At 61.5% G+C, this 56,815-nt stretch carries 52 protein-coding genes, 3 pseudogenes and 1 riboswitch (1 of these 56 cut by a window edge); of the genes and pseudogenes, 26 read left to right on the top strand and 29 right to left on the bottom strand.

Annotated features, from left to right (window positions below; genetic code table 11):
* The 5 genes from P3T40_RS37920 to P3T40_RS37900 all read right to left on the bottom strand — a co-directional run.
* Positions 1-404, bottom strand: the 5' portion of a protein-coding gene (locus P3T40_RS37920; RefSeq protein WP_429272825.1) for a response regulator. It extends 274 nt beyond the left edge of the window; only the first 404 of its 678 coding nucleotides appear in the window; it begins with the start codon at positions 402-404; the stop codon falls past the left edge of the window.
* Between the two features lie 20 nt (positions 405-424).
* Entirely contained in the window at positions 425-1,750 is a 1,326-nt protein-coding gene (locus P3T40_RS37915) for an MFS transporter (protein ID WP_429272824.1), read from the bottom strand.
* An 88-nt stretch (positions 1,751-1,838) separates the two neighbouring features.
* Complete coding sequence (locus tag P3T40_RS37910) at positions 1,839-2,828, bottom strand: quinone oxidoreductase family protein (RefSeq protein WP_429272823.1); 990 nt, start codon at positions 2,826-2,828, stop codon at positions 1,839-1,841.
* 69 nt (positions 2,829-2,897) lie between these two features.
* The gene (locus P3T40_RS37905) at positions 2,898-3,917 is read right to left on the bottom strand and encodes an ABC transporter substrate-binding protein (RefSeq protein WP_429272822.1); all 1,020 of its coding nucleotides are present in this window, start codon (positions 3,915-3,917) and stop codon (positions 2,898-2,900) included.
* A 299-nt stretch (positions 3,918-4,216) separates the two neighbouring features.
* Positions 4,217-4,858: a LysE family translocator gene (locus P3T40_RS37900; RefSeq protein ID WP_429272821.1), complete on the bottom strand. Its 642-nt coding sequence runs from the start codon at positions 4,856-4,858 to the stop codon at positions 4,217-4,219.
* Between the two features lie 234 nt (positions 4,859-5,092).
* Between P3T40_RS37900 and P3T40_RS37895 the strand changes: the two genes are divergently transcribed.
* Entirely contained in the window at positions 5,093-7,468 is a 2,376-nt protein-coding gene (locus P3T40_RS37895; protein WP_429272820.1) for a penicillin acylase family protein, read from the top strand.
* Between the two features lie 53 nt (positions 7,469-7,521).
* On the opposite strand, the gene P3T40_RS37890 is transcribed toward P3T40_RS37895, so the two are convergent.
* Complete coding sequence (locus P3T40_RS37890) at positions 7,522-8,424, bottom strand: endo alpha-1,4 polygalactosaminidase (RefSeq protein ID WP_429272819.1); 903 nt, start codon at positions 8,422-8,424, stop codon at positions 7,522-7,524.
* 246 nt (positions 8,425-8,670) lie between these two features.
* On the opposite strand from P3T40_RS37890, the gene P3T40_RS37885 reads away from it, so the two are divergent.
* The gene (locus P3T40_RS37885) at positions 8,671-8,955 is read left to right on the top strand and encodes a hypothetical protein (RefSeq protein ID WP_429272818.1); all 285 of its coding nucleotides are present in this window, start codon (positions 8,671-8,673) and stop codon (positions 8,953-8,955) included.
* A gap of 32 nt (positions 8,956-8,987) precedes the next feature.
* On the opposite strand, the gene P3T40_RS37880 is transcribed toward P3T40_RS37885, so the two are convergent.
* Positions 8,988-9,692: a YceH family protein gene (locus P3T40_RS37880; protein WP_429272817.1), complete on the bottom strand. Its 705-nt coding sequence runs from the start codon at positions 9,690-9,692 to the stop codon at positions 8,988-8,990.
* Positions 9,693-9,857: 165 nt separating this feature from the next.
* On the opposite strand from P3T40_RS37880, the gene P3T40_RS37875 reads away from it, so the two are divergent.
* Positions 9,858-11,054: an aminotransferase class V-fold PLP-dependent enzyme gene (locus tag P3T40_RS37875; RefSeq protein WP_429272816.1), complete on the top strand. Its 1,197-nt coding sequence runs from the start codon at positions 9,858-9,860 to the stop codon at positions 11,052-11,054.
* A 48-nt stretch (positions 11,055-11,102) separates the two neighbouring features.
* Positions 11,103-11,600 (top strand): cupin domain-containing protein, encoded by a 498-nt coding sequence (locus P3T40_RS37870; protein ID WP_429272815.1) that lies wholly within the window; start codon positions 11,103-11,105, stop codon positions 11,598-11,600.
* A 159-nt stretch (positions 11,601-11,759) separates the two neighbouring features.
* On the opposite strand, the gene P3T40_RS37865 is transcribed toward P3T40_RS37870, so the two are convergent.
* Genes P3T40_RS37865 through P3T40_RS37855 form a run of 3 tightly spaced genes read right to left on the bottom strand, consistent with a single transcriptional unit; the run spans position 11,760 to position 13,505 of the window.
* Positions 11,760-12,344, bottom strand: a complete 585-nt coding sequence (locus P3T40_RS37865; RefSeq protein WP_429272814.1) for a YceI family protein — start codon at positions 12,342-12,344, stop codon at positions 11,760-11,762.
* A gap of 26 nt (positions 12,345-12,370) precedes the next feature.
* Positions 12,371-12,931, bottom strand: coding sequence for a YceI family protein (locus P3T40_RS37860; RefSeq protein WP_429272813.1), 561 nt, complete (start codon positions 12,929-12,931; stop codon positions 12,371-12,373).
* Positions 12,932-12,950: 19 nt separating this feature from the next.
* Positions 12,951-13,505 (bottom strand): cytochrome b, encoded by a 555-nt coding sequence (locus P3T40_RS37855; protein WP_429272812.1) that lies wholly within the window; start codon positions 13,503-13,505, stop codon positions 12,951-12,953.
* 348 nt (positions 13,506-13,853) lie between these two features.
* Here P3T40_RS37855 and P3T40_RS37850 point away from each other — a divergent pair, with 348 nt between their 5' ends.
* The 4 genes from P3T40_RS37850 to P3T40_RS37835 all read left to right on the top strand — a co-directional run bounded on the left by P3T40_RS37850 (position 13,854) and on the right by P3T40_RS37835 (position 17,952).
* On the top strand, positions 13,854-15,017 hold the full coding sequence (locus tag P3T40_RS37850) for a porin (protein WP_429272811.1): 1,164 nt from the start codon (positions 13,854-13,856) through the stop codon (positions 15,015-15,017).
* A 286-nt stretch (positions 15,018-15,303) separates the two neighbouring features.
* Complete coding sequence (locus P3T40_RS37845) at positions 15,304-16,107, top strand: MipA/OmpV family protein (protein ID WP_429272810.1); 804 nt, start codon at positions 15,304-15,306, stop codon at positions 16,105-16,107.
* A 192-nt stretch (positions 16,108-16,299) separates the two neighbouring features.
* Entirely contained in the window at positions 16,300-17,070 is a 771-nt protein-coding gene (locus P3T40_RS37840; protein WP_429272809.1) for a DUF4118 domain-containing protein, read from the top strand.
* Positions 17,071-17,124: 54 nt separating this feature from the next.
* Positions 17,125-17,952 carry an alpha/beta hydrolase gene (locus tag P3T40_RS37835; RefSeq protein WP_429272837.1) on the top strand — a complete coding sequence of 276 codons (828 nt, stop codon included), beginning with the start codon at positions 17,125-17,127 and terminating at the stop codon, positions 17,950-17,952.
* A gap of 57 nt (positions 17,953-18,009) precedes the next feature.
* Here P3T40_RS37835 and P3T40_RS37830 read toward each other — a convergent pair whose 3' ends face one another.
* The gene (locus P3T40_RS37830; protein WP_429272808.1) at positions 18,010-18,780 is read right to left on the bottom strand and encodes a class I SAM-dependent methyltransferase; all 771 of its coding nucleotides are present in this window, start codon (positions 18,778-18,780) and stop codon (positions 18,010-18,012) included.
* A 196-nt stretch (positions 18,781-18,976) separates the two neighbouring features.
* Here P3T40_RS37830 and P3T40_RS37825 point away from each other — a divergent pair, with 196 nt between their 5' ends.
* Both P3T40_RS37825 and P3T40_RS37820 read left to right on the top strand, forming a co-directional pair.
* Positions 18,977-19,528, top strand: coding sequence for a hypothetical protein (locus tag P3T40_RS37825; protein WP_429272807.1), 552 nt, complete (start codon positions 18,977-18,979; stop codon positions 19,526-19,528).
* Positions 19,529-19,825 carry a winged helix-turn-helix domain-containing protein gene (locus tag P3T40_RS37820; protein WP_429272806.1) on the top strand — a complete coding sequence of 99 codons (297 nt, stop codon included), beginning with the start codon at positions 19,529-19,531 and terminating at the stop codon, positions 19,823-19,825.
* A 90-nt stretch (positions 19,826-19,915) separates the two neighbouring features.
* On the opposite strand, the gene P3T40_RS37815 is transcribed toward P3T40_RS37820, so the two are convergent.
* A complete protein-coding gene (locus P3T40_RS37815) occupies positions 19,916-20,344 on the bottom strand; it encodes a rubredoxin (RefSeq protein ID WP_429272805.1) in 429 nt (142 codons plus the stop codon).
* A gap of 417 nt (positions 20,345-20,761) precedes the next feature.
* Positions 20,762-21,223, bottom strand: coding sequence for a VOC family protein (locus P3T40_RS37810; RefSeq protein WP_429272804.1), 462 nt, complete (start codon positions 21,221-21,223; stop codon positions 20,762-20,764).
* A gap of 202 nt (positions 21,224-21,425) precedes the next feature.
* Between P3T40_RS37810 and P3T40_RS37805 the strand changes: the two genes are divergently transcribed.
* Positions 21,426-21,782 (top strand): host attachment protein, encoded by a 357-nt coding sequence (locus P3T40_RS37805; protein WP_429272803.1) that lies wholly within the window; start codon positions 21,426-21,428, stop codon positions 21,780-21,782.
* 1 nt (position 21,783) lies between these two features.
* Here the strand turns inward: P3T40_RS37805 and P3T40_RS37800 are convergent, their stop codons facing one another.
* The gene (locus P3T40_RS37800) at positions 21,784-22,077 is read right to left on the bottom strand and encodes a DUF6566 family protein (RefSeq protein WP_429272802.1); all 294 of its coding nucleotides are present in this window, start codon (positions 22,075-22,077) and stop codon (positions 21,784-21,786) included.
* 388 nt (positions 22,078-22,465) lie between these two features.
* On the opposite strand from P3T40_RS37800, the gene P3T40_RS37795 reads away from it, so the two are divergent.
* The 5 genes from P3T40_RS37795 to P3T40_RS37775 all read left to right on the top strand — a co-directional run bounded on the left by P3T40_RS37795 (position 22,466) and on the right by P3T40_RS37775 (position 30,023).
* Entirely contained in the window at positions 22,466-22,846 is a 381-nt protein-coding gene (locus tag P3T40_RS37795) for a TraR/DksA family transcriptional regulator (protein ID WP_429272801.1), read from the top strand.
* 227 nt (positions 22,847-23,073) lie between these two features.
* On the top strand, positions 23,074-25,866 hold the full coding sequence (locus P3T40_RS37790; protein ID WP_429272800.1) for an AAA family ATPase: 2,793 nt from the start codon (positions 23,074-23,076) through the stop codon (positions 25,864-25,866).
* A 55-nt stretch (positions 25,867-25,921) separates the two neighbouring features.
* Complete coding sequence (locus P3T40_RS37785; RefSeq protein ID WP_429272799.1) at positions 25,922-28,207, top strand: FdhF/YdeP family oxidoreductase; 2,286 nt, start codon at positions 25,922-25,924, stop codon at positions 28,205-28,207.
* Between the two features lie 178 nt (positions 28,208-28,385).
* Positions 28,386-29,489 (top strand): GTP 3',8-cyclase MoaA, encoded by a 1,104-nt coding sequence (gene moaA / locus P3T40_RS37780; protein WP_429272798.1) that lies wholly within the window; start codon positions 28,386-28,388, stop codon positions 29,487-29,489.
* Positions 29,490-29,588: 99 nt separating this feature from the next.
* Complete coding sequence (locus P3T40_RS37775) at positions 29,589-30,023, top strand: ester cyclase (RefSeq protein WP_429272797.1); 435 nt, start codon at positions 29,589-29,591, stop codon at positions 30,021-30,023.
* Positions 30,024-30,137: 114 nt separating this feature from the next.
* On the opposite strand, the gene P3T40_RS37770 is transcribed toward P3T40_RS37775, so the two are convergent.
* Positions 30,138-30,626, bottom strand: coding sequence for a GFA family protein (locus P3T40_RS37770; protein WP_429272796.1), 489 nt, complete (start codon positions 30,624-30,626; stop codon positions 30,138-30,140).
* Positions 30,627-30,875: 249 nt separating this feature from the next.
* Here P3T40_RS37770 and P3T40_RS37765 point away from each other — a divergent pair, with 249 nt between their 5' ends.
* Positions 30,876-31,712 carry a class I SAM-dependent methyltransferase gene (locus P3T40_RS37765; protein WP_429272795.1) on the top strand — a complete coding sequence of 279 codons (837 nt, stop codon included), beginning with the start codon at positions 30,876-30,878 and terminating at the stop codon, positions 31,710-31,712.
* 82 nt (positions 31,713-31,794) lie between these two features.
* Here P3T40_RS37765 and pip read toward each other — a convergent pair whose 3' ends face one another.
* The gene (gene pip / locus P3T40_RS37760) at positions 31,795-32,727 is read right to left on the bottom strand and encodes a prolyl aminopeptidase (protein ID WP_429272794.1); all 933 of its coding nucleotides are present in this window, start codon (positions 32,725-32,727) and stop codon (positions 31,795-31,797) included.
* 245 nt (positions 32,728-32,972) lie between these two features.
* Here pip and P3T40_RS37755 point away from each other — a divergent pair, with 245 nt between their 5' ends.
* Entirely contained in the window at positions 32,973-33,362 is a 390-nt protein-coding gene (locus P3T40_RS37755) for a VOC family protein (RefSeq protein WP_429272793.1), read from the top strand.
* Positions 33,363-33,372: 10 nt separating this feature from the next.
* Here P3T40_RS37755 and P3T40_RS37750 read toward each other — a convergent pair whose 3' ends face one another.
* From P3T40_RS37750 to P3T40_RS37730, 5 genes and pseudogenes are all read right to left on the bottom strand, one after another.
* Positions 33,373-33,939: a class I tRNA ligase family protein gene (locus P3T40_RS37750; RefSeq protein ID WP_429272836.1), complete on the bottom strand. Its 567-nt coding sequence runs from the start codon at positions 33,937-33,939 to the stop codon at positions 33,373-33,375.
* Between the two features lie 120 nt (positions 33,940-34,059).
* Positions 34,060-35,976, bottom strand: a pseudogene (gene valS / locus P3T40_RS37745) (valine--tRNA ligase); the annotation flags it as partial.
* A 554-nt stretch (positions 35,977-36,530) separates the two neighbouring features.
* Positions 36,531-38,396, bottom strand: a complete 1,866-nt coding sequence (locus tag P3T40_RS37740; protein WP_429272792.1) for a M3 family metallopeptidase — start codon at positions 38,394-38,396, stop codon at positions 36,531-36,533.
* Positions 38,397-38,516: 120 nt separating this feature from the next.
* Positions 38,517-39,902 (bottom strand): cysteine--tRNA ligase, encoded by a 1,386-nt coding sequence (gene cysS / locus P3T40_RS37735; RefSeq protein ID WP_429272791.1) that lies wholly within the window; start codon positions 39,900-39,902, stop codon positions 38,517-38,519.
* 217 nt (positions 39,903-40,119) lie between these two features.
* Entirely contained in the window at positions 40,120-41,004 is an 885-nt protein-coding gene (locus tag P3T40_RS37730; RefSeq protein WP_429272790.1) for a tetrahydrofolate dehydrogenase/cyclohydrolase catalytic domain-containing protein, read from the bottom strand.
* A 169-nt stretch (positions 41,005-41,173) separates the two neighbouring features.
* Positions 41,174-41,256: riboswitch (ZMP/ZTP riboswitch) on the bottom strand.
* Positions 41,257-41,370: 114 nt separating this feature from the next.
* Here P3T40_RS37730 and P3T40_RS37725 point away from each other — a divergent pair.
* Positions 41,371-42,615, top strand: coding sequence for an MFS transporter (locus P3T40_RS37725; RefSeq protein ID WP_429272789.1), 1,245 nt, complete (start codon positions 41,371-41,373; stop codon positions 42,613-42,615).
* Positions 42,616-42,726: 111 nt separating this feature from the next.
* Here the strand turns inward: P3T40_RS37725 and P3T40_RS37720 are convergent, their stop codons facing one another.
* The 3 genes from P3T40_RS37720 to P3T40_RS37710 all read right to left on the bottom strand — a co-directional run bounded on the left by P3T40_RS37720 (position 42,727) and on the right by P3T40_RS37710 (position 46,296).
* On the bottom strand, positions 42,727-43,902 hold the full coding sequence (locus tag P3T40_RS37720; protein ID WP_429272788.1) for a Rieske 2Fe-2S domain-containing protein: 1,176 nt from the start codon (positions 43,900-43,902) through the stop codon (positions 42,727-42,729).
* Between the two features lie 231 nt (positions 43,903-44,133).
* Positions 44,134-45,585: a glycosyltransferase family 2 protein gene (locus P3T40_RS37715; RefSeq protein ID WP_429272787.1), complete on the bottom strand. Its 1,452-nt coding sequence runs from the start codon at positions 45,583-45,585 to the stop codon at positions 44,134-44,136.
* 108 nt (positions 45,586-45,693) lie between these two features.
* Complete coding sequence (locus P3T40_RS37710; protein WP_429272786.1) at positions 45,694-46,296, bottom strand: cytochrome b; 603 nt, start codon at positions 46,294-46,296, stop codon at positions 45,694-45,696.
* A 439-nt stretch (positions 46,297-46,735) separates the two neighbouring features.
* On the opposite strand from P3T40_RS37710, the gene P3T40_RS37705 reads away from it, so the two are divergent.
* From P3T40_RS37705 to P3T40_RS37690, 4 genes are all read left to right on the top strand, one after another.
* Positions 46,736-47,116 (top strand): DUF2946 domain-containing protein, encoded by a 381-nt coding sequence (locus P3T40_RS37705; protein WP_429272785.1) that lies wholly within the window; start codon positions 46,736-46,738, stop codon positions 47,114-47,116.
* A 103-nt stretch (positions 47,117-47,219) separates the two neighbouring features.
* Positions 47,220-48,143: a hypothetical protein gene (locus P3T40_RS37700; protein WP_429272784.1), complete on the top strand. Its 924-nt coding sequence runs from the start codon at positions 47,220-47,222 to the stop codon at positions 48,141-48,143.
* Between the two features lie 17 nt (positions 48,144-48,160).
* The gene (locus tag P3T40_RS37695) at positions 48,161-48,526 is read left to right on the top strand and encodes a copper resistance CopC family protein (RefSeq protein ID WP_429272783.1); all 366 of its coding nucleotides are present in this window, start codon (positions 48,161-48,163) and stop codon (positions 48,524-48,526) included.
* Positions 48,527-48,528: 2 nt separating this feature from the next.
* Positions 48,529-49,470 (top strand): copper resistance D family protein, encoded by a 942-nt coding sequence (locus P3T40_RS37690; protein ID WP_429272782.1) that lies wholly within the window; start codon positions 48,529-48,531, stop codon positions 49,468-49,470.
* Positions 49,471-49,580: 110 nt separating this feature from the next.
* Here P3T40_RS37690 and P3T40_RS37685 read toward each other — a convergent pair whose 3' ends face one another.
* The 4 genes from P3T40_RS37685 to P3T40_RS37670 all read right to left on the bottom strand — a co-directional run bounded on the left by P3T40_RS37685 (position 49,581) and on the right by P3T40_RS37670 (position 53,312).
* Positions 49,581-50,372 (bottom strand): class I SAM-dependent methyltransferase, encoded by a 792-nt coding sequence (locus P3T40_RS37685; RefSeq protein ID WP_429272781.1) that lies wholly within the window; start codon positions 50,370-50,372, stop codon positions 49,581-49,583.
* A 254-nt stretch (positions 50,373-50,626) separates the two neighbouring features.
* Positions 50,627-51,730, bottom strand: coding sequence for an SAM-dependent methyltransferase (locus tag P3T40_RS37680; protein WP_429272780.1), 1,104 nt, complete (start codon positions 51,728-51,730; stop codon positions 50,627-50,629).
* Between the two features lie 84 nt (positions 51,731-51,814).
* A complete protein-coding gene (locus P3T40_RS37675) occupies positions 51,815-52,603 on the bottom strand; it encodes a DUF1295 domain-containing protein (protein WP_429272779.1) in 789 nt (262 codons plus the stop codon).
* Between the two features lie 112 nt (positions 52,604-52,715).
* Positions 52,716-53,312 carry a lipocalin family protein gene (locus tag P3T40_RS37670; RefSeq protein ID WP_429272778.1) on the bottom strand — a complete coding sequence of 199 codons (597 nt, stop codon included), beginning with the start codon at positions 53,310-53,312 and terminating at the stop codon, positions 52,716-52,718.
* A 178-nt stretch (positions 53,313-53,490) separates the two neighbouring features.
* Here P3T40_RS37670 and P3T40_RS37665 point away from each other — a divergent pair, with 178 nt between their 5' ends.
* Both P3T40_RS37665 and P3T40_RS37660 read left to right on the top strand, forming a co-directional pair.
* Positions 53,491-54,552, top strand: a complete 1,062-nt coding sequence (locus tag P3T40_RS37665) for a DMT family transporter (RefSeq protein ID WP_429272777.1) — start codon at positions 53,491-53,493, stop codon at positions 54,550-54,552.
* Between the two features lie 165 nt (positions 54,553-54,717).
* On the top strand, positions 54,718-54,912 hold the full coding sequence (locus P3T40_RS37660) for a DUF3562 domain-containing protein (RefSeq protein ID WP_429272776.1): 195 nt from the start codon (positions 54,718-54,720) through the stop codon (positions 54,910-54,912).
* Here P3T40_RS37660 and P3T40_RS37655 read toward each other — a convergent pair.
* Positions 54,909-56,391 (bottom strand): annotated as a pseudogene (locus P3T40_RS37655) (PLP-dependent aminotransferase family protein). The gene P3T40_RS37660 and the pseudogene P3T40_RS37655 sit on opposite strands and share 4 nt — an antisense overlap.
* A gap of 122 nt (positions 56,392-56,513) precedes the next feature.
* Between P3T40_RS37655 and P3T40_RS37650 the strand changes: the two are divergent.
* Positions 56,514-56,720, top strand: a pseudogene (locus P3T40_RS37650) (GNAT family N-acetyltransferase); the annotation flags it as partial.
* Positions 56,721-56,815 lie beyond the last annotated feature (95 nt).

The raw sequence follows: 56,815 nt of genomic DNA, 5'->3' as shown, positions 1-56,815 counted from the left end.
TCGTAGCTGAGGTTGCCGCATTTCAGCCGGTTCGAACGCGACGGCGACTGCCGCCGCGCGAGCACCTTCACGCGCGCAACCAGCTCGCGCGCGTCGAACGGCTTCACGATGTAATCGTCCGCGCCCGCGCCGAGACACACTACTTTTTCGTCGACGGCTCCGGTCGCCGTCAGGATCAACACCGGCGTCGTGTCCCCGCGCTCGCGCATGCGGCGCAATACGCTTTTACCCGACAGATGCGGCAGATTCAGATCGAGCAGTACGACGTCGTAGGGCATCGTGCGCACTGCGGCGTCGGCCGCTTCGCCGTCGTTCACGTGATCGAGCATAAAGCCATCGTCGCGCAGAATTTTCGCGAGCCAGTGCGCGAGCTGATCATTGTCTTCGACGAGCAGTAGCCTCATCGCATCTATCCCCAAAGCGTTCATGCCGTCCGGTACTGCTCCCTCGATTGGGTCGAACGGTACAGGACCAGCGTTGCGGCCACGCCGCACAGTGCGGCTAAAGACATCCATGCACCCGGCGAGGCCTTATCACCCGTAGTATGAATCAGCCAGGTGGAGATCGCCGGCGTAAATCCGCCGATCACGGTGGCGAGACTGTACGCCATCGAAAAACCGGTGGTCCGCACGTGCGCCGGCATCACTTCCGTCAGCGCGACGACCATCGCGCCGTTGTACCACGCGTAGAGCAACGAGAGCCACAGCTCAACCAGCAGCAAACGCCCGAACGACGGTTGCACAACCATCCATTGCATGACCGGATACGCGGTGAGAATCGCGAGGACGGTACAGGCGATCAACACAGGACGGCGGCCTATGCGATCGGACACGGCACCTGCAATCGGCAGCCAGATGAAGTTCGACACGCCCACGCAGACCGTGACCAGCAGCGCATCCAGCGAGGTGAGCTTCAGCACGACCTTGCCGAATGTCGGCGTGTACGCGGTGATCAGATAGAACGATGCTGTCGTCATGATAACGAGCCCCATACCGGCGAGAATCAGCCGCGCATGCTGCACCATCGATTTGGCAATCTCGGCCATGCCCGGATGATGGCGGCGTGCGGCAAATTCCTCGGTCTCCTGAAGCGAGCGGCGCACGTAGAACAGGAACGGCACGATCAGACAACCGACGATGAACGGAATGCGCCAACCCCACGCGTTCATCTCCGACGCCGGGATGACGCGGTTCAACAACACGCCGAGCGACGCCGCAAACACCACCGCCACCTGCTGGCTCGCGGACTGCCACGAACAATAAAAGCCGCGATTGCCTTTGGTCGCGATCTCAGACAGATAGACGGAAACGCCGCCCAGTTCGACCCCTGCGGAAAATCCCTGCAGCAGACGCCCAAACAGCACGACGGCGGGTGCGAGCAGACCGATCGACGCGTAGCCCGGTACGAACGCCACGCACGCGGTGCCGATCGCCATCAACGTCAGCGACAGAAGCAGGCCTTTGCGACGACCGTGATGGTCGATGTATGCGCCCAGCACGAGTGCCCCCACCGGACGCATCAAAAAGCCCGCGCCAAATACAGACAGCGCAAGCATGAGCGAGGCGAATTCGTTACCGGTCGGGAAGAACGTGGCCGCAATGGCGGCCGCGTAGTATCCGTATACGGTGAAGTCGTACATCTCGAGGAAGTTGCCGCTGACCACGCGGAATACCGAGCGGGCGCGTGACTCCCTCGGAGCGCCCGGCGTGCTGACAGCCGCCGTTTCGTTTGCTGCGGTTGAAGATGTCATGATGACCTCGATAGTGAAGGACGAACACGTCCTCAGCAGCCATCGAGGCCACCGGGTACGGCTTCGTAAACGATGGAAACGTGACGGATCAGCCGATCATCATCACGGGTTTGCCCAATTGACGACGTGACTCGAGCGCTTCGTGCGCGGCTTCGACGTTGTCGAGCGTGTAGCGGCCGCTAATCTCGATCTTCAACGTGCCGTCCTGCAAGGCAGCGAAGATTTCGTCGGCACGACGCTGCACGGTTGCGGCATCCGCGAGATGATCGGCAAGACGTGGACGCGTGAGAAACAGCGACCCCGCCTCGCCGAGCTCGATCGGATCGAGGTCGTTCAACGATCCGGACACCGAACCGTAATTCACGACCAGACCGCGCGTGCAGGTGGCCCGGAAACTGTCTCGCAAGGTGGCGCGCCCGACTGCATCGAAAACCACGTCGACGCCGCGTCCATTGGTCGCCTCGCGCACGCGGTCGGCGAAACGGCCCTCGTCATACAGCATCACGTGATCGGCGCCGTGTGCACGCGCAACTTCAGCCTTCGCCTCGCTGCTTGTGGTGGCATAGACGGTCACGCCACGACGTTTGGCGAGCTGGACCAGCAACTGCCCGATGCCACCCGACGCGGCATGTACGAGGCACGTGCTGCCGGCGCCAAGATGGGCGACATCCTCGAGCAGATAGTGCGCGGTCGATCCCTGAAAAATCGCCGCTGCCGCGAGGTCAAATGGAATCTCTGCGGGAATGCGTGCGACGCGCGACGCCGGCACCACCGCGTACTCGGCATATCCCCCCCACGAGATGCACCACGCGACGCGATCACCACGCTTCAACGAGGCCACGTTCGTGCCTACTTCGACGACCTCGCCAGCTCCTTCCATCCCAAGCGTGCAGGGCAGCCGTACCGGATAGGTGCGCGACTCCTTGTATTTGCCCTGCCGCGTATGGATGTCCATGAAGTTGATGCCGGCGCAACCCACGCGGACCAGCACGTCGTCGGGACCTGGCGATGGAACGCCTATGTCAACCCGCTGCAGTACTTCTGGTCCGCCGTATTGCTCGATGCGGATGGCCTTCATGGTTCGTGTCCCCTTTCTTGATTGAATCCTGTCGCCTGTACGGCGCGTGTGCCTGTGCAACGTCGCTCGTCAGTGGCCCGGAACAACGTTGGCCTCATCGGCAAACCTGTTGGTGTAGGTCCGCGCCAGATCGACGTGGCGCGGCTCGATCGACGAATCGACCGCCGCGAGCACGCCCAGTACCGTCTGCGGTGCGCCGTCAGGCATCCGGCCGTCGCGCGAAAAAGCGGGAATCGTTGCAGCAAGAGCCTGCCGGTAGAGCGCTTCGTTCTCCCCAACAAAGTTCTTCGGCAACACGGCCATGATGTCGCTGGCGCTGTGCGTCGAAATGAAGGCGAGTGCGCGCGCAACGGCGCGCACGAGGCGCCGGGTTTCGTCCGGGTGAGCGGCGACCCACTTGCGCTGCGCATAAAGACACGCACCGGCATAAGGGCCGCCAAGCGCGGTACGCGTGCCCTCGATGCTGCGCATGTCCACGAGGACATGCGCAGCGTTCGCAGCCAGCAGCCGAGATGCGGCGGGCTCCTCGACCATGCCGGCGTCAATCGATCCGTTCGTCATGGCGTCGACGAAGCCGTTGTCGGGGCCCATCGGCACAACCGTGTAGGTGTTGGCGGCCAGCCCCGCTTGCTGTGCAAGATAGCGGCTCAGGAAATACGTGGAAGCGCCGAACCCTGTCACGCCAAGTCTTCGCCCACGAGCGTCCGCCATCGTTCGCATCGGCGTTGCGACCCTGGTCGACGCTAGCTCGACGAGCCCTGCGGCCTGCCCCAGAACGACGACGGATTCGACTTCCAGGCCCCGGTTCTGCAGATCGATCGTATGGTCGTAGAAACCCACCGCGCCTTGTACGGCACCCGCGATCAACTCGGTCGCGGTGTCGACACCGGCGGGTTCCGAGAGGATTTCGACGTCCAGCCCCTCATCGCGGAAGTAGCCCAGTCGCGATGCCAGCGTGACCGGCAGATAGATGATCTTCGTGACGCCGCCCGTCATCAGCGTCAGCTTCTCCGCGTCGGCATGCGGCGTCCACAGCAGGATCGCGCAGGCGGTGAAGGCAGGCGCCACGAAACGGGCGAATGAGGACATATCAGGGTGTCTCCGATCCCATGCAAGATGGTTGCTGTTGCGATGCAACCCGCCCGATAGCGACGGGTCGTCTGATGCAACGCTTGCCCGGAGTATAAAAAGCGGACGCCTTCTGGCTGCTTTCCGTCGCGGCGAAATGTTGTGGGTGTTTACCCTTTGCGGGTGGGCGTCGACAGCCAGCGGTCAACCATCGAAGTCACCCCCTAATTTCTACCCGGATATAAATTGAAAGCCGCAGTGTTGCGCAGCTCGGGTTTCAGGACCGTAGCCGGATACCGGATTTTTCTGTGAATGGGAGATCAGGTCGCTGGACGCCGCAAGAACGCCAGGAGCAGGCCAAACCCGATCATCGTCGAACCACTCACGCGGTTAAACCAGCGAAGTCCTCGTGAACTACTGACCAAGGTTCCCAGGCGAGCTCCGATGACGGCGTAGACCGAAATGGCAACCAGCTCAAGCACGAGAAACGTCGCACCAAGCACGGTGAAACTGGTTGCATATGCGGATCGGTCGACAAACTGCGGGAAAAACGCGGTGAAAACCAGAATCGCCTTTGGATTTCCGGCGGCCACGATGAATTCCTGTTTCGTTAGCTGGCGCAAGTTGTACGACGCGCGGCCGTCCCCAGACTCTTCGGATGGACGTGCGAGCAGCGTCGGGCCAGAGCGAAAGAGTTTGATACCGATCCAGACAAGATATGCCGCGCCACCGAATTTCAACGCCGTGAAGAGCGTCCCCGACGCGAGCAGCAAGGCTCCGAGCCCCAAGCCCGCGATCGCGATCATGACCGCGAATGCAAGTAGGCGCCCGAACGCCACCAGAACGGCACAACGCACGCCATTGCGCGCTCCGTTGGAAATGGAAAGCACATTGTTCGGGCCGAGCGCCATGTTGATGGCGAAGCAGGCGGGCAGAAACAGCCAATAGTTCTGGAATGACATAGCGAGCCACATGGATCGGCGAGACGTGGAACGGTTAATCTACCACCACGCGCCCGTGCTATGGTCATACGCCATCTCGCCGACATGGCATGCCACGCCAGGCTGCGACAACGACCTTCGTCATCAGCGATGATTCGCCCGAACCCTTCCTCTCGACGACCGCGCCCAAACTGGTTGATCCGCTCGTGCTATGCACTCGCCGTTATCCTCGCCGCCATCGTACTTGCGATCTGGATGACATTGCGCGCCAGCCTCCCGCAACTCGACGGCAAGCACACCGTCCACACGCTCTCCGCCGCGGTCACGATTGAACGCGACGCGCTGGGCGTACCTACCCTGCACGGCAGCACGCGAGCGGACGTCGCGTACGCCACCGGCTTCGTCCACGCGCAGGACCGCTTCTTCCAGATGGATCTGTTGCGGCGCGTCGCGGCAGGCGAAATGTCCGCGCTGATCGGTCCGTCCGCGCTCAAGCTCGATCGCCGCAACCGCCCAGATCGATTCCGCGCACGCGCCGAGATTGTGCTCAACGCCATGCCCGCGGACCAGCGGTTGCTCATCGAGCGTTATACGGCCGGCGTGAATGACGGACTGTCCTCGCTGGCTTCGCGTCCATTCGAGTACTGGGTCTTGCGCACGCACCCCGCGGCGTGGCGCCCCGAGGACACGGTGCTCGTCATCTACGCCATGTACTTCGACCTTCAGTCCCAGGAGGTCAGCCGGATCCTCTCGCGCGCGGCGCTACGCGAGCGTGTTCCCGCCGATCTGTTCGCGTTCCTGCTACCCAACGCGAGTCACTGGGACGCACCGTTCGATCTCGCGACACCTCCCGCTGTGGAACTCGCAACACCACCCGCCACACGTCCCGACTGGTTGCACGCGTCGAAGTCCGCGAGCATCGCGCTGCCCGGAACCGCGCTGGCAGACAGCAGCCCGATGCCCGACAACGCGATGATCGGCAGCAACGGCTGGGCAGTCGACGCCGCACATAGCGCGCACGGTGGCGCGCTCCTCGCAAGCGACATGCACCTCGGCCTCTCGCTGCCCAATATCTGGTACCGGCTTTCGCTGACATGGCCGGGAGCGGACGGAAAGCCTCGGCGCATTACCGGCGTCAGCCTGCCCGGTGGGCCTAGCATCGTCGCCGGCAGCAATGGCCAGGTCGCTTGGGGATTCACCAATAGCTACGGGCACTTCATCGACCTGATCGAACTGCAACGCAGTCCTGCCGATCCGCTGCAATACCGGGTTCCCGGTGGCGGCTGGCAACGTGCGACCGTCCATCACGAACGCATTGACGTCAAGGGCGGCGCGCCGGTCGATCTGCCCGTCGTGGACACGCAATGGGGCCCGGAGATTGTCGTCGGCTCGCACACGTATGCGCTGCGCTGGGTCGCACACGATCCACAGGCGGTCAACGTCAACCTGCAGCGGCTCGAAGAAAGCACGAGCGTCGAAGACGCGTTGCACATAGCGCAAACGAGCGGGATTCCAACGCAGAACTTCATGGTGGCCGATTCGCACGGCAAGATCGGCTGGACGCTAGCCGGACCTCTGCCACGCTGGAGTAACGCCGCAGGTACGTCGGGCAACACGTTCAACGACCTCCCCTTCGATTCGGCATCCTATCAAGGCTGGCAAGGTTACCTCACGCCGGATGCGTACCCGTCGCGAATCAATCCACCGCTTGGGCGCTTGTGGACGGCGAACAACCACACATTGCCGCCTTCCGAAGCGGCGCTGGTCGGCGATGCCGGCGCTGACGTCGGCGCGCGTGCCTCCCAGATCCGCGACGACCTGCTTGCGCTGCCGCGCGGCAATGAGCATGACATGCTCGCCATTCAGACTGACGACCGCGCATTGTGGATCGAAACCTGGCGCCGCCTTGCTTTGTCAGCGCTCGATGCGGACGCGTTGCGCGATCACCCGCAGCGCGCCGAATTCCAGCGCCTCGTGCTCGCATGGAACGGCCGCGCCGATACGGACGCGGTCGGCTACCGCCTTGTGCGCGCCTTCTACTTCTCGCTGTACGACGCCTGGTTCGGCAAGCTCGACACGGACCTCGCAACGAGTTTCGGCAAAGGTTCGGACACCCCACCGCTCAGCTTTCGCAGCGCGAGCTCGCGCTATGAAGCGGTGATGGAAGCGCTTGCCGCCCATCACGCATGGGTGCCGGACGGCATCGCCGACTGGCGCGCGTTCATGCTCGACCGGATCGACCATGCAATCAAGCAGTTACCGCCCGGCGTGAAACTTGAAGATGCGCGCTGGGGCGATCGCAATCGCGCAGCGATCGAACATCCGTTCGCGCGGATCGTGCCGACGTGGCTGCCGTGGGTGCGCGCCTGGCTCGGTGCGCCGCACGATCCCCTGCCAGGCGACTTCAACATGCCACGCGTGCAGGCGCCTTCGTTCGGCGCGTCCGAACGGATAGTCGTATCACCGGGTCGCGAACAGGACGGAATCTTCGAAATGCCGGGCGGCCAATCCGGTCACCCGTTGTCGCCGTACTTTGTGGCGGGACATGAAGCGTGGGTGCATGGCGATGCAACGCCGTTCTTGCCGGGGACAACGGTGCATCAGCTTGAACTGGTGCCGCAGGTTCATTGACTGCGCCGAAGATCAAAGAGCGCTGCAATCGATCGTTTCGACACTCCGCTCGCTCAGTTCGACACCACCGCCGGCAAGAACGTCCACCGGCACACCCGGTCGAGCGCCGAGGTCGCAATCGACGGACTCAGCCCCGCAGCAACGCTGGCATTCCAACCGCTTTGCGCATTCGATGTCGCCGAGCAGCTATGCACGTAGTCGAGCGATCCCGTGAAGAACGTGTTGCGCGACAATCGCGCCTCGGTACGCTTCCACGCCTGCAGCGTTTGCAGCAGTGAGCCGTCGAGCGAGGGCAGAAACACCTGTTCGGCAAAGTCGCCGTCCACGAGCATCGGGAACGAGATTCCTCCACTTGAACCGCTGATGACCGAGGTAGGCGCAGCGTTCAGGACAATCGACGCGTTCGGAAATTTAGTGCGCAACTGCGCGACCAGATCAAGTCCGCCCTGCGCGCACTTCGCGTCGCACGGACCTTCGTCGGCATTCGAGCCGTGCCCGACAATTTCGAAGTTGTCGAGCATGAACCCGTCGACGCCGGTCGAGGCGAGCTGCGGCGCGACGTAGTTGACGATCAGGTTCTGATAGGCCGCATTGCCTACGTTCATCCAGTACTCGTTGGAGTAGCCGCTGTACCGGCCCAGTTGCGCCGCGCGATTCGCACCGCAGGAGACGAAGCCGGCAGGCACCGTCGTCCAATAGGTGCGCCAAGTCTCGCAGGCGCCGACATTCAGGTAACTGAGCACTTTCGCCCCATGCGCCTTCAAAGCGGTGATCTGCGCGGGCGTGAAGTTAGGAGTGTCCGTATCTGGATCGGCCTCGATAACGATTACGTTGAAGCTCGAGGCGAGCTCATCAATATTGGTTTGCGCAGCCGCGCCATAGTAGACGACCCAGACCGGCGACGCCGGCAAATTGCGGCCGGCTGCGATCGTCACGTTGGTCGAACCCGAAATCACGACCGTGCTGGTGTTGCCAGAACTACTACTGCTGGAACTGCCGGACGTCCCCGTCGATGCCTGGGCGCCGTCCTCACCGGTCCAAGCGCTTAGAATTGCTACAGCAACGAACGCAACCCCGAGAAAACAACGAGACGATATTGAGCGCATGGTTTATCTGGTTGGATTTTCCCGGAGCGTAGCATGCACGGCGGGCCGCAGTGCCACACACGTTACACTCGCATTGGCAATACGAAGGAGACTTTGATGATTCGCAAAACGCTCAACGCATCGCAGCTACAGCAGGAGGTCAACCGGCGGCTCCATCGCCTTCACGAAGTCGTCGAAGACGGCGTGAAGATTCGCGTGCCCCGGCCGCAGCTTCAGGAGCCCGATGCAACCGGCTGCAACTGGGACATGAAGCACTTCGGCAACGGCGCCGGTTTCGAGCGCGACATCGCCGCGGTGCTCAAGGCCGTGCGCACCGAATACAACCTGAGCACCGAAACGAAGGACACGGGTAATCCGTTCGCGGACTTTCCCGGCGACTGAATTGCCAATACCAGGTTGCCAATAAATACGCCTTACGGCTCGCGCTCAAACTTGTCGAGGCTGATACCCAACTCAGCTGCCATATGTTCGACCAGCGTCTGAAGGCGCACCAGCTCCTCGCCCTGGCGCTTCACTTCCGCAGCGAGCGCCCCGACCTCTGCAGAGGGTGCCGAGTCTTCAGCAACCCCGCGCGAAAACTCTTCGCTCACGCTGACTTCGCCGCACAGCAGATGCATCCAGCGATTTTCGCGCTCGCCTGGCGTGCGCGGCAGCTTCACCACGCGCGGCGGTTCGTTCGCAGCCAGTTCATCCAGAAACACTTCGACTGATGAGATATCGGCGAAGTCATGCAGGCGCGACGTATTCAGGCGCAATTCCGCAGCGGTCTGCGGGCCGCGCAGGATCAACACGGTGAGCAACGCGGCTGACTGGCTGGGCACGCCCAACACGCGATTCAGGTTGTGCTCGAAGCGCGGCACACGGCTGCTGCTGCCTTCCAGCACCAGACTGAGGCGCTTCATGCCATCGATAGCGGTGAGCACTTCGGCCTCGGTGACGTTCATCACCGGCGCGCGCGCCGTCTTCTGGTTGCAGCCCGAGGTCAACGAGTTGAGCGAAAGCGGGTAGGTGTCCGGCACCGTGTGCTGCTTTTCGACCAGCACACCGAGCACGCGCGCTTCAATCGGCATCAGAGGACGCATGGCGGGGCGCGGAACAGCATCGGGGGTAGAGTTCATAAGTGACATCGCTACCGGCAGCGCCTGAAGGCCGCCGTGATGGTGCGCCTGACGGGAATGTCTGGCGGAGACACACATGATAATCAGATTACCCGCCACCTCAAAACACGCGCTGTGCGGCAACAACGGGTAGCATGACACCCTATTCAGTGGAGCCCCCTCGCCATGCCAGCCCCTCTTACCGATGCCGCCGTGCAAGCGCTGCGCGCCCAGACGCCCGGCGCGCAGCACACCACACACTTCAACCACGCCGGTTCGTCGCTGCCGTCAGACGCCACGCTGGAAGCGATGCGCGCCCATCTCTGGCGCGAAGCAACCATGGGCCCCATGGAAGCGGGCGTGGCGGCGCGCGAGGAAACGGAACAGGCCCGCACGCTGGCCGCTCGACTGCTCAACGCGCAGCCGTCGGAGATCGCCGTGACGACGGGCAACTCGCCGGCCTGGGGCGCCGCGTTCGCCGCGCTGGGCGCATGGCACCCGGGCGACCGAATCCTCGTTGCGCGCCACGAATGGGGCGGCAATCTCGCGACCATGCGCCTGACGGCACAACGGGCGGGCGCATCGATCGAAACGATTCCTTCCGACGACAGCGGCGCAGTCGATCCGCAAGCGCTGGAGGCGATGCTCGACGAGCGGGTCCGCCTGATCGCGCTGACCTGGATGCCGGCCAACGGTGGCCTCATCAACCCGGCAGCGGCCATCGGACAGGTTGCGCGCCGCCACGGCATTGCCTACTTCATCGATGCCGCGCAAAGCGTCGGACAGTTGCCCATCGACGTGACGCAAGTCGGCTGCGATGTGCTGACCAGCGTCGGCCGCAAGGCATTACGCGGTCCACGCGGCACGGGGCTGCTGTATGTGCGCCAGGATTTTCTGCCGCGGCTCACGCCGGCGTTCGTCGACATCCATTCGGCACCGCTCGATGCAGACGGCGAGCCCGTCCTGCGCGACGACGCAACGCGCCTCGAACCGTCGGAACTGGCGCCGGCGCTGCGCTGCGGACTGGCCAATGCGCTGCAGGAGGCGCTGGGCATCGGAGTCGACAACATTCGTGCGCGCATCGACGGCATTGCGCAGACCCTGCGCGCCGAACTTGCACAGATCGACGGCGTGACCGTACTCGATCAGGGCCGCGAACGTTCGGGGTTGGTATCGTTCAACGTAGCGGGCCACGAGGCAGGCGCGGTGCAACGTGCGCTAGCCGCGCAGGGCGTGACGATCGGCAGCAACGGCGTTGCCTACACGCCGCTCGATATGAATGCCCGGGGTCTCACCGCGATTGCTCGTGCATCCGTCAGCTATCTGACCACCGATACGGAAATCGATGCGCTGCTTGACCGTCTGCGTGCGCTCACCCGCTAGCACAGCGCACGGCGGACCCGCAAGGAATGCCAATACAAGGAGACTTTGATGGAACGACCCGAGTTCATCCGCCACTGGACCGAACTGGAAAATCCGGACGACGCCCACTACAAAGGCAGTACCGAACTGATGGGCATCGGCGCGCGGCTCGCCAGAAAGCTGGGCATCACACGCCTCGGCATTCACCACAGCCGCCTGCCGCCAGGCCGCCGGACCTCGTACCCGCATGCGGAGAGCGCGGAAGAAGAATTCGTGTTTGTGATCGAGGGCACGCCGGACGTGTGGATCGACGGCCATCTGCATCCGTTGAAGCCCGGTGATTCGGTCGCGTTTCCGGCGGGCACCGGCATTTGCCATACCTTCATCAACAACACGGATCACGAGGTGCGACTGCTGGTGGTCGGAGAAACCGACAAGCAGGAAAACCGGATTCGCTATCCGATGAACGAGGCCCACGAAGCCACGCGCCCGGACCGCTGGGTCGATTGGCCGGCGCGTCCGATGGGTCCGCATGATGGCAAGCCGTCTGGCGGCAGCAAGGCTTAACCAGAAGACGCGCGGCTTGCCTCGCAGTGCGGCGTCGTCACGCACATCCGCACAAGGACGCCGCCAAGCGCCCAAATGAAAACGCCCCGGCTCGTCTAGAGCCGGGGCGTCACTCATTCAAGCAAACCTGCCATCTCGTAGCAACGGGCCAATCCTTTCTTACTGCTTCACGCCTTCCGCCTGAATGTGCAGGACGGTTGCCATCTTGAAGCCATACGTCTTGCCGAAGTCGACGCCGAAGTCCGAACGGTCGAACGTCGCCGTCGATTCCGTGCCGCACACTTCGCGCTTGAGCATCGGGTTCTGGAAGCACTTGAACGACTCGATCTTCAGGTTCAGCGGCTTCGTCACACCGTGCATGGTCAACTCGCCGATCACTTCGACCGGCACGTCGCCCTTGAACTTCATCGACGTGCCCTTATAGACAGCGGTCGGGAACTGCGAGGCGTCGAAGAATTTCGGGCTCTTCAACTCCGTATCCAGCGTATCGTTGCCGATATCCACCGACGTCATGTCGATGGTCGCTTCCAGCGAACCCGTCTTCGCTTCACGATCGATCGTCACCGTACCGGTGGCTTTCGTGAACTTGCCGCGCCAGGTCGAAACGCCACCGAAGTGGTCGGCTTCGAAGCTCGGCGAGGTGTGCATCGGGTCGAGGTTATAAGTCGTTTCAGCGGCCATTGCGCCAAACGATGCGCCTGCTGCGAGGGCGGCGACTGCTACAGCCAAAAGTTGCTTTTTCAAAGTAATTCTCCAGGTGGTTGTGCGGCTTATTTCTTGGCTGCCACGATATGAAACTTGATCACGACCTCGTCGGCTACTACTGAGGTGTCCTTCCATTCGCCCGTGCCGATATCGAACTGGCTGCGTTTGATCGGCAATGCGCCGTCAAAGCTTTGAGTCGAACCTTGTTGGGCGACGGTGACCGGCACCGTGACGTTTTCGGACTTGCCCTTGATGGTCAGCGTGCCGCTGACCTTGAACTGATTGCCGCCCGCCGGCGCAATTGCGCTCGATACGAACGTCGCATTCGGATACTGCGCGGCATCGAACCATTCCTTGCCGCGCACCTGCGCGTTGTAACTTTCGTCGCCGAGGTCGTAGCTCGCGGTGTCGATGCTCAGCTTGGCGCTGCCCGCGGCCGGCTTGGCCGGATCGAAGCTGAGCTGCGCCGCGAACTTCTTGAACGTCCCGTCGACGGGCACGTTCATTTGCTTCGAAGTGGCGGTCACCGTGCTTTTCGACGTATCGACCTGCGCATGCGCTGCGCCGAGGAACAGCGAGGCCACCGTCGTCGCGGCCAGGATCCAGCGAAGTAAAGGAGTTTTCATATCTGCCTTGAGCGTGAGGCTACTTGAGAAAAGGGATCATGCGTGCCAGCAAACCGTCACGGTCGATGAAGTGATGCTTCAGCGCCGCCAGCACGTGAACGGTCACCAGTGCGAGCAAGGTGTAGTTCAACCAGATGTGGACGATTCTCAGCATGGCCTTCAGCGCGGTGTCAGGTCGGATTAGCGTCGGCAACGGCACGATGCCGAGATAAACCACCTGAATGCCGGCTGCCGAGCTGTACAGGTAGCCCGAGATTGGAATCACGAGCATCAGTGCGTACAGCATCACATGCGCGCCTTCCGCCGCGAGCTTTTGCAGAGGCGCCATGCCCAGCGGCATTTCCGGGGCGCGGTGCGTCAGGCGCCAGGCGAGGCGAATCACGGCGAGCGCGAACACGGTCACGCCGATCCACTTGTGCCACGAAAAGTACTTGAGCTTGGTGGGCGTGAAACCGGGGATATCCGTCATGATCCAGCCGAGATAAAAGCCGGCCACGATCATCAACGCAATTAGCCAATGAAGGCCCATTGCGGTTGCGCTATAGCGCTGCTTAAGCGGAGGAACTGTCGTCATCGTCAACTTTGCTGGCGTCTTGAGGGCAATTCGTCCACCAAGGAGACGAAGAGGCTGAGGAAGCGATTCTAGGAGTGGGCCTGCGCGCTGACTAGCGTATTGAAAGAGAACAGATTGTTGTTCCAGCGACGTAAATGGGCTCGCTAACCTGCCGTTTTTGGCGCGATTAGCGACGTCACTTTATATAACCTTTTTATCTCGGAACCCGTAGCATCGCGGTTCTCATTGATCAGACCACGCTGGATATCACGGCACGGCGCTACGACCTGCATTGACGGGACGTACGACCGCATGGCCGTTTAGGGCGATTTACTCTCGCAGTCCCCGCTACATCATGGAGCCAAAAGCATGAAGAAGTCTTTGCTGGCAGTCGCACTGTCAGGCGTATTTGCGTTGTCCGCGCATGCGCAAAGCAGCGTCACCCTGTATGGCGTTATCGATACGGGTCTCGTGTTTGCGAATAACCAGGGTGGTCATAACAGCTGGCAAGAAACCAGCGCTGCCACGGAAAATACCGTCTATGGCCTGAAGGGTTCGGAAGACCTGGGCGGCGGCTTGCACGCCATCTTCAAACTGGAAAATGGTTTCAACCTGAACAACGGCAGCCTCTTCAACGCAGGCGACGCGTTCGGCGAGCAAGCCTACGTCGGGCTGCAGACGGATCAGTTCGGCACCTTGCTGCTCGGCCGTCAGTTCGACACCGTCAACGACGTGCTCGGCCCGATCTCCTCGGCCGGCACCACCTACGGCGGCAACCTCTCTGCGCATCCGTTCAACAACGATAACCTCGCTGCGGACTCGATGAGCATCAACAACGCGGTGAAGTACACCAGCAACACCTACGGCGGCTTCACGGTTGAAGGCATGTACGCGTTCAGCAACAACGCGGGCGGCTTTTCGAACAACCGCGCTTATGGATTTGGCGCAACGTATGCGCACGGTCCGTTCAACCTGGCTGCGGGCTACCTCCAGCTCAACAACGCCGGCGGCGGCGTGAGCAGCACGAACCCGAACGGCGCCGTGGCGCTCGATGACGGCAGCGCCGACTTCGTCGCGCAGCGCCAGCGCATCTGGGGCACCGGCGGCAACTACACGTTCGGTCCGGCTACTGTGGGCTTGCTGTGGACCCATTCGCAGATCGACAACATGTCGAGCGTATTTGCCGGCGGCGACGGTTACGTAAACCTGGGCGGAGGCCTGCGGCTCGACAACTATGAAGTGAATGCGCGTTACTCGCTGACGCCGAGCCTGAGCCTCGCCGGTGCATACACGTTCACGGATGGCTCGTACAGCAACGGCGGCGCCAGCGCATCGCCGGAATGGAACGAGGTGACGCTGCAGACCGACTACACGCTGAGCAAGCGGACCGACGTCTACCTGGAAGGCGTGTATGAACACGTGCATGGTGCAGGCGCCGGCTCAATTCTCGGCGACGCAACGATCAACACGCTGTCGCCTTCGTCGACGGGAACCCAGGTTGCCGTGACGGTCGGCCTGCGTCACCAGTTCTAAGCCACGGTTCAAAGCGCCTGCGCTTGAACTACACGGGCCGCGCGTGTCGCGCGCGGCCCGACACACGCCGCCAGCCGAAGCGCGCGTCAACGATCAAATCCCTCGCCGCACCCCTCATCCGCACAGCGCTTTGCTTTTGACAAGGCGTGCAGGTTTGCTCCGCATCCCTCATAATCACGCGCGCCCTGAATCTTCTGGGCTACATAACGAGGCTTAAAACAGAGGACCAAAGCGTTAAACCGCACTGTCCCGCCTCAGGTACCTTCCTCCTCTCCGAACTGGCAATATGCTTTCGTCACCCCAACTCGGCGCCGGCCTGATGGCGCTTGCCGGCTTGCTGGCGCCCGTCGCGTCCTTTGCGCAACAGGCCCAGACCAACGCCGCCAACGCCGCGCCGGCGCCGGACTGGACAGTGACCCTCGGAGCGGAAGCGCAATGGGAACCCGCGTATCCGGGCGCGAACTTCATGCGGCTGAAACCCTTTCCGGCGTTCGACATCGAATACAAGAATCGCTTCTTCGCCAAAGAAGACATGCTTTTCGGGGTGTATTTCGTCAACAACGCGAACTGGAGTGCGGGCCTCGCGCTTCAATACGACTTCACCGAGCGCGAGACCGGTGACGACACGCGGCTGCGTGGGCTGCAAAATGTACCGGCCACGCCACGTGCCAAGGCTTTCCTCACATACGCACAATCGGCATTCACGTTCTCGACCTCAGCGGCCCAGGATATAGCCGGGAACCGTGAAGGGCTGGTGGTGGATACGAATGCCACCGTCACGCTGCCGGTCGGCAAAAAGCTTTATCTGACTGCGGGGCCGGGCGTCACGTGGACGAACGGGACCTACCAGCAAACGTTTTTCGGCGTAACCCCGAGCCAGAGCGCAGCTTCCGGTTTGCCTGTCTACGACGCGCATTCCGGCGCGGCAACGGGCTACGTCACGGTGGAAGCGGATTATTTGATCACCAAATCATTGATCGCCACCGTCGAGATGAAATTCGCTCGCCTCTATGGAAACTCCGCGTCCAGCCCGATTACGCGGCGCGTTCAGCAGAATACGGACACACTCGCGCTGACGTACACGTTTTAACGGATTGCTCGGCACATCGATTATTGAGTACACCCAAACCTGTCGATTGTGTAAGCCGCCGAAATACAACGAAATAGAGACCCCGTAGCGTTTTTTGCACATTAGTGCTAGCGAACCAATGTCGCCAGGCATCGAATGCGATACCATGGCGCCCGTTCTCTAAACCAAGCGTGCCATGAAGCACGCCGCGCTGTGAAAATTCAAAACGCCAAAAGATGGGCGCCACGGGGTCCCAAGGCCTGGCTTGCCGCGTGCCTCGCTTTGGCAGTGGCGTGCGGGGTACGCATGCTACTCAGTCCATTCGTCGGACCTGCCATGCCGGGCGCATTATTCTGCGTCGCCGCTGCCCTAATCGAATACTTTTTCGGGCTGGCGCCGGCCCTGACCGTGATGCTGGTCGGACTCGTGATTGCCGATTATCTGTTCGTTCCGCCGTACGCGGATTTTTCGGTATTCGATCACCGCGACGTGATGCTGCTTGTTTCGTATCCGTCTTTGACGATCTTTGTCATCTCGCTGATTGAGCGGCTGCGCCGCTCGCAGTTCCGTGCCGAACTGTTCGCGTCGGTGGCCAAATCACGCTATGAAATGCTGCTGCGCGCGGACAACAATCGCGCACTGCGGCTTCGCACGATTGACGAAACGCATCGTCTGCTGCGGCATCTACCGCATTACCACGACACCATTATTCTGATTCAGGCGCTCGACCGAAAAGCGTCGTTGCGTCCGGATGCACGGCACACAACCGGCAACGCCAACACGCTGCCGCATACCAGCGCGCCGGGCAGCCGATTTTCCTCGGTCCATCCGGCCGATGTCGCGCGCCTGCAAAACACGCTTTCGCCGGGCAGTCATCGCTTGCGGATCAAGAGCGGCGAGCACAACTACAAGCCTGTCGATTGCATCGGCGAGCGATTTACCACCCATGCCGGCGATTTCCTCGTCCTGCGGATCGGGGATTAAGCATTGGATCGAGCCCAACACATCCTCCAGGAAGGCGGTGAGCACGCCGTGCTCATGCTGCACGGCCTGTCGAGTTCGCCGCTCGAAATGCGCTTTCTCGCGCGTCATTTGAACAACGAGGGGTTTACCGCTTTTGCGCCGGTGCTGGACGGCTACAGCGCGGGTACCAGCGAGCGCGACATGCAGGCATGGATCGACGCCGCCGTGCGCGAGTTCGACGCGCTCGCTGAGCGATATGCCCGCGTCTCCGTATGCGGCTTGTCGGTGGGCGCAGCGCTGGCTTTGGCGGTAGTCAACCAGCGGCCGACGGCCCACGCGGTTGTCCTGTTGTCGGTCACGCTCTCCTACGACGGCTGGGCGATACCGTGGTACCGCTTTTTGCTTGGCTGGGCTTACTACACACCGATGCGCAGCCGCTGGCGCTATCGCGAGGCTTCGCCGTTCGGACTGCGTAATGAAGCCCTGCGCGCCAAAATCGCCCGCGCCATGCAGCGCAATGGCATCAGCGAGGTCGGGCCGTCGACCATTTCGCTACCCGCGCTACGTGAGGCCAGCCGGCTTGCGGCACGCGTGCGGACGAGGCTCGCCGACATCGCGACCGACTGCCTGATCATCCACGCCATCGACGATGAAACGGCGAATCCTCGCAACGCGCATTACGTCGCGTCGAAGATTGCCTCGCCGTTCCTGCGCACGATCTACCTCGACGACTCGTATCACATGATCACTTCGGACAACGAGCGTGAAATCGTGGCGGGAGAGACCGCCGCGTTCCTGCGCGAGAGCGAAGCCGCGCGCGGCATTGGCAGCGGCGCGGAGTCGCAGGTCGTATCGAAGGCGCTGGCCCGACGCTTGAGGCAGTTGGCCGCGCTGGGGAATTGAGCGGTTTCTCCACGTCAGGTCCTGTTGCGCGCGGCATGCGGCCGAGCAGGAGCAAACTTAACTCATAGGCCGCAAGGCCCGCAGAAACAGAAACGGTGGCCGACGGCAATCGTCCTCCAACGTGGGACGCACCTTCAGGACCTCTGTGGTGGGCGCCGGTTCGCCAAGATGCTCAAGCAGGAAGCCAGACCAGATTAGCGTGTTGACGTAGGTTTCGACGGTGCGGTGATACTTGATGACCCCATCGACGAACCAGCGTGTGTCCCGTTCGCCTTCCTGCCGGTAGTGATCCAGCGGCCAGTGTCGCTTGCGGCCTTCGGCATCGCGAGCCCAGCCTGCTGGATACGCCGTGCACACCGGATGCTCCACCGAGAACAGAAAGCGGCCGCCCGGCTTCAGACCTTGAAACACCCGCTCGACCAGCCCGGCATAGTCTTCGACATAATGCAGCGCAAGCGAGGATACGACGAGGTCGAGGGAGCGCGGTGTCGGCGCATATTGTTCTATCGGGCTACGCAGATACGTGACCGACGCATCGCTCGTGCGTTGGGTGGCTTCTTCGAGCATTCGTCTCGAGATATCGACACCGGTCACCGAGGCCGCTCCTTGCGTTCTCGCAAAACGGGCAAACTCGCCGAAGCCGCAGCCCAGGTCGAGCACGTGCAGGTTCGAGAGATTGGGCAACAGGCGATGCAGAGCCGGAATCTCCAGCGCGCCGTTCAGACCTGTGTCGCCGTCGCGTAGCGACTTGTAGCCTTCAAAGAAGGTTGCGTCGTCGTAAATGTTCTGCGGCGTCCGCGTGACGGCCGATGTCGGATCGTTACTCACTCGCGAAACTCCTTCACATAGATGAGCGCTTTGCGCGCGCGACTGGCCATTGTTGTGCATTGCCGGCCAGCTTAGCGTTTGCCGGGTCAACCGAGAGCCGAAGGGCGACGGCGCCCCCCAGATCACGCAAACAGAGTACTTGCGCTTTTCTACTCTGCCGTATAGAGTACTCTGAAACCACACCAATGGATTCGCCATGACACTCTCCTCTGAACAGGCGTCACAGGTTTTGCGTGAAGTCGAGGCGGTTAGTCACCGCAGCGGCCAGCTCTATCACTACCAGCGGTTCGCGCCCATGCTGGTGTTGTGGGGTGTGATCTGGCTGATCGGTTTCGGCATGACGAATTTCTTCCCCGCAACGGCCTCATGGCTCTGGATCGCGCTAGACGTGATCGGCGTAGCCGGATGCATCTACCTTGGCGTGAAAGGCAAACAGGAAGCATCCAATAGCGGCGCATGGCGCTGGCTGGCTTCAATCGCTACCATTTTCGCGTTCTACATCGTTGTGCTTAACATCTTTCAGCCTATCTCGGGTCAGCAGTCCGCAGCCCTGATCACTCTGCTCGTCGCGCTGTTTTACGTACTGGGTGGCATATGGATCGGGGCTCGCTTGACGGTCACCGGTATCGGTATGGCGGCGCTCACCCTCGTCGGTTACTACCTGTTTCCCGCTTATTTCTTCTTTTGGATGGCGGTGGTAGGCGGCGGTGCGCTGATGTTGGCCGGCCTTTGGCTGAGGACCGCGTGAATGGATCAGCTAGACGAAACCATCCACCAGCCGGTTCGGCTCAAGATCATGGCGGCCCTCAAGGCTTTGCCGAACCGGGAGCCCATCGAATTTGTCCGACTGCGCACCATCGTCGACGCGACCGAAGGTAATCTCGGCGCGCATCTCGCCACATTGGAAAAGTCTGGCTACATCGAGATCACCAAGGATTTCGTTGGCAAAAAGCCGCGCACACGCGTGGCCATGACCGCTTCGGGGCGGCGCGCTTTCGAGCGCTACGTCGATTACCTGCGCGGCATTCTCGACGGTACGCCTTGATGCACCGCCCGAATCTGCAACCTCGTGATTTAGCGCTGTGACAGCCTTCGTCGGGGGAGACTCGTGGGACACAATTGAATGCCAACTTCCCTAGAACTCGACCAGCGCGAAATCTTCCTTACCCACATCGCACAGGGGGCAACGCCAATCGGCCGGCACATCGGCCCAGCGGGTGCCAGGGGCGATGCCCTCTTCGGGCACGCCGGCCGCTTCGTCATAGATCCAACCGCAGATCACACACACCCACTGCTTAAATTCGCCGACGGGCGACACTTCTTGTGCACCGACGGACGCAGACGAATCAGCGGACCGCGCTTCGCGTGTGCCTTGCGCATCATCGAGGCTCACGACCAGCGGCGCTGCCGTTCCCGCGCTGCTCGCGGCTAACTGCGTCTGCAGCGTCTGAAGAAGCGTCTGCGCTTCGGTCAGCGTCAGGTCGATCCAGTAGGGATCGCCGGCACCATCGTTGAGTCGCTCGGGGGCAAACTGAATTTCTAAGGCCACGCCCTTTTTATACATGACAAACACTATCCTGGCGGCTGGCGCTCATCACCAGCCTTTGTTCAATTGAATGAAGCAGGCTCGGGCGTAATGTGCGGCTAGCCATCTCATCGGCAAAGAAGCCTGGCAATGCAGCCGCTGCGACGATTTCACAGCCCGCGTAGCGGACCACAATTATCCCCTCGCGCGGATGGCGCATTAGCTACGCCACGGAGATGCACTGTTTCCTGCGGGTAGGTAAAGGTCAGGGCGCGGCCGCGCGGACCGAGACCAGCACGCGCGAATCATTGCCTGCGGACTGAGACCCGCAGCCTGCGCGAGTTCGCCAGCGCGCATGGCCGCTTGCTGAGCAGATCGACGACCTGGCGCCAGCTCGGATCAGCCAGCGCGGAGAGTGTCCGGTCCAGCGGCACAGCGGCTGGTAGCGCCATCGGCTCACACCCAACCGTCGATTTTCAGGCCACTCGCTTGCTCAGCCTCTTCACGCGACACCTGGCGCAAGGTCTGGCCGAAACTCCAGACATGCCCCTCCGGGTCGCGCGCCGCATAAACGCGGTCCCCGTAGAACTGATCTTCCGGTTCGCGTGTAATCACTGCGCCGGCTGCACGTGCCCTGGCACAATGCTCGTCAATGCCGTCGCGCAATTGCACGTGCACCGACTGCGTGTTCTTACCGCCCAGAGACTGAGGGCTCGCCATGTCCTCGTTCCATGCGCGGCAGACCATCAAATAGCCATCGCCGAAACGCATTTCCGAATGGCCGAGCTGTCCGTCGCTGTCCGTGACGACGAACTGACGCTCGAAGCCAAAGGCTTTCTCGAGCCAATCCAGCGCGGCAAACGGGTCCACGTAGTACACGGCTGCGCCCAGTGAAGGACGGGAGGGCACGTCGCTCATGGCAGTCTCCTTTATTAAGCCATCAGGTTGATATTTAACACCTTAGTTAAGCAAATGGGCGTGTCAAGGGCGGCATGACGAATCGGTAAATCGACCGTGGCGCATTTCGGCTGAACTGCTATCTTTGACTAGGGAGTCGGTCATTGGCGTAGTTGCGCGATCATTGACGCCTGAATGGAAAATCCCCGCCGGGAGGTACATGATGAACGAAGTGACCTGGCTTGTCGTAGCTGACGGAGGTCGAGCGCGTGTGTTCCAGATGCCTGGGCTAACGCTCGACTTGCAAGAAAAGGAAGACCTCGTCAATGACGAATACAGCGGCACGGTTCTCACAGAGAAAGACCGCGAGAAGTTCGCCAAGCGAGTTTCCGACTATCTGGAACAGGGCCGACTGCATCAGCTATACCATCGCTTGCGACTTGCCGTCGAACCCAAGTTTCTCGGCATGGTGCGAGCGAATCTGAGCGAGGACACCCGCCGATTGATATTCGAGCAGATTAGCGAAGATCTGTCGGCGTTCAGTACGCGAGAAATTCAGGCGCACCTGCAGCGAGGGTGATCTACGATTCCCCGGTATCGCGGAACCAGCGCTCCGCGCGAGCACGGTCTGCAACCCACGAGTGGGAAGGGGGCGTATTGAACTCACGATCGATGAACCGGCGCCCCCATTCAACCCCGTCCCTGATCGCTTCCTCTTCAGTTAGCCATTCGGGTTGAACGGTCGACGGACGAGTATCGACAACCGTTTCGGCGCCGCGACTCACGCTCACATCCGCGATCCACGCGCCACGCGCGTTACGTTCGGGACGCACGGCGATCGCGAACTCGCCGTACAAAACAGTCTGTGCCTGCATCGTTTTCTCCATGGAAAGCGCTGTCGCATCTGTCAATACTGTCATTCGACCCCGTTGATCACGCTCAGTGCCTTGAAAATTGCACGTCCCTCAGTGTAGTGTCAATCAAGGAATCCACAAGGCTATTGGTGCGAGTTCGCGATTAGCTCAGCAATACTTACCATTCGGTAATTTTCTCGATGGCACCCCACTATCTGGACAGAACCTGCGAAGCCTGAACACTCGCAGCGCGCCCGCCTTATGTGACGATGTTTACATTGCGCTGAACGATTCTTTGTATGGGTCGAGATAGCATTTGGACTTCGACAAACTTCTACTATCCTGAACTTAGCCCAGCGTTTTGCGGACGCGACCGAATCACACGATAGCCATGACGCAGGAGAAAACCATGTCGGGTCCCGAGGTCACATTGAGTGAGGAGTTCATCGCGCAGCAGCGCACGCGTCTCGAGGCCCTGCGCCAACAACTACTAGGCGGAGAGGAAAACACGATCGCCAATCAACGCTCGGATGAGCAGGAGCATGGCGACGAAGCCGAGGAGTTTGAAGACGAGGCACAGGGAATGGCGCAGGACGAGGTCAACCAGGCGCTACATGACGTGAACGACCGCCGCATCGACGATATCGAGCGCGCTCTGCAGAAGATCGCAGAGGGCACCTATGGTTACTCCGATGCAAGCGGCGATCCGATACCGAAAGCCCGACTCGAAGTCGCTCCCGAGGCGATCTTCACCGTCGAGGAACAAAGCAAGCGCGACGCGGGTGCGTGATCGCGTTACAGCGAAATTGTCTGAGGTAAAAGCCTTCGTGCCGTTGTACCTGTGCGAGACGCTGACATTCTGAATGCTGACGAGCGAGGCATCCGTCTCAGTCGCACGCCCCATGAGCAATGACGGGCGGCAGTACCCGGAGTATTCGCAAATCACATAAGCGCGTCCTGCAACCGTCGGCAACGTCTGAAAAGACGTCTGCCTCAACTGTTAAAGGTGATCCTACGATGCCCGCCCTTTGCGAAATCTGTAACGCCCGTCCCGCTGTTGCCCGTGTGACCGTTGTGCAGAACGGCGAGCGGAAGTCCATGTCGATCTGCGACTACGACTACCGTCAGCTAATGCGGCACCAGGACATGCTCAACCCGTTCGATTCCTTGCTCGGAGGCGGCGGCCTGTCGCGCTTCTTCGGCGGAGGCGTGGGCGGCGAGGCCGGGCACGAAGACGAGGAGTATGCCGCCGAGGTGCCGCGTGAATCCGTCGACGCAACTGACGCCTTCAGCGAACAGACGCTCGAATTGCTGCAACGCGCCGCGGAGAAGGCCCACGAGCTTGGCCGCAACGAACTCGACACCGAGCACCTACTTTACGTACTTGCAGACACCGACGTATGCGCCGCTCTGCTGAACGAGCTCAAGCTCTCGCCGCAGGACATCAAGGCCTATATCGACCAGCACGCGCAAAAGGGCACCGCCTCCCCCGATGCGCCGATCGACAAAATGACCATCTCGCCTCGCCTGAAAAAAGCGTTCCAATACGCATTTCAGGCGTCGCGCGATCTGGGGCATTCCTACGTCGGCCCGGAGCACCTGCTCATCGGCCTTGCGGCCGTGCCGGACAGTATCGCGGGCGCACTGCTGAAGAAATACGGTGTGACGCCGGAGGCATTGCGGCAGAAGGTCGTGAAAGTCGTGGGTAAGGGTGCGGAGGACGGCCGCGTCGACACGCCAACTGGCACGCCCACGCTCGACAAGTTCGGGCGCGACCTCACGGCCATGGCGCGTCAGGGCAAGCTCGATCCGGTGCTCGGTCGCGCGCAGGAAATCGAAAGCACCATCGAGGTGCTGGCGCGGCGCAAGAAGAATAATCCCGTGCTGATTGGCGAGCCGGGCGTCGGCAAGACCGCGATCGTCGAAGGGCTCGCGCAGCGCATCATCAACGGCGACGTGCCTGAAGTTTTGCGCGGCAAGCGGCTTGTCGAGGTGAACATCAACTCGATGGTGGCAGGTGCCAAGTATCGCGGCGAATTCGAAGAGCGTGCCAAGCAGCTGATCGATGAGGTCACGGCGAAGAAGGACGAACTGATCCTGTTCATCGACGAACTGCACACCATCGTGGGTGCCGGACAAGGCGGCGGCGAAGGCGGCCTCGACATCGCCAACGTGCTCAAGCCCGCGCTTGCGCGTGGCGAGCTCAGCCTGATTGGCGCGACCACGCTCAACGAATATCAGAAATACATCGAAAAAGACGCGGCGCTTGAGCGGCGCTTCCAGCCCGTGCTAGTACCGGAGCCGACGGTCGAGCAGACCATCGTCATCCTGCGCGGCCTTCGTGACAAGCTCGAGGCGCACCATCAGGTGACGTTTGCCGACGATGCGTTCGTTGCTGCCGCCGAGCTTTCGGATCGCTACATTACATCGCGCTTTTTGCCCGACAAGGCCATTGATCTGATTGACCAGGCGGCGGCGCGCGTGCGCATCGGCGCGACCTCGCGTCCTGCGGCCATCCAGGAGCTTGAGGCCGAAATCGCGCAACTCAAGCGCGAGCAGGACTATGCGTCGTCGCGCAAGCGCTTCGATGAGGCGAAGAAATTCGAGGAACGGATTGGCGAGAAACAGGCGCAACTCGATGAGCAAGTCGAGGCATGGCAGCGCAAGACCGGCTCGGAAACGCTCGAAGTGACCGTGGCGTCGATCGCCGAAGTGGTGTCGCGTCTCACCGGCATTCCTGTCACAGAACTGACGCAGGAAGAGCGCCAGAAACTGATCGATATGGAGGACAAGCTGCGCGAACGCGTGATCGGGCAAGACGACGCGGTGGTTGCCGTGAGCGATGCCGTGCGCCTGTCGCGCGCGGGCCTCGGTCAGGCGAACCGGCCTATCGCGACATTCTTGTTCCTCGGACCTACGGGCGTCGGCAAGACCGAACTCGCCAAGGCGCTGGCAGAAACGGTGTTCGGCGACGAACAGGCGGTCATCCGCATCGACATGTCCGAGTACATGGAGCGTCACGCAGTAGCGAGGCTGATCGGCGCGCCCCCGGGCTACGTGGGTTACGACGAGGGCGGCCAATTGACAGAGCGGGTCCGGCGGCGCCCGTACAGCGTGATCCTGCTTGACGAGATCGAGAAGGCCCATCCCGACGTGAACAACGTGCTGTTGCAGGTGTTCGACGACGGTCGGCTGACGGATGGCAAGGGCCGTGTCGTGGACTTTAGCAACACGATCATCATTGCAACGAGCAACCTCGGCGCATCGATCATCATGGATAACCTCGAAAAGCCCGAGGCGAAGCGTCAGTCCGAGAAAGCGATCCGCGATGAATTGATGGGCGTGCTGAAGGGCCACTTCCGCCCCGAGTTTCTGAACCGGATCGACGAGATCATCGTCTTCCATGCTCTCTCGCGCGACAACATTCGTGCGATCGTGAATATCCAATTGGAACGGGTACTACGCACCGCGGCCGCACAGGACATTACACTCAAGCTGGACGACTCGCTGATCGATCACTTGGCCGAGTCGGGCTATCAGCCGGAGTTCGGTGCACGCGAGTTGAAGCGCCAGATTCGTCAGGAAGTCGAAACTCGGCTCGCCAAGGAGATTCTGAGCGACCGTATCAAGTCGGGTGACACTGTCGAGGTCGGTTATGACAAGGACAGTGGCGAAACGAAGTTGAGCAAGGTCGAGACGCCGGCAAAGCCGAAGAGCGCTAAAGGTGCCAGCGGAGGACGCGCGAAGAAGAAGGCGTCTAAGGAAACAGGCAGCGCCGAGCCAGCCGAAAGCGCCGAGTCGAAGGAATGATGCCCGCAAAGCAACGCAATCTCCAGGTCCTCTGGGGCAACTCATGGAGTCTTAAATGGCCGAACGACGCGAAGTTCCGGGAATCCGCCCCTATGACGCACCCGCCGGCGGCTGGGGAGCGCTCCGGGCGACCGCTCAGGCCGTTCGGACACAAATGGAGAGCGTTGAGGCGCCGATCACGCTGCTCCGCACCAATCAGCCCGACGGTTTCGATTGTCCCGGTTGCGCGTGGCCGGACAAGGAACACAAGTCCACGTTCCAGTTTTGCGAAAACGGCGCCAAAGCGGTGACATGGGAAGCGACCACCAAGCGAGTGGGCCCGGAATTTTTCGCGAGCAATACGGTCTCGTCGCTGCTGCAGAGATCGGATTTCGAACTGGAGGATTTCGGCCGGCTGACGCATCCCCTCGTCTACGACCGCAGCACGGACACGTTCCGCGCTGTCGAATGGGAAGATGCGTTCGCTCGCATCGGTGAAGTGCTGCGAGGGTTGTCCTCTCCCGATGAGGCCGAGTTCTATACGTCCGGCAAGGTATCGAACGAGGCCGCCTATCTGTTTCAGTTGTTCGCCCGCGAATATGGGACGAACAATTTCCCGGATTGCTCGAATATGTGCCACGAACCGACCAGCGTTGGGTTGCCGCAGTCGATCGGTATCGGCAAAGGCACGGTATCGCTGGACGACTTCGAGGCCACCGAACTCATCATCTCGATCGGCCACAATCCCGGGACAAACCACCCGCGCATGATGGGGACACTCCACGAATGTGCGCGACGCAAAGTTCCAATCATCGTGTTCAATCCGCTGCGCGAGCGCGCGCTTGAACGCTTCGCCGATCCGCAAAGCATGATCGAAATGGCGACCTTCGGATCGACCCCAATCGCATCGACCTATTTTCAGGTCGACGCCGGGGGCGACGCAGCTGCCCTCAAGGGCATCATGAAAGCGCTCCTCGCGATGGACGCAGAGCAGGACAACACCGTTCTGGACCACGCGTTCATCGCCCAGCATACCCAGGGCTTCGAAGCATTTGCCGCAGACCTGGAAGCGACCACGTGGGACGATATCGAAACGGCAAGCGGGCTCAGCCGCGAAGATCTCGAGGAAGTTGCCATCGCCTATGCCAAATCGAATGCGACGATTGTCACCTACGGAATGGGCATCACCCAGCATAACAAAGGGACCGCCAATGTCCGTCTGATTGCGGATCTGTTGCTGTTACGCGGCAACATCGGTAAACCCGGCGCCGGCATCTGTCCTTTGCGTGGGCATTCCAATGTGCAGGGAAACCGGACAGTCGGTATCACCGAAAAGCCGTCCGGCACCTTCCTCAAGCGGATCGAAGAGGTATTTGGGTTCAAGCCACCCGAGGCTCACGGGCACGATTCCGTCCAGGCATTGCAGGCGATGATTGCGGGCACGTCCAAGGCACTGATTTGCCTCGGCGGAAACTTCGCGGTTGCGCTACCCGATTCCGAGCAGGCCTTTGCCGCAGTGAGCAAGCTCGATCTGAGCGTCCACCTCGGTACCAAGCTCAATCGCTCGCACCTGCTGGTTGCAAAGGAGACCTACGTGCTGCCTGTTCTGGGCCGCACGGAACTCGATCTGCAGGCGAGCGGTAGGCAATCGATTACGGTCGAAGATTCCATGTCGATGGTCCACGCTTCTTCGGGCAAGCTGAAGCCAGCGTCCGAATACCTGCTATCCGAGCCGGCGATCATCGCGCGCCTCGCCATGGCGACGTTGCCGGCCAGCAAGGTGGCATGGAAGGAATTGATTGCGGACTACGACAGGATTCGCGATCTGATCGAGCAAACCGTGGCGGGATTCAAGGACTACAACGCACGAATCAGAACGCCGGGAGGATTCCGCATGCCGCTTCCCCCGACCGAACGCGTATGGCCCACGCCGTCAGGCAAAGCGATGTTCTCGGTGTACGGTGGAGTGAAGGAAGACGCAGACGTCTTTGGCGCCAGGAATGTGCTGCGTCTCATCACGCTGCGCAGCCACGACCAGTACAACACTACGATCTACGCTCTCGACGACCGTTACCGGAGCGTGTTCGGCCGGCGCGACATTCTGTTTATGAACGAAGACGATCTGGCCGAACGCGGACTCGAACATGGCGATCTGGTTGACATCGAGACGGTGACGTCGTCAGCCAGACAGCTTCGCCTGAAGAACGTCACTGCGATCGCCTACAACATCGCAAAGGGTTCAGTCGGGGCGTACTATCCGGAGGCCAACGTGCTGGTGCCACTCGACTTCCTTGACAAGGAAAGCGGCACGCCTTCGTACAAGTCCGTTCCGGTGCATGTTCTGCGGTCGGCGGCAACCTGACTACGGGTGCGCTTGACCGGGAGACGCACCCGATATGGCGCACAAACTGTACTCCTGAGATTCGTCGCAGACTGTGTGTCTCGTACACAGTTCCGGGGCACTATCCTGACAGCATGTAATTCATGGGCCGGACATTGCTCCGGCCCCCCACCGCACGCTGCCCACTTCCGGATAGATCGTGAATCTCATCGACGCGCCCATTGTCGCAGAAACGGCATACCGCCATGGCGTATCCGTCGGCGATCCCACGCCCACCCTCGACAAGCTCAATCGGCCACTGCGGGATCTGCGTCTGTCGGTTATCGATCAATGCAACTTCCGCTGTACGTACTGCATGCCGCGCGACGTCTTCGGCGCAGACTACCCGTTCCTGACGTCTGCGCAACGGCTGTCGTTCGAGCAGATGGTTAAGCTCGCGAAAGCGTTCGCTCAGCTCGGCGTGGAAAAAATACGCATCACCGGCGGCGAACCGCTGTTGCGCCGTGGGCTCGAATCGCTGATCGAACAGCTTGCAAAACTGACAACTCTCAGCGGTAAGCCGATGGAGCTCGCGCTCACGACAAACGGCTCCCTGCTCGCCGCGAAGGCGCGTTCCCTGCGCGATGCCGGCCTCGGACGCGTGACAGTGAGCCTCGACGCGGTGGACGACGCCGTGTTCCGCCGGATGAGCGACGTGGACATTCCCGTTTCGCGGATACTGGAAGGGATCGAGGCAGCGCGTGCGGTCGGACTCGCGCCGATCAAGGTCAACGCGGTAGTGGAGCGCGGCGTCAACGATAGCCAGATTCTGCCGCTCGTCCGACTATTCAAAGGCACCGGCGTGGCCGTGCGCTTCATCGAATTCATGGACGTCGGCGGCGCGGGCGGCTGGTCGAACACGAAGGTGATCACAGCGCGCGAGACGCGGGAGATCGTCGAATCGGAGTTCCCGCTGGTCCCCATTGTCATAGGCCAACAGATGGGCACCGCCGTCAACTATCGCCATGCGGACGGTGCAGGCGAAGTCGGCTTCATCGCGAGCGTATCGCAACCGTTCTGCGGTTCGTGTTCCCGCGCCCGCGTATCGGCCGACGGTCAACTCTATTCGTGCCTCTTCGCCACCCAGGGCACGGACCTCAGGCCGTGGCTCACGGAGACCGCCTCGGTCGAGCAACTGGCCGTGGCCGTCCGCAGCCGCTGGATCCAGCGCGACGACCGCTACTCCGAGCTTCGCTCGACGGTGCGCAAGCCGGGATCGGGAAAGGTTTATCCCACGGTTCGGATGTCGCTGGTCGGCGGCTAACGCCTCGCCAGGCGTTTTTCGCAAACCACTTGCCTGATCACGAGCGCGGAGTGCATCCTTACGATGCTTTCCTCGAGCATCCTTCAGGAGTAACCGATCATGACCTTAAGCCCAAGCGAACAGGCCGTGCACGCAGCGATTGAGGCGTTCTATCAGGCCCTCGAGCAAAAAAACATTGCTCTGTTACGAACGGTCGTAACGCCCGATTGGGAATACCTTCCGGAGCCCAGCGGGGCGGCGCCGGGTCCCGACCAGATGATTCCGATCTTCAAGAACCTGACGACAGCGCTTCCTGATATGCAAATCGCTATCCTCGACACGCTGATTCATGGGGACCGGGTGGGCATTCGAGCGGAGGTCAGCGGCACTCAATCCGGCGAACTGCTTGGCATTGCTGCAAGCTCCAAACACATCAAGTTCGCGATTCACTCGTTCCACCAGATGCGTGGAAATTTAATTGCGAAAACATGGCACCTTGAGGACTGGCTGTCCGTGTTCCGGCAGCTTGGAGAGTTGCCCAGGAATCTTGCATAACAATGGGGATGAGGGAAGACTCTGCCACGCAGCAGCCCGAACGAACGCGCTGACGTCCTGCTCCGAGTACCCCCGGCGCTCACGCGAGGCTAGTTTCGTGCGGCTTGGCCCGGTCTACTTTCGGGGCGGTAGCGCTGCACGTCGAGCGAGGCTCTCCTGCGACCAATAAATGGAAGCCTTGTAATACGCCTCAACCGCAGGTGTGCTCTCTGGCAGTACGATCCAGGGTTGTTTAGACGCCGTGAAGATATGAATGTCCGGCGGGAAACGGTCGGGTTCATCGAGCGTTCCAACGCGAACAAAACATACCGCATCGCCCCCTCCTGCATAGTGGCTCCAGACCGCGACATGGCATTTCGGACAGCGGGCGATCTTCTGCCCCTTGCCGCTCTGCGACGGCGTATAGACGAATTCGATCTCACCCTGCAACAACACGACACGGTCAGACTCGATCATGGCGTTGAGCGCGAACGAGGCCCCGCTTTCCCGCTGACACCAACGACAATGACAGCAGTGAACGATCATCGGCGCGCTCGTCATGCGGTAACGCACGGCGCCGCAAGTACAGCCGCCTTCATAAGACGGGGATTGTTCGAACGCCATCTCGCACCTCTCTCATGAAAGGGACAACGTCTGTTGTCGCACGCCCGCCAATGTTCCAGGTTCGCACAGTTTGCGTCAAGGCCGCGCGCCGGCGCACGACGGATGTTTTGAAAGACGCTCAAGGAGCTAATGGCAGCGCGCTCTTCGCGAATTGCCAACGCCGTTTCGGCAGCAGATAATCGGCCACCGCTCGACCGAAACGTTTTCGTCAACGACGCATCACGCATACTTTGTCCGGAGTCGCTACGCATGCAAGCACTGTCACCCGTCGAGACGTATCTGCAGGATTTTCATCAGCGTCAGCCCGGTGCAACGACCGCAGCATTTGCACACCTTCGTGCCCGTTCCAGCGTGGCCGACTATGCGTCGTCTTACGCTGCCCTCGCGGCATATGTGCCGCAGCCGACAGTACCGCTGACGGTCCTCGATCTCGCCTGCGGCGACGGACATCTGCTCAAGCTGCTCTCTGACCGGCAAGGGCCCTCGCTGAAGCTGATTGGCGTCGACATGAGCCAGGGCGAACTGGACGTCGCGCGGGCCACGCTTCCAGGCCACGTCGTGCTGCTGAAGGAACGTGCGCAAGAACTGTCCGTGGAAACGGGCAGCATCGACTGCGTGCTATCGCATATGGCCATGATGTTGATGGACGACATCGAGCAGGTGATCAAGGAAGTCCGGCGTGTGCTTCGTCCGCACGGGCAGTTTGCTACGGTTGTTGGGCGCGGTTTTTTGCTTGGCGACGTGAGCGAGATTTTACTCGGCGTTCTCCTGCCCATTCTCAAGGAAGAGGGGACATGGTTCCGTTTCGGCGATGCCCGAACCCGAACGATCGACGGATGGACCGAACTGCTCGCGCGCGATTTCGAAAATCTGCAGTTCGAAGACCTGGACGTGGATTGGGATCCGCTTCCCCATGAACTGTGGGACTCGCTGACTGAAACCTACGATATAGACCGGCTATCTGCACCGTCCAAAACACGTCTGCGAGAACGCTTCATTCACGCGCTGTCCGACTTGCAGCGAAGTGACGGGACCATCCGCACGGGTTGGGCTATTCGGCTGATCCGCGCTCAAGCAAAGCCCTGATAACGCGACGCATGGTAACGCGATGTCCGCCCATCTATCTGCGGACATCGTTTATCCAAGGCAATTACGAATATCCGTTCGCCTAGCTCGCAAACCGATCCGTCGCGGCGATTAACGCCTGCAGAATGCCCGGCTCGTTATAAGCGTGGCCGGCGTCCGGCACGATCTGCAAGCTCGCCTTCGGCCAGGCTTTGGATAGATCCCACGCTGTGCGTGCCGGCGTGGCCACATCGTAACGGCCTTGCACGATCACGCCAGGGATATCGGCGAGGCGATGTGCATCCCGCAGCAGTTGCCCTTCCTCGACGAAGCCATCGTTGACGAAGTAGTGGTTTTCGATCCGCGCGAAAGCGAGTGCGTACTTGTCGTCGCCGAAGTGTTGCTCCAGTTCGGGGCTGGGCAACAAGGTGATGGTGCGGCCCTCCCACAGGCTCCAGGCGCGTGCGGCTTGCCGTTTCACCGCTTCATCATCGCCGGTCAGGCGTCGACGATAGGCTGCCATCAGATCGCCGCGCTCCTCGACCGGGATAGGTGCGAGGAAGCCCTCCCAGAGGTCGGGGAACAACCACGATGCGCCTTCCTGGTAGTACCACAGCAGTTCGGCGCGGCGCATCGTGAAGATGCCACGTACAACCAATGCAGTGACCCGCTGTGGATGCGTTTCCGAATAGGCGAGGCCGAGGGAACTGCCCCACGATCCGCCGAACACCAGCCATTGTTCGACGCCCATCATCTCGCGCAGCCGTTCAATGTCCGCTACGAGATCCCACGTCGTGTTGTTGTCCAGACTGGCGTGCGGCTTGGAACGACCGCATCCGCGCTGATCGAACAGTAGCACGTTGTAGCGCGTCGGATTGAACAGGCGCCGGTGCTCCGGGCTGCACCCGCCGCCAGGACCGCCATGGAGAAACACCGCCGGCTTGCCATTGGGATTGCCGCACAGTTCCCAGTAGACCTGGTGTCCGTCACCGGTATCGAGAAATCCGTGCTTATAGGGTTCGATTGATGGGTACATGAGTGATTTGATTCCGAGGTGTGAGTGCCGGCTGATCGCGGCTCAGGCTTCGCACCAATTGTGGCGCAGACATGCCGGCAGGTTCATCGTCAAGATACATGCGGCGGTGGGAGCGCGCAATGGTGGTCGCGGGGAATAGCAACATGGAATAGCCCGTTCGCGCGACGGGCATTAAGCGCGGGCGCCGATCGCACGCTATTCTGCGCATTGAAGCTACGAGCCCACCCCAATTGGAGAGCGATGAAATGCCACCGACCGTTTTGCGTGTCGCCCGCCCGACCAACGATATCAGCAGCGTGGCCCGCTTTTACACGGAGGGACTGTGCTTCGAGGTACTGGCAAGCTTCGCAGATCACGAAGGTTTTGACGGGGTGATCCTGGGCCGACGGGACTGTCCATGGCACATCGAATTCACGCATCAGCATGGCGCGACCGTCGCCAATGCGCCCACGGCAGAGCACTTGCTGGTGCTTTATCTGCCTGAGCGCGAGGCGTGGGACGCTGCGGTTGCAAGAATGCAGGCGCTGGGCGTGGCGCCTTGCCGGTCCGAGAATCCCTATTGGGATCGCCAAGGCGCGACGTTCGAAGACCCCGATGGTTACCGAGTTGTGTTGCAGAACGCGGCGTGGGGTTGAGTGAGCTAGGCTAGGATAGCTCCACTCGCACGCGGAACACATCCGCGGCAAGCATTTCCAACTGCTTGACCTGCCCTGCTTCGCAAAGGTCTCTCTGTGCGAGCTTGAGCAGGTCTAGCTGGCTTGGCGCGCCATCGACCACCACCCGCTTCACCTCGGCCTTCATCGACAGCCTGGCGTCGGATTTGGCTTTACGAATCTCCCCCAACACTTCAGAGACGATCGCGATGAGTTCCGCTGACGAACCGTCATCGGGTCCGCCCAACGCGTCCAACTCCTCAGCCGTCGGCCACTGAGCGGTATGGACCGATCCCTCCATCCACCAGGACCAGCATTCCTCTGCGACGAACGGAAGAAACGGCGCAAACAGCCGCTGTAGCACCGATAGTGAGGCCGACAGTGCATTGCGGGCCGACTGCGCCAGCATCCCGCTGCCGTAAGCCCGCCCCTTGACGAGTTCAACATAGTCGTCGCAATACCACCAGAAAAAGCCTTCAGTGTGTTCGATGGCCCTGTTGTATTCGAATGCCTCCAGCGCGGCCGTTGCGTCCGCCACCACAGCGGCCAGACGTTGCATCATGGCGCGATCGAGACCCCCGGTAATGCATCCATCTGGATCCCCACCGAAACCCAATGCAAACTTCGACGCGTTCAGCAGCTTGAGCGCCAGCCTGCGGCCCACCTTCATCTGCTTTTCTTCGAAGACAGTGTCCGTACCCGGTCCGCCCATCGCCGCCCAATAGCGCACGCCATCGGAGCCGTACGTATCGAGCAGCGCCATCGGCGTGATCACGTTGCCCTTCGACTTCGACATCTTCTTGCGATCCGGATCAAGAATCCAGCCGGAAAGCATCGCGTGCTTCCAGGGTGCGCTCTGCGCTTCGAAGCCGGCACGCACCACCGTATAGAACAGCCACGTGCGGATGATCTCGTGTGCCTGAGGACGCAGGTCCATCGGGAAAATCCTCGCAAAACACGCGTCGGGTTCTTCCCACCCGCCTGCAATCTGCGGCGTCAGCGAACTGGTAGCCCACGTGTCCATGATGTCGGCGTCGCCCACGAAGCCATTGGGCTAACCCCGTTGCGCCTCGGTATAGCCAGCAGGCACGTGCGAGCGCGGATCGACTGGCAATGCAGACGTATCAGGTCGTATTGGCTTGCTGTAGTCGGGTTCGCCCGATGAATCGAGCGGATACCACAGTGGGATCGGCACGCCGAAGATGCGCTGGCGGCTGATGAGCCAGTCGCTATTCAGGCCCGACACCCAGTGGTCGTAGCGAGCGGCCATGTACTCAGGATGCCAGTTCAGTTGCCCGCCTCGTTCCAGCAACTGCGTGCGCAATGCGTCGTCGCGCCCTCCGCTGCGCAGATACCATTGCCTCGTGGTCACGATTTCCAGCGGGCGATCCCCCTTCTCGAAGTATTTGACACTATGCGTAATAGGCCGCGGTGGCGCCGTCAAATCGCCGCTTTCGATCAACATCTCGACGATTCGACTACGAGCCTGCGCAGCGGATGCGCCGGCAAGACGCGCATAGGTCTGCTGTGCAAGAGACGATTCGAGCCATGCCGGCACCTCGTCCTGCAGACGACCGTCTTTCGCGATCACGCAGCGTGTCGGCAGGCTAAGTTCACGCCACCAGATCACGTCGGCGACGTCGCCGAAGGTACAGATCATCGCGAGCCCCGTGCCCTTCTCGGGCTCCGCGAGCGGATGGGCCAGAACCGGCACGTCGATCCCGAAAAGCGGCGAGCGCACCAACGTTCCCATCAGGTGGCGATAGCGCTCGTCGTTGGGGTGAGCCACTAGTGCGACACAAGCCGGCAGCAGTTCCGGACGAGTCGTCGAGATCACGATCGAGTTGCCGCCGTGATCGACGAAGCGCAGATCGTGATATGCCCCGGCAAGCTCCCGATCTTCGAGCTCAGCCTGCGCGACCGCGGTCTGGAACGTCACGTCCCACAGACACGGCGCATCCTGGTTGTACAACTCGCCTCGCTCCAGATTGCGCAGGAATGCAAACTGGCTTGCACGCTGCGACCGCTCGTCGATGGTGGCGTAGGTGAGAGTCCAGTCGACTGAAATGCCAAGCCGCACGAACAGTTCTCTGAAAGCGCGTTCGTCGATCGCGGTCAGCTTGTGGCACAACTCGATAAAGTTGCGCCGGCTGATCCGCGCAAACTCCGAGCGACGCGCAGCCGGTGCTGCGGGAGCGCGATAGTGTGGATCGTAGGCCGCATCCGGGTCGCAGATGACGCCGTAGAAGTTCTCGACGCGCCGTTCCGTCGGCAGACCGTTGTCGTCCCACCCCATCGGATAGAAGACGCTTTTTCCAGTCATGCGCCGATAGCGGGCGATGATGTCCGCGTGCGTATAACTGAAGACATGGCCCACATGCAAGGAACCCGAAACGGTGGGCGGCGGCGTATCGATCGAAAAGACGTCATCGCGCTGCGCGCTGCGGTCGAAGATGTAGGTGTGCTGCGCTTGCCAATGCTCGGTCCACCGCGCTTCGAGTGCGTCGAGGCTAGGGCGATCGGGCACGCTTGCAGCAGCTCGGCGTCGGGCCGAACGGCAGCGCTGTGGAGCGGCCAATGTAAGTTGAGGTTTCATCTCTGCTTCGCTATTAATGGAGAATTCAGGCTGCCCTGCGACGCACAGGCGTGCACAAACTCGCGTGGACCCAAGCAAGAGTCACGAACGAATCCAACAGGCGTGCGTCATCCACGACTTTGGTCAGGCCGCTCGATTGAGCGATGTCGAGTCTGGACGGCGGTGTTTATCCTGGCGGTGGAACGCCAGGCGAAGGCTCACGAGCGCTCAATAACGTGAAACGTGGCGGTGGTCGCGCGGGAGCAGAACGGCGAGCTAAAGCGAAGTGAAACGAGAGACGGGAGCAGGTGCGGCGAAATGCGCGAAGCGACGAGTGCCTGCCAATGAAAGGCGGTGCGTTCCGCGTGGCAGGTAGGGAAATCAGTGCGGCATTACGTTTAACGGTGACATAGCATCCTCCGCGAGTGAACGTTAGATAAGCGTTGTCTCGACTTGTGATCGAGATATGTTTTTATAATCGATCATTGAAATTGGCACAAGTGTTATGTGAGGTCTGCTATCGAAAGCGGAAGCGCGTCATGCCGCCTCCGGTCAATTCCATGCCGCCTCAAGCACTAAGCAGCCTGCGCCTGCCGCTCGATCCACGCCTCAAATGCCGCATACATAGCCGGCAACGATTCCTCGTTGGTCGCAATGCATTGCGGGCCGTGCACAATGGCTATCGACGCATCGAGGTCGCCCTCATCCCTAGCCATAAACGGCGCTGCACGATCCGCCCGCTCGAAGGCCTCTTGCGCCAGCGCCCACGCTTCCCGTGGCGAGCGATTGCATTCCGTCGCCAGATACGACGAACTCAAAACCTCCCCCGTCATATTCCGCAAGGTCTCATCAAGCGTCAAACTGTTGCCCGTTGCCCAGCAATGTTTCGTGAGCAGCAGCCCCACTTCGGGGTTGTCCACGATATAGCCGAGCGAGCGCATCAGATAAGCGCGCGTCTGCGACGCAGCCATCTTCGCCAGCAGATAGCCGTGGTAATAGACCGCGATGTCGTGATAGATGGGATGAGGCGTGGTCAGCACATAGTCGGTGTGATGCGGCACGCCGAGAATTCTGTGTGTGACGGAGCGCGCCAGACCGAGTACCGAGTCGACAGTGAGCTGCGCATCCTCCATGGCGTAGAGCGCCCGTTCGAAATACGTCGGCACCAGGTCGCGCCGCTCGGTGTACGCGCGAAATGCCTGACGTGTTTCGACACGTTCCCGGATCATTTCGTCAGGCATCGGCTCGCCGGCCACATTGTGCGCGTATCGTCGCATCCAGCAAGGGTCGCCCGGCAGCGCGTCGAAAAACTTCGCCTGCGCTTCGAGAAACGCGGGCGAGGTAGGCGCGAATTCCTGCGAAAAACAGGGCGAATTGAGCGTCACATTCGAAAGATGCGCGCCGTGCCCTGCTTCATGGAACAGCACGTTGATGCCCTGCAGTCCCGCACCGACTTGTTGCGGGCGCGCCGTCGAAGTGAAACGCACGTCCGCTGGCACCCAACCCCTGACGTCGTCGTGATAGCTCGGCGTAGGCGCTATACAGAAGCCCGTTTGAAACTTGCCCGGCCGGTCCAGCAAATCAATCTCGATCCGCGCACCGCGATAAGACACGCCAAGCCGTCGGAACGATTCCGCCCAACGCTCCAGCGCTTTGCTAAAAGGAAAGTACGCGTCGGCTTGTTGCGCCGAGCCGCCGCGTAGTCTGTAAGCCAGGTTATGCGGCTGCAGACTCTCTTCACCGTACTCGTGAACGATGCGGTCCAACGACGCGAAATGCGCGTCTCGAGTATTCCGCTCGAACTCATCAAAGACCGCAAAGAGTTGCTCGGGACTCATGCTGCTATTGGTACGCAGCCGGTATTCGAAGAAGTCGCGATAGCCGAGTTCGCGCGCCAATGCATTGCGCTTGGCTACGATCTCGAGAAAGCCGTTTTCCAGCAACCAGGGTTCGAGTCCATGCAAAGCATGGTGCGAGCTTTTGCGCGCAGCTTCATCCGGGTTGGATGCGAGGTTCGCGCGCAGCGCACCGGATGACGCCTGCTCGCTGCGTCCCGACGCGCCCACGTGATGCATTGTGTATGCCTGGCGGCGCGCAAACAGATCGGCATCCAGTCTGATCAGCTCAGCAAGCAATGCTGCCGCGCGCTCGTTGCCCAACGAATTGCATTCGAACACCTCGACCCAGCCGCGCAAGCCGGTCAGGAGCGGGTCACGTTCAACAGACTGCGTGGCGGCCTCAAGCCTCGCCAGATGCGCCCGGATCTGCGCTAACCGCTGCGGGTCCGCGAGGAAGGTCTTACGGGCGAGCCCAGCTGCACCCAACGCGTCGTGCTCGTCGCTCTGACCTGTATGGGTCAACCAGTAGAGATCGCCTTCCAGTCGATGCAGTTCCAGATAGTCTTGATTGAGTTGGTCAAAGAAGGCGCGAGCGCTTTTCATGTGCGGAACATGGTTGGAATCGTTGTTTATGCTGCTTGGGAGGACGGCGAGAGATCACGCAGCGGGAGGCAGTGATCGTAGCGCAGTCCGCCTACAGTTGACTTGCTAGACGGTGCCGCATTACTTCGCCGCATCAATCGGACTCAACCGTTGCCCGCCTGCACCATCCTCAACCTGCCAACCCGCCGCCTTCAACGTCTCACGCAGCCGATCGGACTCGGCCCAGTCCTTAGCGGCGCGAGCCTTCTCACGCTGTTGAGCCAGCGCGGTGACATCCGCCGGAATCTCGAACGCATTCGCCTGCCACTCCGCCAGCCGCAAGCCAAGCACCGGTTCAAAGGCGTCAACCGTCGCCCGTCGCGTCGCCGCCGGCAGATCGCTTCGCACTACCTCCCACACGATGGCCAGCGCGCGCGGCAGATTCAGATCCTGATTGATCTCGGCGTTAAAACGCGCAACATATCCCCCATCCGCCGTGCCGCCGGCAGGCCAGCTTGCATACGCTTTGCGCAGCCTGTCCAACGCGGCTTGTGCCGCCCCAATCGCCTCATGATTGAAACGCAGCTTGCTGCGGTAATGCGCGCTCATGCAAAGATAGCGGTAGGCGAGCGGCTCGATCCCGCGCTCGATCAAACTCTGCAGGCGCAAAAAGTCGCCACTCGATTTGGACATCTTGGCCGCGTCGACTGTCAGAAAGTGCCCGTGCATCCAGAAGTTGGCAAGCCGTGTACCGTGGCAAGCCTGCGTCTGCGCAATCTCATTGCTGTGATGCACGGCAATGTGGTCTTCGCCGCCGCAGTGAATGTCGAACCAGGGGCTCAGGTACCTGGCCGACATCGCCGAGCACTCGATATGCCAGCCCGGAAAACCACGTCCCCATGGACTGTCCCATTCCATTTGCCGCGTCGAATCGGGTGGACTGAATTTCCACAGTGCAAAGTCGGTCGCGCGCCGCTTCTCACCTAAAGCCACCCGCTTGCCGGCTTGCAACCCCGCGTGATCGAGACGCGCCAGATAGCCGTAGTCGTCCTGCCTGCTGGTGTCGAAGTACACGCCGTCGTTCGTCTGGTACGTATAGCCATTGCGTTCCAGCTCGGCGATGAAGGCGATTTGCTCCGCAATATGGTCCGTCGCGCGGCACCAGACCGTGGGTTCCAACAGGTTGAGCGCTTGCCAGTCGCTCATGAATGCACGGGTATAGCGTTCGGCAATCTCCCAAGCCGATGCGCCCGTGCGCCGGCTGCCTTTTTCCATCTTGTCTTCGCCTTCATCGGCATCGGAGACGAGATGGCCGACGTCGGTGATATTGACGACGTGCCGCACCTCGTAGCCGTTTAGCGCGAGAACGCGCCGCAGCACATCTTCGAACACGTAGGTCCGCAGATTGCCGATATGCGCGTGGTCGTACACCGTCGGTCCGCAGCAGTACAGGCCCACGTGGCTTGGTTGCAAAGCAGTGAACGGGCGCACAGCGCGCGACCAGGTATCGTACAAGGCGAGAGCCATTGAATTGCCGTAGGGTGAGTGGTGGGAAGCGCCAAAAAACAAAAAGGCCACCGGTTTTTCAACGGGTGGCCATCGGGGACTTGCTCAGATGTGACGTAACGCGACGCGCTAGACGCAAGCTCCCTCTGGCAGGCTTTGACAGCATGCATGCATGAAGCGGGAGAGAGAGAGGGCGGCGAAGGTCATGGGACGATGCTAGCGCGCGTTGATTTTTTGGTCAATCGGTTTGGGTTTGACCGGTGGGTTGAGCATATGCCAGTTCAGCAGCGTCGACGGTCTGCGCGATGAGGGTGGCAATCGTCATCGGCCCGACGCCGCCGGGCACGGGCGTCACTGCCGCGCACCGGCTTGTCAGTCCGTCGAGGTCAATATCGCCGACGCCTCCAGGATGGTAGCCGGCGTCGATCACGACCGCGCCGTCGCTGATCCAGTGATTGGGAATGAACTTCGGCTTGCCCACGGCGCCCACGACGATTTGCGCGCGCCGCACTTCAGCTTCGAGATTCACGGTCTTCGAGTGACACAAGGTGACCGTCGCGTTCGCATTCGACAACATCAGTGCCATTGGCTTGCCCAGAATTGCGCTGCGTCCGACCACCACCGCGCGCTTGCCGGCGAGCTCGATCCCATAGTGCGCGAGTAGCCGCATGATGCCAGTGGGCGTGGCAGGGCCGAACGCGGCCTCGCCGAGCGCCATCCGGCCGAAGCCGTGACTCGTCACGCCATCAACGTCCTTGAGCATCGAGATGCGGTCGAAACACCGGCGCTCGTCGACCTGAGCGGGGACAGGGTGTTGCAACAGGATCCCTTGAACGTCTGGATCCGCGTTAAGCCGGTCGATCTCGGCGAGGACCTCGTCGGTGGTGCTGCTGGCAGGCAATGCGACGAGGCGCGAGTCCATGCCGACGCGCCGGCATGCGTTGCCCTTCATCCGCACATAGGTGGCCGAGGCGGGATCGTCACCGACCAGAATGGTGGCCAGTATCGGTGTACGGCCGCCATTCCTTGCCTTGAGCGCGGCAACTCGCGCGGACAGCTCGTGTTCACCCTGCGCCGCAACCGCTTTGCCATCCAGGATTACGCATTTCAGAGAGTTGTCCATAGCTCAGCTCCTGGTCATTGCGGTGTCATGGCCGCTACGCTGCAAAAGGTGGACGCAATGGTGGGCGAGTACGAGGCCGCGCAGATGAGGGAATGTTGGCGACACGGTGGAAGCGGTAAAACGCGGGGTAGAAATCAGGGCAGTCATCGGAAGTCTCCAAAGAGAACGATCAAGATGCCCAGGCGAACGGCGGTCTAGCCTCTACGCTTCCCGATGGTGATCCATCTTCTCTCGCCAGTCACGTAGGTCGCCATTTTAACTCACGACCACGCCACCAGGACAAGCCGTACCTCGGGGTATCCTTCAGTCTGCCCGCCAAGCTCCGGCTGCCCAGCCGTAACGCGGTGACCAACAGGCGATAATTCCGTGCGCGTCAACCACCAGGCCTTTTTCTGCTCGCTTTTCTTTGCGCGGCTGGCGGACCAGATTCTGCTGTTCCTGGTCCCGCTGGTCGTATTCCAGACGACCCAGAAGGTATCGTGGTCAGGCATCGCCTTCTTTCTCGAGGCGTTGCCGCGCTATCTGTTCTTCCCGCTGTTCGGCGCACTCAGTGACCGCTTCTCCCCGCTCAAACTGATGCGTATCAGCCAGACGTACCGCGCCGTCGTCTGTATCGCGGGGGTGCTGGGCTATGCGCGGTGGGGCGGAATCGGCTGGCTGATTGCGCTGTCCGCCTGCTGCGGCATCCTTACGAGCCAGGGCTTCGTAGCGCGCGAAGTCATGCTCCCGCAGATCTTCAAGGCTCACAAGTTCGAGCGCGTACTGGCCGTCTCGCAGCTGGCCGACCAGCTCGGCGTGGTGCTCGGCCCCATGGCCGCGGCGTTGTTGCTCGGCTGGTGGCGCTGGGAGTTCGTGGTGGCCACTACCGGTGCGCTGTTCCTGGTCGCCGACGGCGCATTCGTACTGTGGCAACGCGTGAGCGGCTTTCAGGCCATTGCACCGGAACCGCCTCAAGGTCATTGGACGCAACCACTGCGCACCGCCGTACAGCACGTCGTGCATCTGCCCGGTCTGAAAAAAGTCATCCTGCTGGCCGCCGCCGAGAATCTCGTCATCGGCGTGACGCTCGCCACCTCAGCCGCCATGGTCACCGGCATCCATCATCAATCGGGGCGTTTTTACGCCGTGCTGCAGACCATCGGCGCGATTGCCACCGTGCTGATCTTGCTGACCATCGCCCGCGCCTCGTTTTCCAGCAAGACGCTGGGTCTGCTGGCGTTTCTGGCAATCTGCCTCGGCGGTGTGATCGCCGGTGCGAGTGCGAGTCCGTGGGGCTATGCGCTGGGTTTCGTGCTGATTATCGGCTTCGACAAGATGTTCAACGTCTACATCCGAAGCGCCCGGAAAAAGATTATTCCGGCCAAGGACTACGGAAAAACCACCGGTGTCATCATCCTGCTGAACAACCTCACCCAGCCGCTCGCGGGCCTGCTGGTGGGCGTATTTGCCGGACGTGGGCACACAGGCCTGCTGATCGTGCTGCTGTCGCTGACAATGGGGACGATCGGAGCGGCCGCGTCGATCGCCGGACCGTGGCTGCAGCAGAGGCGCGCCGCCGGCATCGAACGCGGAGCCAGTTTGAACGAGGCCGGCATTCGCGAGAGTGAGTAAATGTGGGAATGCAGAGTCCTGAGCAGCCTGTCACCGCGCGGACTGCGGCACCCTGAGATTTCAGGGTGCCGGACGGCGAGGCCAAGGTAAAGGGACCGGGGGCAGACCGCGTTACGTCGTCGCCTCGGCGGGCCCAATCCTCACGCCCTTGAAGTGACCGGCCGCGGGCGGCGCGCCGCACTCGCGCAGCAGCGCACGCAGTTCGTTGATGACCGGGAACACCTCGTGATTCCAGTCCGCCCCTTGCCGGTCGTGCGCTTCCTGTTCACGTTCGACGATCCAGCGGTCTTCCTTGAAAATGCGCTCGGTGAACCAGACCAGCAGCGGCCAGGCGATATCCAGCAGGACCGGAACGCCCGGCTTGCGGATAGACAGCAGACCAAAGGTGCGGTTGGTGCGCTGCTCGGCATCGACCGGCACATAGACGATCCACAGGTTCATCACCAGCGTCGAGTCCGAGGTGCGGATCTGCAGCGTCTGATACGGGTACTGGGTGCGGATGGTCATCACGTCCTTGTCCGCGCCTTGCGTACCTTTACGGCTTTGCCCGAACACCAGCGCCTCGCCAATCGGCTGTTCGCCGGCCATACGCGCAAACGTGTAGTCCACCTCGACCCAGTCGTCGCCGCGCCGGCGTCCAAGCGAACGCGCCCGCATCTGTCCCATCTGCTTGCGGTGCAGGAACTGATGGTTCATGTCCATCAGGTTTTCATGCATGAACGAATAATGGCACTTCACTTCTCGGCCGAAGCGGCGCGTCTTGTAGGCCTTGTCACCCAACGAGGCGAGCGGCGGCAACTGACGCTCCTCCGCCAGCGCGGGATTGCCGGGGAACACGAAAATCAGACCCTGCTCCTCGCGGCACGGATACGAGCGCACGCCGTTGGGCAAACGCTCACGTCCCAGATACGGAATGTCGACGCAGCGGCCGGTGCAATCGTAGGTCCAGCCGTGGTAACAGCAGCGGATCGTTTCGCCGTCCACCACCCCGCCGTGCAGCGGCACCTGCCGGTGCGCGCAGCGGTCTTCCAGCGCGAACGCCTTGCCCGACTCGGTACGCACCAGCACGATCGGCTCGCCGGCGAACGTTACGCCGTGCGCCTTGCCGCGCTTGACCTCGTGCGACCACGCAAGCGGATACCAGTAATCGGGGTGAATTGGGACGCGGCGCAGATCGCGCACAGGCGCGCCGCTGAGCGCCTCAGTGGATAGGTCATCGGCCGCTTCGGCCGGTGCCTCGGTAGGCGCATCGATGGTGGTGCTGTCCAGCGAAGGAACTACATGCATGGGCGACGCCTCCTTGTAGTCTGAAATCTGGGTGGGCCCGTAACTTGCACGGGGAAACCGGCGTAGGAAGTCAGTCTACTAGAAGGTGCGCGATCAATGTTTCTGACAATAACAATACATAGGGTTTCCCGCCAACCCGCCAGCGGTGCTGCAGCGCACATATGGATGTGGCAGCGTGGGCGCGGATCGCACGCCCATCCTTAGTCCTTCGCCGTCTCTTGCGCGAGCCGGTCAGCTCTCGTCAGGCGCCACCAGCCCCGAGCGGCGCTGCGCGCCCCACACGCGGCCACCGCGTAAAAAGTGCAACCAGCCCATCAGGGCGCCGGTATGGCGAAGCAACTGGAACGTGAACGGTTCGACAATCGCCGCCACCACGGCCAGTCCCAGGTTCGAGCCAACCCGTTGACCGGTCCAGCGGCGGTACAGATGAATGCACCACACATAGAAGGCCAGATCGATGGCAATCTTGGCGCCGATTACGCTAAAAATCGACAGCACAAGCGTCCCATGCCCGCCGAACAAAAAGCCGAGTAGTAGCACGAAGGCGGTCAGGCCGTAGATCGGCTGCATCGTATCGATCGCCTTGACCGGCAGCATCAGCATACCGAGCGTGCCGTAGCGCGGATTGCCCGTCATATCGCGATTCCAGTATTGCGTCTGCAAAAAGCCCGCAAACCAGCGGCGCCGTTGCCGCAGGAAACTGCCGAGCGTGCCGGGCGCATCGGTTCGTCCCTGTGCGTCGCCCACCACCCGCACATCCCAGCCGAGCCCATGATCGACCGAATAGCGACGCAGCCGATGGATCAGCTCGTAGTCTTCCACCAGGCACTGCGGGTCGAATCCGCCCACGTCGACGAGTGCCGTGCGCTTGAACGAGGCGAATGCGCCCGAGATCAACAGCAGGCTGTCGGCGCGCATCCATGCAAAGCGGGCGATGAAGTTGCGCATGTACTCATAAGTCTGGAACCACTGGAACACGCGCCCCGAAACGGTTTTGCCGCAGACAGGCACGAGGATGCCCGCCGCCGCCACGAGTTTCGGCTCGTCCGCGAAAGCCACCCGCATCGCATAGGTGGCGTCGTCGTCGAGCAGCGTATCGGCGTCGACGGTCATCACCGTTTCCGTGGTCATCACCGTGATGGCCGCGTTCAGCGCGCGCGCCTTGCCGCCGTGCGGCACCCGCAGCCAATAGAGGTTCGGGTGAAGCCTACTCGGTGCGCTCAGTTCACCGTCCGGCGCCGCTGTCAGGCCAAAGCGCCCGGTTAGCAGCGCGCCGGTGCCATCAGTCGAGCCGTCGTCGGCAATCACGATCTGCGCGGGGCCGTGCGTTTGCCGCAGCAGCGCGGCGAGCGTGACCGGCAACACCGCCGCTTCGTTATGCGAGGCGACGATCACGCCCATGCTCGGCAAGCTGCGCGGGTTCGCGGCCGGATCGAGCGGCGTCGGCGATCGCATGAGCGGCAGCGTCTTGACCGTGACAAACACGAGCAGCAAGGTGTCGTAGACCACGTACGCAATACCCGTCGACCACGCCACCACGCCTTGCAGGAAAAACGCTCGGGCAAAGAGCAGCAACCACAGCACTACAACGCTGAGATGGATCATTGTGCTCAACAGCGTGGTGGGGCGCGGCACAATACGGGGCGATGCGAGCGCTAAAGCTTGTTCCAGAGTTCTCTTCAAAATAGCTGCTGAATCTGTCGGTACTGCGGGGTTAATGGTGGAGCCTGCCGCGGTGCAAATCTGCTGGTGCAACCGGCCGCTAAAGCATGCGGGGTGAAATCGCCGTCCTCAAGGAATCATGCGCTTTAACACGGACTTGCGATCAATCCACTCGTGTTTGAGCGCACCGCCCACGTGCATCGCAAGCAGTGCGTAGAGCGCATAACCAAGCCAGGTGTGCAATGCGCCGAAGCGGTCGTGCAGGGTTTCCTTGAGCGTCGGGTCGAGGTTCATGATGTAGCCGATACGCGGCCATGGAACCAGGTTGAACAAATGCATCGGATGCGTCGCCGCATCTTTCCAGGCCGAGTCGTGCATCCAGCCGGACAGCGGCAAGCCGATCATCAGCAGATAAAGCAGGAAATGCGCAAAATGCGCAGCAATCCGCTCCCATGCGGGAAACGCCTCCGGCAAGGGCGGCGGCCGATGCGAGACGCGCCACAGGATACGCAGCAGCACGAGACCGAGCACGGTGATGCCAATCGACTTATGCGTGTCGATCACCGGACGCACCCAGTCGTCGGGCAGCGAATCGGCGCTCAAACCGAGCGCCACGTTGCAGATGATCAGGAGCGCGATGATCCAGTGCAGCACCATGGCCGTGCGGGTGTAGCGCGAGACGGCCTGGACGCTGGTCGTGTCGGTAAGGGGAGAGTTGGCCTGAGTGCTCATCGGTAATTCCGTCTGAAATTGTGCGCTGATGCGAAAGCTATTTGAAATTAACAATCGGCAAATGAAGCGGGCAAGAAAGTCGGCGTTTGCCTGCAACGCGACAGCGGCCATTTATGCAAACGCTGCGCTGCGGCGATTTATTCCGTGCGCGCGGATGAAATGATTTCCGTCCGTTTCGATAACGGCCCATCGCAGCGGGCACGCTGCCCCAGTAGTTTGCCCTGTTCGGGTTGCCGAAATTCTACGAAGAACACTGCCAAAGCCACAATCTTCCTACGAAACGGCCTCGCGCGTACGCCTGTCGCCCGCTACGCGTTGCCGCGGCCCACTTAACGCACGCCGTGAAGATGTTGGACATGCGGCGCTTGCATATATTCATCGCGGACAGCGTGGCATAATCTGCGCCAATCATCGCTTCCTCTCGTGCTCGACGCGCAGCATGCTTCGTCTCCGCCTTCAGAAAATCGGCAGCTTGTTGGGATTGCTTGCAATCCTGATGAGTACGCTTGCGCCGACCGTTTCGCAGGCGCTCGCAGCACACGACCGGTTGGGCGAGGCACTGGCAACCTACTGTTCTGCCGACCCGGCGAACAGCCAGCTCGGGCACGACAGCAACTCATCCCACTCCTCCGCATTCCACTGGCAAGCCTGCGCGTATTGCGGCATGCTCGCCCACGTGCCGGTGCTGCCGGGCACAGCTACTGCGTTCCTCGCCGAACTATCGGTTGCGCGGGCACCGGTTGCCGTCACGCGTGATGCAGCCTACGTCCCCCTCTTTTATAGCGCGGCCCAGCCGCGCGCGCCCCCCGTCCTCTCCTGATCCGATCCATAGACGAACCGTGTCCGCGCTGCGCGAGCAGTCGCGGAATGTCGCCGCGCATCCAGGCAGCGACTGATCAGGACAACTAGAGAGGAAAAAGATCATGCGTACGCTTTTGAAACGGCACGCGGCGCCCGCACGCGTCGCCTTCATGGCGGCGGCCGGCGCCGCCTGTCTCGCCGGTTCACCGGCTGCTTCAGCCCACGCGGTGGTTGGCGACCGGATCTTCCCCGCCACGATGACAGTCGACGACCCCGGCGTCGACGACGAATTCGACACACAGTTCGGCCATATCAAGACTCCCGACGACAATGGCGACAACATGAACGTCAACACCGTTTCGTACGAGTGGGACAAAACGATCACGCAGAATTTCCAGTTCAGCGTCTCGAGCCAGTACGTCAGCCAGAACGATCCGAATGGAGGCTCCGCCAAAGGTTGGGATAACTTGACGGTTGGCGTGAAGTACATGGTCTACGCGAACGCGCAGCATGAATTTATGGCGTCGGTCGGGCTCGATACGGAAATCGGCGGCACTGGCGCGAAGTCGATCGCGAACTCGTTTTCGACTTTCTCGCCGACGGTCTATTTGGGCAAGGGCTTCGGCGACCTGCCCGCGTCGCTCAACTACCTGAAGCCGTTCGCGATCACTGCCGAGATTGGACCGAACCTGACGACCGCCTCATCGGCTATGGGACCGGACTCGTTCGGCTGGGGCACGACCCTGCAGTACAGCATCCCGTATCTGCAAGATCACGTGAAGGATTTAGGGCTCCCGCAACCGCTCGCGGGCGCGTACCTCGTCGTCGAAGCGCCGATGGCCACCTGCACAGCGGGTGCCTGCGCGGGTCAAACGACTGGGACGATCAACCCCGGCGTGTTGTGGCTCAACCGCTGGGGGCAATTCGGCGTCGAAGCGCAGATTCCCGTCAACCACCTGACCGGCAACCATGTCGGCGTACTGTTCGACGCCCACCTGTTCCTCGACGACATTTTCCCGAGCTCCATCGGCAAACCTCTTTTCTGATTCAGGATACCGCTCTCATGAAACTCCATACAACCGCACGCGCCGCCGTTGCCGCACTGATGATCGCAGGGTGCCAGCTGGCACACGCACACGCGTTCCCGACCCACCAGGCGCCGGGCGCAGGCGCGACCGTTGCCACGTCGCAGAAGGATGTGGCGATTGATTTCGATGACGGCCTCGAGCCGGCCTTCAGTTCTATTACCGTGACAGATGCGCAGGGTAAGCCGGTGACAAGCGCCAAGGCCGTGGTCGATCCGTCGAACAAGAAGCGCATGTCGGTGGCGCTGAACCCGCTCACGCCGGGTGTCTATTCGGTCGCATGGGTGGCTGTCGCAGAAGACGGGCACCGCACGCAAGGTCACTACACCTTCACGGTTAAGTGACGGTGGATCCGCTCGTCGTCCTGCAGATCGTGGTCGCGGCCGCGCAAGATATGTTGTTGGCCGCCGCGGTCGGGATGCTCGCATGCAGTGCGATGCTCGGGCGGCAACAACAGGGCTGCCCGGCTGCTTCGACTGCACTCGGCCGCTCGCGATTCGCTGCGCTTGGCGTGCTCGTGCTGGCCTGCGGCCTGTATCTGTGGCTGCAGGCTGCGGTGATGGGCGGCACGCCGTTCAGCGAAGCGGGGCCCATCGTGAGTGCCGTGTTGACGCAATCGCACTTTGGTGTTGCCTGGTCGGTGGGTTTTGTCGGCGCGGTGTTCGCTTGCCTCGGTGGTACGCGGCACAGTCGCACTTCTTGGGGGCTGGCAGCGGCGGGCATGGTCGTCTATGTGGCGGGTAAGGCTGCTTCAAGTCACGCTGCCGATGCCGGCGATTTCACGCTGCGTGAAGCGGTGCACGTCCTGCATCTGGGGGCGACGGCAGTGTGGGCGGGCAGCGTGATCGTCGCGGCGCCGGTGCTGTGGCGTTGGAATGCAGCGGCGTCGGAGGACATATCTGGGGAGGCCCGCAGTCAGTCGGCAAACCTCGTGGCGTTTTGCGCGCGGTTGTCACACCTGGCGACCATCGCGCTTGCTGTGGTGATCGTGACCGGCATCTATAACGCCACGCAGGACACAGCGCACCTCACCGCACCCTTGCTTGGCGTGCTGTATGGACGCGTGCTGACGCTCAAGCTGGCATTCGTCACGCTGGCGGTGCTGCTAGGGGGCTACAACCGGATGATCTATCTGCCGCGCCTGCAACACACCGTTGCTGATAGCGGTCCCGCATATCGCGATGCACAGCGCAGCTTCGATCGGCTTCTAGCGGTCGAAGCGGTTGCGATGGTGGCCGTATTGGCTGTGGCCGGCGTGTTGGGCCACACGTCGCCTTCTGGCGGTTAGATGTACAGGATGCGCCAGCACCAGTACGTTGGCGCGTCCGTTCACCGCCCGATGTGCGGAAACCTATGCCAAGGTGGTCGCCTGAGGCTACCGCAACCACGTCACCTCACTCAACGTCGTGCGATCAGCGCTATAGATTCCACGCGCTCGTCCAGCCAGCCATCGACCGCATGCGCTGCGAGCAACTGCCCCGCGCGCTCCAGCAGTTCATCGAGCCGCGTGCCCAGGCGCTCACGTGAGAGACTCGACATCGATAGCGCCCGCGCGATCAGCGAGTCCAGCGCCACGCGCCGCTTCTCGATGATCGACACGCGCTCCAGCACGGCGAACGCCGACTTCAGCAACACGGTTTCGTGGCTCTCCCAACTATCGGATTTTCGCTGCTCGCGCGCCGGATCGGCTTTTGCGTACTCATCGAGCAACGCTCGGTACGAAGCGTGCCACGGTGTCGACGAATCGTCGGGATGCGAGGTCGCAAACAGCACCACGGCGCCCGCGGGATCGATCAGTTGATCGAGCCGCGCGAGCGTATCGGGCCGGTCCATCCAGTGAAAGGCACGGCCAACCACGGCAATCTGGAAACGGCCCCACTCCGGCGACAGATCGTACGAACTGCCCAGCCGGTATTCGATGTTCGGCGCAATGCCGAGCCCAAGATCGGCGGCGATGCGCAACATTTCCGGTTCGGGGTCGAGCGCGACGCCTGTGTCCACCCACGATGAAAACGCCAGAGACAGTTGCCCCGGTCCGCAGCCAAGATCGAGCAGCCGTTGCGTGCCGTCGAGCTTGCACGCTTCGGCTACACGGCGGATCAGGCGTGGCGAATAGGCTGGCCGGCCACCTAAGTAGTGAGCGGCGTTGGCCTTGAAACGGTCAGGGATGAAGGGGATGGGCGCGACCATAGATGGTTCCGTTGAAGCCCCGCTAACAGGACGACGAGGCGTTACGCAGTCCACAAAGTATGACGCCGCGCGGGGTTCGCTGTCGAGGAGGCCCTGTGCGGGGACCCGATCAGGCTGCGCCGAGACGTCGTGTGGCGGCAGCGCATCGAGCGGGAGTGCCGCACGCGCGGCCGACAAGTCACTCCGTTGCGCCGCCCCCGGTTGGAACCGGCCGCCCTTCCGACACCAATCCGCCCACGCCCGCTCGCTGCAACTCAGCGCTTCTCGAAGCGATAGTGCCCGACACCCCACTCGTCGCCGTTCGCGTAGCCGAACAGTTCGGCCACGGCCATGTAGAACATGCGCCAGCGCTGCAACCAGAGCGCCGCATCTCGCGCGCCGTAGGTGTCGACGAGCATCGGCAACACGTGATCTTTGGCTGCGTCTAACGCGGCCAGCCAATGGTTCGCCGTGCGCTCGTAGTGCGTACCGCTGATCCACCACTGCCGCTCTATACGCAGATCGTCCTGGAAGTTGAGGAGCAGATTCTCCGAAGGCATCGTGCCGCCGGTGAAAAAATACTTCGACATCCAGTCTCTGCCATCCTGCACGTGGAAGTGATAAGCCAGCGTGCGATGCACGAAGATGTGCACGAACAGCTTCGCGTCGTCGCGCATCCAGCGCGCAATCTTCGCGAGCAAGAGGCCATAGTTCTTCATGTGCTCGAACATCTCGATCGACACCACCCGGTCGAAGCCACCTGCGAGTTGTGCCTCGGCGAACTCGAAGTCGACAATATTGCCGGTGACGACCTCGAGATTCGTCAGGCCGCGCTCCGCCGCCTGGCCTTCGATAAATGCACGCTGACCATGCGAGTTCGATAGCGCGACGATCTGCGAATTCGGATAGCGTGCCGCGAGCCATAGCGACAACGAACCCCAGCCGCAGCCGAGATCCAGCACACGCTGGCCGTCTTCCAGTTCGGCGCGGGTCGCATACAGTTCGAACATCGCGGTTTCAGCCTGCGCGAGCGTCTCCTTACCTTCCGGGTACAAACAGCATGAGTACTTCAGATGCGGTCCCAGATGCGCATGAAAGAACGACGCAGGTACTTCGTAGTGCTGTGTGTTCGCGGCTTGGGTTTCGATGGCGATTGGACTCGAACGCAGGTCATCGAGCAGACGATTGAGCCGTCGCGCACGCAGCTCGCCATTGTGGATGGCCTCGTCGCGCAGACGCTGCCCCAGCAGTTGGCGCATCCCGAGCCGGATCAGCGGGTCGGGCAGCCAACCGCGTTCGCAGCAGCGGATCAGCCAGCCGTCGTCTGGGGTGGCCGGAGCCGCAGGCGGCAGGGTGCGGTCAAAGGTCAAGAGGCTCATGGGGCTGGCTCCTTTTATGTCGCAACGCCGGGTCAGCCGGCATCTCGTTGGTCTCGTTGTGATGGCATCGAATGGATCAAGCGGCTACTCGCCCGCCGAGCGCCGCGGCGGCCACGGAATCAAGGCATTCGTGGTGCGCATGTATTCGGCGTAACCGGCCCGCGTTTTCGCGAGACTGGCTTCGAGCAACGGGATACCCGAGAGCTTCAGCAACAGCCACGCCATCAGCACGGGCGGCAGAAGCGTCAGCCAGATCCACGGCGAGCCGATCGACAGCAGGATGTACGACACCCAGTGCACGCATTCGAAAAAGTAGTTCGGGTGCCGCGAGTAGCGCCATAGCCCCACGCGGCAGACCTTGCCGCGGTTGGAGGGATCGTTCTTGAAGCGGCGCAACTGACGGTCCGCGAGTCCCTCGCCCGTAACTGAGGCAATCCAGACCGCCACCGCCAGCAGGATCCATACAGTGGCCGGCTCGCTCGAGCGATATGCAGGCACCAGAAACGCCACGGAGAGCAGCATCGAAATCACGACCTGCAACTGGAAAAACCAGAACATCCGGCGCGGTGCAGCGTCGCCCCACGCCTCGCGAAAACGGTGATAACGCGCATCTTCCGGCTGGCCGAAATTACGCCGCCACAGATGCGTACCCAGGCGCGCCCCCCAGATCAGGCCCCCTAGCGCGGCGAGCGCGCGGGTGGACGGATCGCCCGTGCCAAGTACCGCGTACAGCACCGCTACGGTGCCGAGCGAATACACCCAGACTGGATCGATCATGCCCGCATTTTCCGATTTCAGTTGCCACGCCCAGACGGCGGAAAACACGAGCACGAGCCCGACCAGAGCAATCACGGCGGCGGCTACAGGCGGCATGGCATCCTCGTCCAGGGGCGATGCAGGTTTATACGCAGGCAGCTAGGCAATGGATGCGGCGCGCGGGGGCAGCAGGAGCGCCGAGGTATCGCGTCGTGGCCGCCGCCTGGTGCTAGTTCTTGTCCCCTGACGAGGCAAAGCCCGGCATGCCGATTTGCTCGGGCCGCTGCGGCACTCGCCTGAAGCGCGAGGTGTCGTAGCCCATCTGGTCGAGCTTCGCCAACATGGCGTGATACGTGTCGTCGCTCATCTCGGGGTCGCGCGAAAAGATCCAGCCGAGATTCTTGCCCGGATAACCCAGGATCGTGTAACGGTAATCCGGATCGACGTATAGCGTGAGCTGCGTGAAACGGACCGGCCAGAACACCTGAACGCTCCATTGCCCACCCGCACTGCCCGGCACCGGCGTATCGAGGAACTGATAGTGCTTCAGCGGCGCGTCAAAGCCGCCCTTATGGGCGAAATATGAGTCGTCGATCTTTCCGTCGGCGCGCAATTTCCATTCCGCGTAACTGCCCATGAAGCCGCGTTCGGCAAAGTACGGAATGTTGGCGATGATGTACCAGCGCCCCATGTAGCGCGGCAGATCGACCGGCACGGTTTGGAGCGGCACACCGGCGCGCGGATTAGGGTTGGGCGGGTCGCCAGAGCAGCCATTCAGCACGAATAGCAGGAAAACGGCGGCAGCAGCACAGGCAAAACGGCGCATGGTGGCCTCGGACGTCGTGACGATATGTCTATTACGTTCGGGGCAAGCTGTCGGATGCGCTCGCCGGGTAATGCCGTCACCGCCCGCCGAGCGGATTGCTACACTATCTGTCAATCAGGACCATTCATAGCGCCGCCACCCGCAGCGCGCAGCGCGCAGCACCAGGACTTTTGCACCCATGTCTGCCCGTCTCAACGCGCCATTCACCGCGCTTCTCGCCGCAGCGTTATTCGGCGCGACCACGCCGCTTGCCAAAGCATTGCTCGGCACGCTGTCGCCGTTCATGGTGGCGGGCCTGTTCTATCTCGGCAGCGGGATCGGTCTTGCCATCACTATCCTCGTCCGCCGATTGAGCCTCAGCACGCACGAGCGAGCCAACGCAGGTCAGATACCGCTGCGCGAAGTCCCATGGCTGCTCGGCGCAATCGCCACGGGCGGCGTCGCCGGTCCCGCACTGCTGATGCTCGGCCTGCACTCAACGCCAGCCGCCACCAGTTCACTGCTGCTGAACCTCGAAGGGGTCTTCACCGCGTTGATTGCGTGGATCGTGTTTCGTGAGAACGTCGACGTGCAGGTGTTTCTCGGCATGGCCGCGATTGTCGCCGGCGGTGTGGCGTTGTCGTGGCATCCGGGCGCTGCGGGCTTGCCGCTCGGCGCCATGCTGGTCGCTGCAGCATGCGGATGCTGGGCGATCGACAACAATCTCACGCGCAAGGTCTCGACCCACGACGCAATGGTGATCGCGTGTCTGAAAGGGGTGGTCGCAGGTTCGGTGAACTTCGCGATCGCCTTGCTGCTCGGCGCGAAGCTCCCCCATGTCGCCACTATGGCGGTTGCCATGGTGACCGGATTCGCAGGTTATGGGGTCAGTCTGGTGCTGTTTGTGGTCGCGCTGCGCAACCTCGGCACGGCGCGTACTGGCGCGTATTTTTCAGTGGCGCCGCTGTTCGGCGTCACCCTCTCGCTGATCCTCTGGCCCGCAATGCCGCCACTCCTGTTCTGGGTCGCTGCGGCCCTGATGGCGCTCGGCATCTGGTTGCATATCCGCGAGCGCCACGATCATCCGCATACGCATCGCGCGCTGGAGCACAATCATCGGCACCGTCATGATGAACATCACCAGCACGAACATGATTTCGAGTGGGACGGCCAGGAACCGCATGCGCATCCTCACCGCCATATTCCGATCACGCATTCGCACGCGCATTTCCCAGATATTCATCATATCCACTCGCATTGAACGAAGGCATCGCGGCTTGCGATCGCTCCCTTTCGTAATTGCAAGCAAAAACGTGTCTGAAGCAGATACGTGATAGGACGATTCAATTGGCGTGATGGCCGAACGCATCCTGTAATGAAACTCCTGTTGTCTGCAGTTGCCCCCCTGCCGAACCCGGAGAACCTCATGGCTCAGCCCCAGACCAACGTTGACGAAGTCGTAAAGTCCATCGCCGCGGAAACCAACACGCCCACGGAAACGGTCTCGAAGATCTACGCCGACACTTTGGCCGACTACAAAACTGACGCCCGCGTGTTCGATTACATGCCGCTATTGGTGGCCAAAAAAGTGCGCGACACGTTGCGACAATCGCGCAGTTAGACACGCCCGCGATCCAGCGACCGTACGATCTGCGCAAGCCTTGCGACTAACGCGTCCGCGGCTTCCGGCGCGATGCCGGCATACCCCAGCATAAAGCCGTTGTAGCGCGTGCTATCCGTTGCGGGATCGCAGTACGTGCTCAGCGGTGCGATAGTCAGGCCATGCGCGCGCGTGGCGATGGTCACGTCCGCATCGACAAGCGGCGCATCGAGACGAACCGTCAGATGCATGCCGCCGCTATCGGACGAAACGGTGACAAGATCCCCCATGTGCCGTTCGAGCGCAGCCACGAGCGCGGCGCGGCGTTGCTGATAAATCCGCCGCATGCGTCGCAGGTGACGGGCGTATTTGCCGCTCTCGATGAAATCGGCCAGCGCCATCTGTTCAGCCACTGGGCCTTGGCGAGCGATCTCGCTATGCGCAGCGTGAACCTCCTGCGCCACGTGGGCCGGCACGATCATGAACCCCCATCCGCAAAGCCGGAAAAATCGTCTTGCTGAAGGTGCCCAGGTAGATGACGGGCGCGTTCTCCGCCAGCCCCTGGATAGAGGGCAACGGTGGCCCGTTGTGGCGGAGCTCGCTGTCGTAATCGTCCTCGATGATCCACGCGCCGCGTTCGATCGCATGCTCGATGATCGACCAGCGGCGCGCAAGGCTCAACACGCTGCCGAGCGGGTACTGATGCGATGGCGTGATGTAGATCAGATGCGGCGGCGTGCGCTGCCAGTGCTCTTCAGTCGGCGCGATCCCCGCGGCATCGACGGGAATGGGCTGGAGGCTCAGCCCTGCGGCCTGAAACGCAGCTTTCGCACCGTGATAGCCGGGGTCCTCCATCCAGACGCGCTCGCCCGGATCGGCCAGCATGCAGGCGCATAGATCAAGGCTCGCCTGAGTGCCCGAGGTGATGAACACCTGCTCGGCAGAACAGCGCACGCCGCGCGACACCCGCACATATTCGGCAATCGCTCGACGCAAGGCGGGATGTCCCGCGTTATTGCGGTAGTCGAGTTCACGCGGGTCAATCGAACGCCAGGCGCGCTCCATGCAACTGCGCCATTGGGCCATCGGAAATTCGTTTAGCGCGGGCACGCCAGGGCGAAACGGCGTGGGGTCGTTCGCGCGAGTGCGCTCGCGCGGCAGATCGGCCACGCGGCGCGACAACTTGCTGAGCGGCACACCCGCGCTGTCGACCTGCGCCGCAGGCGGCAACGCTGCGCGGCTCACCATGCATACCACGGAGCCGTGACGGCTCGTGTTAACAAAACCCTCTTCGGTGAGCCGCTCGTACGCATAGAGCACCGAATTGCGTGCAATCCCAAGCTGCTCGGCGAGCGAACGGGTGGGGATGAGCTGACTACCGTGCCGAATGTCGCCGTCGAGAATGGCCCGGCGCAAACTTTCGTAGAGCAGGTTCTGCTGCGTAAGCTTGCGGCCGCCCAGTTGCTTCGCGAAGTTCGACATCAACAGGCCGTAGTCCAAATGCGTGGCTCTAGGTTTTTGTGGTTGCGTGGAGCTAACAATGGTGCCACAAATTTCTTAAGCTGATGGGATAGTCATGCCGCAACAACTCTCTCACGATATGCAAACAAGGAGCCCCGCTCGTGACGCAATCGATCCAGATTCGCCCTGTGACCACCGCCGATTTCCCCGCCTGGTTGCCGCTATGGGACGCCTATAACGCTTTCTATGGGCGATCCGGCGAGACGGCGCTACCCCGCGATATCACGCTTCTTACGTGGACGCGCTTTTTCGATGGTTATGAGCCAATGCATGCGATGGTCGCGGAGCGCGACGGTCAACTGCTAGGCCGAATGGCACTTACTTAAGCCAGCATGGAGGAGAAGACGCGGGTAAGTACTTGAAGAGAAACGGAGGAGGCTGATCCAGGGATTGATAGGATGGT

This window comes from Paraburkholderia sp. EB58, assembly GCF_050436665.1.
GTDB lineage: Bacteria > Pseudomonadota > Gammaproteobacteria > Burkholderiales > Burkholderiaceae > Paraburkholderia.
The sequence above is the reverse complement of the archived record's forward strand: the minus strand, read 5'-3'. Positions and strand labels throughout refer to the sequence as shown.

What these genes read in the sequence shown, in the direction of transcription:
- P3T40_RS37870 (WP_429272815.1), top strand. Translation starts at nt 11,103, where the DNA reads ATGGAACGACCCGAGTTCATCCGCCACTGGACCGAACTGGAAAATCCG.
- P3T40_RS37730 (WP_429272790.1), bottom strand. Translation starts at nt 41,004, where the DNA reads ATGGACAACTCTCTGAAATGCGTAATCCTGGATGGCAAAGCGGTTGCG.
- P3T40_RS37885 (WP_429272818.1), top strand. Translation starts at nt 8,671, where the DNA reads ATGATTCGCAAAACGCTCAACGCATCGCAGCTACAGCAGGAGGTCAAC.
- P3T40_RS37835 (WP_429272837.1), top strand. Translation starts at nt 17,125, where the DNA reads ATGCTGCACGGCCTGTCGAGTTCGCCGCTCGAAATGCGCTTTCTCGCG.
- P3T40_RS37670 (WP_429272778.1), bottom strand. Translation starts at nt 53,312, where the DNA reads ATGCGCCGTTTTGCCTGTGCTGCTGCCGCCGTTTTCCTGCTATTCGTG.
- P3T40_RS37800 (WP_429272802.1), bottom strand. Translation starts at nt 22,077, where the DNA reads ATGCAGGCACAGACTGTTTTGTACGGCGAGTTCGCGATCGCCGTGCGT.
- P3T40_RS37765 (WP_429272795.1), top strand. Translation starts at nt 30,876, where the DNA reads ATGCAAGCACTGTCACCCGTCGAGACGTATCTGCAGGATTTTCATCAG.
- P3T40_RS37660 (WP_429272776.1), top strand. Translation starts at nt 54,718, where the DNA reads ATGGCTCAGCCCCAGACCAACGTTGACGAAGTCGTAAAGTCCATCGCC.
- P3T40_RS37915 (WP_429272824.1), bottom strand. Translation starts at nt 1,750, where the DNA reads ATGACATCTTCAACCGCAGCAAACGAAACGGCGGCTGTCAGCACGCCG.
- P3T40_RS37710 (WP_429272786.1), bottom strand. Translation starts at nt 46,296, where the DNA reads ATGAGCACTCAGGCCAACTCTCCCCTTACCGACACGACCAGCGTCCAG.
- P3T40_RS37675 (WP_429272779.1), bottom strand. Translation starts at nt 52,603, where the DNA reads ATGCCGCCTGTAGCCGCCGCCGTGATTGCTCTGGTCGGGCTCGTGCTC.
- P3T40_RS37855 (WP_429272812.1), bottom strand. Translation starts at nt 13,505, where the DNA reads ATGACGACAGTTCCTCCGCTTAAGCAGCGCTATAGCGCAACCGCAATG.
- P3T40_RS37775 (WP_429272797.1), top strand. Translation starts at nt 29,589, where the DNA reads ATGACCTTAAGCCCAAGCGAACAGGCCGTGCACGCAGCGATTGAGGCG.
- P3T40_RS37700 (WP_429272784.1), top strand. Translation starts at nt 47,220, where the DNA reads ATGCGTACGCTTTTGAAACGGCACGCGGCGCCCGCACGCGTCGCCTTC.
- P3T40_RS37755 (WP_429272793.1), top strand. Translation starts at nt 32,973, where the DNA reads ATGCCACCGACCGTTTTGCGTGTCGCCCGCCCGACCAACGATATCAGC.
- P3T40_RS37770 (WP_429272796.1), bottom strand. Translation starts at nt 30,626, where the DNA reads ATGGCGTTCGAACAATCCCCGTCTTATGAAGGCGGCTGTACTTGCGGC.
- P3T40_RS37845 (WP_429272810.1), top strand. Translation starts at nt 15,304, where the DNA reads ATGCTTTCGTCACCCCAACTCGGCGCCGGCCTGATGGCGCTTGCCGGC.
- P3T40_RS37680 (WP_429272780.1), bottom strand. Translation starts at nt 51,730, where the DNA reads ATGAGCCTCTTGACCTTTGACCGCACCCTGCCGCCTGCGGCTCCGGCC.
- P3T40_RS37825 (WP_429272807.1), top strand. Translation starts at nt 18,977, where the DNA reads ATGACACTCTCCTCTGAACAGGCGTCACAGGTTTTGCGTGAAGTCGAG.
- P3T40_RS37805 (WP_429272803.1), top strand. Translation starts at nt 21,426, where the DNA reads ATGAACGAAGTGACCTGGCTTGTCGTAGCTGACGGAGGTCGAGCGCGT.
- P3T40_RS37895 (WP_429272820.1), top strand. Translation starts at nt 5,093, where the DNA reads ATGACATTGCGCGCCAGCCTCCCGCAACTCGACGGCAAGCACACCGTC.
- P3T40_RS37850 (WP_429272811.1), top strand. Translation starts at nt 13,854, where the DNA reads ATGAAGAAGTCTTTGCTGGCAGTCGCACTGTCAGGCGTATTTGCGTTG.
- P3T40_RS37815 (WP_429272805.1), bottom strand. Translation starts at nt 20,344, where the DNA reads ATGTATAAAAAGGGCGTGGCCTTAGAAATTCAGTTTGCCCCCGAGCGA.
- P3T40_RS37720 (WP_429272788.1), bottom strand. Translation starts at nt 43,902, where the DNA reads ATGCATGTAGTTCCTTCGCTGGACAGCACCACCATCGATGCGCCTACC.
- P3T40_RS37900 (WP_429272821.1), bottom strand. Translation starts at nt 4,858, where the DNA reads ATGTCATTCCAGAACTATTGGCTGTTTCTGCCCGCCTGCTTCGCCATC.
- P3T40_RS37860 (WP_429272813.1), bottom strand. Translation starts at nt 12,931, where the DNA reads ATGAAAACTCCTTTACTTCGCTGGATCCTGGCCGCGACGACGGTGGCC.
- cysS (WP_429272791.1), bottom strand. Translation starts at nt 39,902, where the DNA reads ATGGCTCTCGCCTTGTACGATACCTGGTCGCGCGCTGTGCGCCCGTTC.
- P3T40_RS37795 (WP_429272801.1), top strand. Translation starts at nt 22,466, where the DNA reads ATGTCGGGTCCCGAGGTCACATTGAGTGAGGAGTTCATCGCGCAGCAG.
- P3T40_RS37905 (WP_429272822.1), bottom strand. Translation starts at nt 3,917, where the DNA reads ATGTCCTCATTCGCCCGTTTCGTGGCGCCTGCCTTCACCGCCTGCGCG.
- P3T40_RS37790 (WP_429272800.1), top strand. Translation starts at nt 23,074, where the DNA reads ATGCCCGCCCTTTGCGAAATCTGTAACGCCCGTCCCGCTGTTGCCCGT.
- P3T40_RS37785 (WP_429272799.1), top strand. Translation starts at nt 25,922, where the DNA reads ATGGCCGAACGACGCGAAGTTCCGGGAATCCGCCCCTATGACGCACCC.
- P3T40_RS37880 (WP_429272817.1), bottom strand. Translation starts at nt 9,692, where the DNA reads ATGAACTCTACCCCCGATGCTGTTCCGCGCCCCGCCATGCGTCCTCTG.
- P3T40_RS37695 (WP_429272783.1), top strand. Translation starts at nt 48,161, where the DNA reads ATGAAACTCCATACAACCGCACGCGCCGCCGTTGCCGCACTGATGATC.
- P3T40_RS37685 (WP_429272781.1), bottom strand. Translation starts at nt 50,372, where the DNA reads ATGGTCGCGCCCATCCCCTTCATCCCTGACCGTTTCAAGGCCAACGCC.
- P3T40_RS37875 (WP_429272816.1), top strand. Translation starts at nt 9,858, where the DNA reads ATGCCAGCCCCTCTTACCGATGCCGCCGTGCAAGCGCTGCGCGCCCAG.
- pip (WP_429272794.1), bottom strand. Translation starts at nt 32,727, where the DNA reads ATGTACCCATCAATCGAACCCTATAAGCACGGATTTCTCGATACCGGT.
- P3T40_RS37665 (WP_429272777.1), top strand. Translation starts at nt 53,491, where the DNA reads ATGTCTGCCCGTCTCAACGCGCCATTCACCGCGCTTCTCGCCGCAGCG.
- P3T40_RS37910 (WP_429272823.1), bottom strand. Translation starts at nt 2,828, where the DNA reads ATGAAGGCCATCCGCATCGAGCAATACGGCGGACCAGAAGTACTGCAG.
- P3T40_RS37740 (WP_429272792.1), bottom strand. Translation starts at nt 38,396, where the DNA reads ATGAAAAGCGCTCGCGCCTTCTTTGACCAACTCAATCAAGACTATCTG.
- P3T40_RS37750 (WP_429272836.1), bottom strand. Translation starts at nt 33,939, where the DNA reads ATGCAACGTCTGGCCGCTGTGGTGGCGGACGCAACGGCCGCGCTGGAG.
- P3T40_RS37705 (WP_429272785.1), top strand. Translation starts at nt 46,736, where the DNA reads ATGCTTCGTCTCCGCCTTCAGAAAATCGGCAGCTTGTTGGGATTGCTT.
- P3T40_RS37810 (WP_429272804.1), bottom strand. Translation starts at nt 21,223, where the DNA reads ATGAGCGACGTGCCCTCCCGTCCTTCACTGGGCGCAGCCGTGTACTAC.
- P3T40_RS37820 (WP_429272806.1), top strand. Translation starts at nt 19,529, where the DNA reads ATGGATCAGCTAGACGAAACCATCCACCAGCCGGTTCGGCTCAAGATC.